58 protein-coding genes, 1 tRNA gene and 2 pseudogenes (1 of these 61 running past the window's edge) are annotated in these 54,164 nt (G+C 68.2%); 34 read left to right on the top strand and 27 right to left on the bottom strand.

The window, feature by feature from the left end:
• The 3 genes in view from ABFX50_RS34895 to ABFX50_RS34885 are tightly spaced (at most 43 nt apart) and all read right to left on the bottom strand, a layout consistent with a single transcriptional unit that may run on beyond the window.
• A protein-coding gene (locus ABFX50_RS34895) for an Fpg/Nei family DNA glycosylase (RefSeq protein ID WP_183652910.1) crosses the window boundary here: on the bottom strand, window positions 1-192 show its 5' end (the start). Its footprint begins 687 nt before the window's first position; only the first 192 of its 879 coding nucleotides appear in the window; its start codon is at window positions 190-192; its stop codon lies off the left edge, out of view.
• A gap of 43 nt (window positions 193-235) precedes the next feature.
• Window positions 236-841 carry a TenA family protein gene (locus tag ABFX50_RS34890; RefSeq protein WP_346152523.1) on the bottom strand — a complete coding sequence of 202 codons (606 nt, stop codon included), beginning with the start codon at window positions 839-841 and terminating at the stop codon, window positions 236-238.
• A 10-nt stretch (window positions 842-851) separates the two neighbouring features.
• Window positions 852-1,391, bottom strand: coding sequence for a DM13 domain-containing protein (locus ABFX50_RS34885; RefSeq protein WP_346152521.1), 540 nt, complete (start codon window positions 1,389-1,391; stop codon window positions 852-854).
• A gap of 55 nt (window positions 1,392-1,446) precedes the next feature.
• On the opposite strand from ABFX50_RS34885, the gene ABFX50_RS34880 reads away from it, so the two are divergent.
• On the top strand, window positions 1,447-2,115 hold the full coding sequence (locus ABFX50_RS34880) for a GOLPH3/VPS74 family protein (protein ID WP_346152519.1): 669 nt from the start codon (window positions 1,447-1,449) through the stop codon (window positions 2,113-2,115).
• A gap of 51 nt (window positions 2,116-2,166) precedes the next feature.
• Here the strand turns inward: ABFX50_RS34880 and ABFX50_RS34875 are convergent, their stop codons facing one another.
• On the bottom strand, window positions 2,167-3,390 hold the full coding sequence (locus tag ABFX50_RS34875) for an LCP family protein (RefSeq protein ID WP_346152517.1): 1,224 nt from the start codon (window positions 3,388-3,390) through the stop codon (window positions 2,167-2,169).
• Between the two features lie 241 nt (window positions 3,391-3,631).
• On the opposite strand from ABFX50_RS34875, the gene ABFX50_RS34870 reads away from it, so the two are divergent.
• Both ABFX50_RS34870 and ABFX50_RS34865 read left to right on the top strand, forming a co-directional pair.
• Complete coding sequence (locus tag ABFX50_RS34870) at window positions 3,632-4,963, top strand: hemolysin family protein (RefSeq protein ID WP_379506621.1); 1,332 nt, start codon at window positions 3,632-3,634, stop codon at window positions 4,961-4,963.
• Window positions 4,960-5,979: a hemolysin family protein gene (locus ABFX50_RS34865; protein ID WP_346152514.1), complete on the top strand. Its 1,020-nt coding sequence runs from the start codon at window positions 4,960-4,962 to the stop codon at window positions 5,977-5,979. Before ABFX50_RS34870 ends, ABFX50_RS34865 begins: the two co-directional genes overlap by 4 nt.
• A gap of 472 nt (window positions 5,980-6,451) precedes the next feature.
• Here ABFX50_RS34865 and ABFX50_RS34860 read toward each other — a convergent pair.
• Window positions 6,452-6,534, bottom strand: a tRNA-Leu gene (locus ABFX50_RS34860).
• Window positions 6,535-6,696: 162 nt separating this feature from the next.
• Here ABFX50_RS34860 and ABFX50_RS34855 point away from each other — a divergent pair.
• The 7 genes from ABFX50_RS34855 to pknB all read left to right on the top strand — a co-directional run bounded on the left by ABFX50_RS34855 (window position 6,697) and on the right by pknB (window position 15,438).
• Window positions 6,697-7,437: an FHA domain-containing protein gene (locus tag ABFX50_RS34855; RefSeq protein ID WP_183652927.1), complete on the top strand. Its 741-nt coding sequence runs from the start codon at window positions 6,697-6,699 to the stop codon at window positions 7,435-7,437.
• A 17-nt stretch (window positions 7,438-7,454) separates the two neighbouring features.
• Window positions 7,455-7,925, top strand: a complete 471-nt coding sequence (locus tag ABFX50_RS34850) for an FHA domain-containing protein FhaB/FipA (protein ID WP_183652930.1) — start codon at window positions 7,455-7,457, stop codon at window positions 7,923-7,925.
• Complete coding sequence (locus ABFX50_RS34845; protein ID WP_346152511.1) at window positions 7,922-9,199, top strand: Stp1/IreP family PP2C-type Ser/Thr phosphatase; 1,278 nt, start codon at window positions 7,922-7,924, stop codon at window positions 9,197-9,199. Before ABFX50_RS34850 ends, ABFX50_RS34845 begins: the two co-directional genes overlap by 4 nt.
• 30 nt (window positions 9,200-9,229) lie before the next feature.
• Window positions 9,230-10,579, top strand: a complete 1,350-nt coding sequence (locus ABFX50_RS34840) for an FtsW/RodA/SpoVE family cell cycle protein (protein ID WP_183660306.1) — start codon at window positions 9,230-9,232, stop codon at window positions 10,577-10,579.
• Window positions 10,576-12,033 carry a peptidoglycan D,D-transpeptidase FtsI family protein gene (locus ABFX50_RS34835; RefSeq protein WP_346152509.1) on the top strand — a complete coding sequence of 486 codons (1,458 nt, stop codon included), beginning with the start codon at window positions 10,576-10,578 and terminating at the stop codon, window positions 12,031-12,033. The genes ABFX50_RS34840 and ABFX50_RS34835 overlap by 4 nt, the downstream gene beginning before the upstream one ends.
• Entirely contained in the window at window positions 12,030-13,505 is a 1,476-nt protein-coding gene (locus ABFX50_RS34830) for a serine/threonine-protein kinase (protein ID WP_346152508.1), read from the top strand. Before ABFX50_RS34835 ends, ABFX50_RS34830 begins: the two co-directional genes overlap by 4 nt.
• A gap of 82 nt (window positions 13,506-13,587) precedes the next feature.
• A complete protein-coding gene (gene pknB, locus ABFX50_RS34825) occupies window positions 13,588-15,438 on the top strand; it encodes a Stk1 family PASTA domain-containing Ser/Thr kinase (RefSeq protein ID WP_346152506.1) in 1,851 nt (616 codons plus the stop codon).
• Between the two features lie 305 nt (window positions 15,439-15,743).
• Here pknB and ABFX50_RS34820 read toward each other — a convergent pair whose 3' ends face one another.
• Genes ABFX50_RS34820 through ABFX50_RS34810 form a run of 3 tightly spaced genes read right to left on the bottom strand, consistent with a single transcriptional unit; the run spans window position 15,744 to window position 17,087 of the window.
• Entirely contained in the window at window positions 15,744-16,310 is a 567-nt protein-coding gene (locus tag ABFX50_RS34820) for an anthranilate synthase component II (RefSeq protein ID WP_183652940.1), read from the bottom strand.
• Window positions 16,307-16,465 carry a hypothetical protein gene (locus ABFX50_RS34815; RefSeq protein ID WP_346152503.1) on the bottom strand — a complete coding sequence of 53 codons (159 nt, stop codon included), beginning with the start codon at window positions 16,463-16,465 and terminating at the stop codon, window positions 16,307-16,309. The genes ABFX50_RS34820 and ABFX50_RS34815 overlap by 4 nt, the downstream gene beginning before the upstream one ends.
• A gap of 1 nt (window position 16,466) precedes the next feature.
• A complete protein-coding gene (locus ABFX50_RS34810; protein WP_346152501.1) occupies window positions 16,467-17,087 on the bottom strand; it encodes a class E sortase in 621 nt (206 codons plus the stop codon).
• Between the two features lie 130 nt (window positions 17,088-17,217).
• On the opposite strand from ABFX50_RS34810, the gene ABFX50_RS34805 reads away from it, so the two are divergent.
• Window positions 17,218-17,463 (top strand): cell division protein CrgA, encoded by a 246-nt coding sequence (locus ABFX50_RS34805; protein ID WP_183652946.1) that lies wholly within the window; start codon window positions 17,218-17,220, stop codon window positions 17,461-17,463.
• 34 nt (window positions 17,464-17,497) lie between these two features.
• On the opposite strand, the gene ABFX50_RS34800 is transcribed toward ABFX50_RS34805, so the two are convergent.
• Both ABFX50_RS34800 and ABFX50_RS34795 read right to left on the bottom strand, forming a co-directional pair.
• Window positions 17,498-18,223 carry a rhomboid family intramembrane serine protease gene (locus ABFX50_RS34800; RefSeq protein ID WP_346127371.1) on the bottom strand — a complete coding sequence of 242 codons (726 nt, stop codon included), beginning with the start codon at window positions 18,221-18,223 and terminating at the stop codon, window positions 17,498-17,500.
• 247 nt (window positions 18,224-18,470) lie between these two features.
• Window positions 18,471-19,007 (bottom strand): peptidylprolyl isomerase, encoded by a 537-nt coding sequence (locus tag ABFX50_RS34795; protein WP_425567468.1) that lies wholly within the window; start codon window positions 19,005-19,007, stop codon window positions 18,471-18,473.
• Window positions 19,008-19,166: 159 nt separating this feature from the next.
• On the opposite strand from ABFX50_RS34795, the gene ABFX50_RS34790 reads away from it, so the two are divergent.
• Both ABFX50_RS34790 and ABFX50_RS34785 read left to right on the top strand, forming a co-directional pair.
• Entirely contained in the window at window positions 19,167-19,667 is a 501-nt protein-coding gene (locus tag ABFX50_RS34790) for a YtxH domain-containing protein (protein ID WP_183652952.1), read from the top strand.
• 70 nt (window positions 19,668-19,737) lie between these two features.
• Window positions 19,738-20,790, top strand: coding sequence for an Rv3169 family protein (locus ABFX50_RS34785; RefSeq protein WP_346152499.1), 1,053 nt, complete (start codon window positions 19,738-19,740; stop codon window positions 20,788-20,790).
• Window positions 20,791-20,824: 34 nt separating this feature from the next.
• Here the strand turns inward: ABFX50_RS34785 and ABFX50_RS34780 are convergent, their stop codons facing one another.
• Window positions 20,825-21,265, bottom strand: coding sequence for a hypothetical protein (locus tag ABFX50_RS34780; RefSeq protein ID WP_346152497.1), 441 nt, complete (start codon window positions 21,263-21,265; stop codon window positions 20,825-20,827).
• 122 nt (window positions 21,266-21,387) lie between these two features.
• Between ABFX50_RS34780 and ABFX50_RS34775 the strand changes: the two genes are divergently transcribed.
• From ABFX50_RS34775 to ABFX50_RS34765, 3 genes are read left to right on the top strand one after another with little or no spacing between them, the layout of a single operon-like run.
• Complete coding sequence (locus ABFX50_RS34775; RefSeq protein WP_183652961.1) at window positions 21,388-22,059, top strand: response regulator transcription factor; 672 nt, start codon at window positions 21,388-21,390, stop codon at window positions 22,057-22,059.
• Window positions 22,056-23,294 (top strand): sensor histidine kinase, encoded by a 1,239-nt coding sequence (locus ABFX50_RS34770; RefSeq protein WP_346152494.1) that lies wholly within the window; start codon window positions 22,056-22,058, stop codon window positions 23,292-23,294. Before ABFX50_RS34775 ends, ABFX50_RS34770 begins: the two co-directional genes overlap by 4 nt.
• A gap of 10 nt (window positions 23,295-23,304) precedes the next feature.
• Complete coding sequence (locus ABFX50_RS34765) at window positions 23,305-23,679, top strand: QcrA and Rieske domain-containing protein (RefSeq protein ID WP_183652967.1); 375 nt, start codon at window positions 23,305-23,307, stop codon at window positions 23,677-23,679.
• 158 nt (window positions 23,680-23,837) lie between these two features.
• Here the strand turns inward: ABFX50_RS34765 and ABFX50_RS34760 are convergent, their stop codons facing one another.
• Window positions 23,838-24,614, bottom strand: coding sequence for an MBL fold metallo-hydrolase (locus ABFX50_RS34760; protein WP_346152491.1), 777 nt, complete (start codon window positions 24,612-24,614; stop codon window positions 23,838-23,840).
• 104 nt (window positions 24,615-24,718) lie between these two features.
• Between ABFX50_RS34760 and ABFX50_RS34755 the strand changes: the two genes are divergently transcribed.
• Window positions 24,719-25,690 carry a DUF3800 domain-containing protein gene (locus tag ABFX50_RS34755; protein ID WP_346152490.1) on the top strand — a complete coding sequence of 324 codons (972 nt, stop codon included), beginning with the start codon at window positions 24,719-24,721 and terminating at the stop codon, window positions 25,688-25,690.
• A 94-nt stretch (window positions 25,691-25,784) separates the two neighbouring features.
• A complete protein-coding gene (locus tag ABFX50_RS34750; protein ID WP_346152488.1) occupies window positions 25,785-26,012 on the top strand; it encodes a hypothetical protein in 228 nt (75 codons plus the stop codon).
• A gap of 266 nt (window positions 26,013-26,278) precedes the next feature.
• On the opposite strand, the gene fusA is transcribed toward ABFX50_RS34750, so the two are convergent.
• Window positions 26,279-28,342: an elongation factor G gene (gene fusA, locus ABFX50_RS34745; RefSeq protein ID WP_346152486.1), complete on the bottom strand. Its 2,064-nt coding sequence runs from the start codon at window positions 28,340-28,342 to the stop codon at window positions 26,279-26,281.
• Window positions 28,343-28,543: 201 nt separating this feature from the next.
• Window positions 28,544-29,056: a hypothetical protein gene (locus ABFX50_RS34740; RefSeq protein WP_346152484.1), complete on the bottom strand. Its 513-nt coding sequence runs from the start codon at window positions 29,054-29,056 to the stop codon at window positions 28,544-28,546.
• A gap of 180 nt (window positions 29,057-29,236) precedes the next feature.
• Here ABFX50_RS34740 and sigJ point away from each other — a divergent pair, with 180 nt between their 5' ends.
• Both sigJ and ABFX50_RS34730 read left to right on the top strand, forming a co-directional pair.
• A complete protein-coding gene (gene sigJ / locus ABFX50_RS34735; RefSeq protein WP_346152482.1) occupies window positions 29,237-30,133 on the top strand; it encodes an RNA polymerase sigma factor SigJ in 897 nt (298 codons plus the stop codon).
• 118 nt (window positions 30,134-30,251) lie between these two features.
• Complete coding sequence (locus tag ABFX50_RS34730) at window positions 30,252-31,088, top strand: hypothetical protein (protein ID WP_346152480.1); 837 nt, start codon at window positions 30,252-30,254, stop codon at window positions 31,086-31,088.
• Window position 31,089: 1 nt separating this feature from the next.
• Here the strand turns inward: ABFX50_RS34730 and ABFX50_RS34725 are convergent, their stop codons facing one another.
• On the bottom strand, window positions 31,090-31,422 hold the full coding sequence (locus ABFX50_RS34725; protein ID WP_346152478.1) for an SDR family NAD(P)-dependent oxidoreductase: 333 nt from the start codon (window positions 31,420-31,422) through the stop codon (window positions 31,090-31,092).
• 8 nt (window positions 31,423-31,430) lie between these two features.
• Here ABFX50_RS34725 and ABFX50_RS34720 point away from each other — a divergent pair, with 8 nt between their 5' ends.
• From ABFX50_RS34720 to ABFX50_RS34710, 3 genes are all read left to right on the top strand, one after another.
• Window positions 31,431-31,943 (top strand): TetR family transcriptional regulator, encoded by a 513-nt coding sequence (locus ABFX50_RS34720; protein ID WP_346152671.1) that lies wholly within the window; start codon window positions 31,431-31,433, stop codon window positions 31,941-31,943.
• A 126-nt stretch (window positions 31,944-32,069) separates the two neighbouring features.
• Window positions 32,070-32,282, top strand: a complete 213-nt coding sequence (locus tag ABFX50_RS34715) for a hypothetical protein (RefSeq protein WP_183652999.1) — start codon at window positions 32,070-32,072, stop codon at window positions 32,280-32,282.
• A gap of 2 nt (window positions 32,283-32,284) precedes the next feature.
• A complete protein-coding gene (locus ABFX50_RS34710) occupies window positions 32,285-33,313 on the top strand; it encodes a radical SAM protein (RefSeq protein ID WP_346152476.1) in 1,029 nt (342 codons plus the stop codon).
• A 342-nt stretch (window positions 33,314-33,655) separates the two neighbouring features.
• Here ABFX50_RS34710 and ABFX50_RS34705 read toward each other — a convergent pair whose 3' ends face one another.
• From ABFX50_RS34705 to ABFX50_RS34690, 4 genes are read right to left on the bottom strand one after another with little or no spacing between them, the layout of a single operon-like run.
• On the bottom strand, window positions 33,656-34,255 hold the full coding sequence (locus tag ABFX50_RS34705) for a GTP-binding protein (RefSeq protein ID WP_346152474.1): 600 nt from the start codon (window positions 34,253-34,255) through the stop codon (window positions 33,656-33,658).
• On the bottom strand, window positions 34,236-34,634 hold the full coding sequence (locus ABFX50_RS34700; protein WP_346152473.1) for a DUF742 domain-containing protein: 399 nt from the start codon (window positions 34,632-34,634) through the stop codon (window positions 34,236-34,238). Before ABFX50_RS34700 ends, ABFX50_RS34705 begins: the two co-directional genes overlap by 20 nt.
• A complete protein-coding gene (locus ABFX50_RS34695) occupies window positions 34,631-35,062 on the bottom strand; it encodes a roadblock/LC7 domain-containing protein (RefSeq protein WP_346152471.1) in 432 nt (143 codons plus the stop codon). Before ABFX50_RS34695 ends, ABFX50_RS34700 begins: the two co-directional genes overlap by 4 nt.
• Before the next feature lie 2 nt (window positions 35,063-35,064).
• A complete protein-coding gene (locus tag ABFX50_RS34690; protein ID WP_346152469.1) occupies window positions 35,065-37,398 on the bottom strand; it encodes a sensor histidine kinase in 2,334 nt (777 codons plus the stop codon).
• A gap of 661 nt (window positions 37,399-38,059) precedes the next feature.
• Between ABFX50_RS34690 and ABFX50_RS34685 the strand changes: the two genes are divergently transcribed.
• The gene (locus ABFX50_RS34685; RefSeq protein ID WP_346152467.1) at window positions 38,060-39,163 is read left to right on the top strand and encodes a methyltransferase domain-containing protein; all 1,104 of its coding nucleotides are present in this window, start codon (window positions 38,060-38,062) and stop codon (window positions 39,161-39,163) included.
• A 262-nt stretch (window positions 39,164-39,425) separates the two neighbouring features.
• Here ABFX50_RS34685 and ABFX50_RS34680 read toward each other — a convergent pair whose 3' ends face one another.
• From ABFX50_RS34680 to ABFX50_RS34670, 3 genes are all read right to left on the bottom strand, one after another.
• Window positions 39,426-40,643 (bottom strand): cytochrome P450, encoded by a 1,218-nt coding sequence (locus tag ABFX50_RS34680; protein WP_346152465.1) that lies wholly within the window; start codon window positions 40,641-40,643, stop codon window positions 39,426-39,428.
• Between the two features lie 173 nt (window positions 40,644-40,816).
• Window positions 40,817-41,929 carry an ABC transporter substrate-binding protein gene (locus ABFX50_RS34675; RefSeq protein ID WP_346152464.1) on the bottom strand — a complete coding sequence of 371 codons (1,113 nt, stop codon included), beginning with the start codon at window positions 41,927-41,929 and terminating at the stop codon, window positions 40,817-40,819.
• Window positions 41,930-42,325: 396 nt separating this feature from the next.
• Window positions 42,326-42,502, bottom strand: a complete 177-nt coding sequence (locus ABFX50_RS34670) for a hypothetical protein (protein WP_346152462.1) — start codon at window positions 42,500-42,502, stop codon at window positions 42,326-42,328.
• Between the two features lie 193 nt (window positions 42,503-42,695).
• Between ABFX50_RS34670 and ABFX50_RS34665 the strand changes: the two genes are divergently transcribed.
• Both ABFX50_RS34665 and ABFX50_RS34660 read left to right on the top strand, forming a co-directional pair.
• A complete protein-coding gene (locus tag ABFX50_RS34665; RefSeq protein ID WP_346152461.1) occupies window positions 42,696-43,205 on the top strand; it encodes a hypothetical protein in 510 nt (169 codons plus the stop codon).
• A gap of 162 nt (window positions 43,206-43,367) precedes the next feature.
• Window positions 43,368-43,533: pseudogene (locus tag ABFX50_RS34660) on the top strand (transposase); the annotation flags it as partial.
• 76 nt (window positions 43,534-43,609) lie between these two features.
• Here ABFX50_RS34660 and ABFX50_RS34655 read toward each other — a convergent pair.
• Both ABFX50_RS34655 and ABFX50_RS34650 read right to left on the bottom strand, forming a co-directional pair.
• Window positions 43,610-43,813 (bottom strand): hypothetical protein, encoded by a 204-nt coding sequence (locus tag ABFX50_RS34655; protein WP_346152459.1) that lies wholly within the window; start codon window positions 43,811-43,813, stop codon window positions 43,610-43,612.
• Between the two features lie 241 nt (window positions 43,814-44,054).
• Window positions 44,055-44,801 carry a phosphotransferase family protein gene (locus ABFX50_RS34650; RefSeq protein WP_346152457.1) on the bottom strand — a complete coding sequence of 249 codons (747 nt, stop codon included), beginning with the start codon at window positions 44,799-44,801 and terminating at the stop codon, window positions 44,055-44,057.
• A gap of 101 nt (window positions 44,802-44,902) precedes the next feature.
• Between ABFX50_RS34650 and ABFX50_RS34645 the strand changes: the two are divergent.
• From ABFX50_RS34645 to ABFX50_RS34635, 3 genes and pseudogenes are all read left to right on the top strand, one after another.
• Window positions 44,903-45,030 (top strand): annotated as a pseudogene (locus ABFX50_RS34645) (IS5/IS1182 family transposase); the annotation flags it as partial.
• A 255-nt stretch (window positions 45,031-45,285) separates the two neighbouring features.
• Entirely contained in the window at window positions 45,286-45,690 is a 405-nt protein-coding gene (locus tag ABFX50_RS34640; protein ID WP_346152455.1) for a hypothetical protein, read from the top strand.
• Window positions 45,691-45,752: 62 nt separating this feature from the next.
• Window positions 45,753-46,877, top strand: a complete 1,125-nt coding sequence (locus tag ABFX50_RS34635) for a serine hydrolase domain-containing protein (protein WP_346152453.1) — start codon at window positions 45,753-45,755, stop codon at window positions 46,875-46,877.
• A gap of 146 nt (window positions 46,878-47,023) precedes the next feature.
• Here the strand turns inward: ABFX50_RS34635 and ABFX50_RS34630 are convergent, their stop codons facing one another.
• The 3 genes from ABFX50_RS34630 to ABFX50_RS34620 form a co-directional block, all read right to left on the bottom strand.
• A complete protein-coding gene (locus ABFX50_RS34630) occupies window positions 47,024-48,028 on the bottom strand; it encodes a MerR family transcriptional regulator (protein WP_346152451.1) in 1,005 nt (334 codons plus the stop codon).
• A 6-nt stretch (window positions 48,029-48,034) separates the two neighbouring features.
• Entirely contained in the window at window positions 48,035-48,700 is a 666-nt protein-coding gene (locus tag ABFX50_RS34625) for a HEAT repeat domain-containing protein (protein WP_346152449.1), read from the bottom strand.
• 336 nt (window positions 48,701-49,036) lie between these two features.
• Window positions 49,037-49,609 (bottom strand): hypothetical protein, encoded by a 573-nt coding sequence (locus ABFX50_RS34620; RefSeq protein ID WP_346152447.1) that lies wholly within the window; start codon window positions 49,607-49,609, stop codon window positions 49,037-49,039.
• A gap of 452 nt (window positions 49,610-50,061) precedes the next feature.
• On the opposite strand from ABFX50_RS34620, the gene ABFX50_RS34615 reads away from it, so the two are divergent.
• From ABFX50_RS34615 to ABFX50_RS34595, 5 genes are all read left to right on the top strand, one after another.
• Entirely contained in the window at window positions 50,062-50,535 is a 474-nt protein-coding gene (locus tag ABFX50_RS34615; protein ID WP_346152445.1) for a hypothetical protein, read from the top strand.
• On the top strand, window positions 50,535-50,870 hold the full coding sequence (locus ABFX50_RS34610) for a winged helix-turn-helix domain-containing protein (RefSeq protein ID WP_346152443.1): 336 nt from the start codon (window positions 50,535-50,537) through the stop codon (window positions 50,868-50,870). Before ABFX50_RS34615 ends, ABFX50_RS34610 begins: the two co-directional genes overlap by 1 nt.
• A 656-nt stretch (window positions 50,871-51,526) precedes the next feature.
• Window positions 51,527-52,357, top strand: coding sequence for a hypothetical protein (locus ABFX50_RS34605; RefSeq protein ID WP_346152441.1), 831 nt, complete (start codon window positions 51,527-51,529; stop codon window positions 52,355-52,357).
• A gap of 419 nt (window positions 52,358-52,776) precedes the next feature.
• Window positions 52,777-53,067, top strand: coding sequence for a hypothetical protein (locus ABFX50_RS34600; protein WP_346152439.1), 291 nt, complete (start codon window positions 52,777-52,779; stop codon window positions 53,065-53,067).
• A 69-nt stretch (window positions 53,068-53,136) separates the two neighbouring features.
• Window positions 53,137-53,307 carry a hypothetical protein gene (locus ABFX50_RS34595; protein WP_346152437.1) on the top strand — a complete coding sequence of 57 codons (171 nt, stop codon included), beginning with the start codon at window positions 53,137-53,139 and terminating at the stop codon, window positions 53,305-53,307.
• Window positions 53,308-54,164 lie beyond the last annotated feature (857 nt).

The following is a 54,164-nucleotide window of genomic DNA, read 5'->3' as shown; positions in this document are numbered from 1 at the left end:
GTCGCAGTCGAGGTCGAGGAACTTGCCGTGCCTCGCCACGCCCGTGACCGTCAGCCCGCCGAGCGCGGTGACGGGCGGGTCGAAGGTCTTGAGCGCCTGGAAGGCGACGACGTCGACGGCCAGCATGGTGCGCCCCACCGCCCGCTCGCGCAGGAACTCGGCGAGCGACTCCACTTCGGGAAGTTCCGGCATGCGTCCAGAATATGGTCCACAGCCTGTGGAAAGCAGCTCCGCCCTACGGGACGTCCCAGAAGGCCAGCTCGTGTCGCATTCCCTCGGCGAACAGCTCCTTCGCCCTCGAGAGATCGGGCGCCGCCTCGTCGATCATCTCGGCGATGCGCCCAGCCAGGGCGGCGAAACCGGGATCGGCGTAGGTGTCGACCCATGCGCGGTAGCGAGGCTCGGCGGGCCTGTTCTCCGCGAGGATCCGGCCGAGCGTGGAGTATCCCCACATGCACGGATAGAGGGCGGCCAGGCCCTCGGCGTAGGTGGCCGCCGACTCCAGCAGGAAGGTGGTGTACGCCTGGCACGCCGGGCCCTTCACCGCGCCGTCGAGGTCGGCGCCGAACTCGGCCGACAGGGACCTGTGCAGCGACAGTTCGTCGTGGAAGGTCGTGTGCGCCAGGTCGACGAGGTCTCCGAGGTGCGCGGCCGGAGCCTGCCAGGCCAGCCTGGCGAACACCCTCACGTAGTCGTGCAGGAACAGCCAGTCCTGCTCCAGCCACGATCTGAAGACCTTCTCCTCGAGGTCGCCCCTGCCGATGCCCGCCACGGTCGGGTGCGCGAGCTGTGCCTCGAGCAGCGGGCGGCCGATGGCGTGCAGTTCCGATGAAATCGACATACGGAGCAAGTTAACGCGTTCCGGCAGTGAGAGCGGCGGCGCCGAAGGAGACGCTGAACCGCTTGCACCAGATGGACACGCTGGTGAGGCTGTCGAGGTCCGCGTCGGCAGGGATCGGGTAGTTGGCGTCGCCCTTGTTGCCCTTGAGGTCGCCGAGCTCCAGGTACCTGCCGTCGTCGAAGGTGCGCCAGGAGTCGGTGACGGGCTGGTCGCTCAGCCACACGCGCAGATCGGGGCCGTCGGAGGTGGCCAGGTCCTCGATGCGCAGGACGCGCCTGCCGTCGGCGAGCCTGAGCACCTTGGCGACGCCCGAGGTCCTGTGCTCGTGGGTCACGAACCTGCCTGACCGCAGCACCTCCGGTGCGGGAGCAGGGCTGACCGCCCGCGGAACGGCCGCGGGCGTGGCGCCCGTCGAGGAGGCGACCGCCTCGGGCAGGGGCTCGTTCACCTCCACGGTGGTGAACAGCCGCCAAGGCTGGAACAGGTACATCGCGACCCCGAAGACCACCGCCACAGCGATCCAGGTCGCGGGATGACGCAGTACTCTCATGCCTCCACACCACCACGCGAACCGCTCCCCAACGCTTACGACGTACTGTCTGGACATGAGCGTCACCATCGCCGAAGAAGTCCTCCTCCTCGCGCACAGCGAGCAGGACGGCAAGCAGCTGATCGGCTCCACCGAACTGAACGCGGCGCTCGGCGGCGCCGTACTCGCCGAGCTGGCGGTCGACGGCAGGATCGCGCTGTCGGAGAAGAGGGTGGTCGTCCAGGACGCCGCCGGAGGCGGCGCGGAGCTCGACGCGGAGCTCGCGGCGACCATGACCCGCATCGTCGAGGACGGCAAGGAGCGCAAGCCCGCCTGGTGGGTCGCCAAGATCGGCAGCAGCAAGCTCAGGACCCGGCTGCTGACCAGGCTCGCCGACACGGGCGTGCTCACCCAGGAGCGCGGCAAGATCCTCGGCATCTTCCCCACCACGCGCTGGCCCGAGGCCGACGGCAGCGTGGAGGCGGAGATCCGCGCCAGGGTGGCGAGCGTGCTCGGCGGCTCCGAACCCGACGAGCGCACGGCCGTGCTGATCGCCGTCCTGCACGCCGCCAAACTCGACCGCAAGGCCTTCCCCGGGGCGAGCAAGGAGCGGATCAAGGAGATCACCGAGGGCGCGTGGGCCGGTGAGGCCGTGGCCAAGACGATCGCCGAGATCAACGCCGTCATCATGATCGCCGCGACCAGCGCCGCCATCGGCGCCGCGACGAGCACTTCCACGGGCTGACCATCGCCGCGGGCCGTCCTCTCGACAGGGAGACGGCCCGCGCCACGCGCCTCAGCCCTTGTCCAGCACGTCCTTGGGCACCGGCTTGTCCTCCTTGAGCGCGTCGAAGAGCTGGATCGCGCGCGTGGTTTCCCACTTGACCGCCTGCCCGCCGGCGACGCTCTCGTTGCCGCCGAACGGCACCACCGTCGTCACAGGGCTGCCGCCCATCGCCAGCCCCAGCGAGAGCAGGTCGAAGGCGCCGGTCCCTGTGTCGACCCGCACCGCGTCCGTGGCGCCCATCGCCAGCGGGATCGAGGTGAACGGGTTGATCAGCACCAGAGGGCTCGCCGCCTTCTTCACGACCGCGCTGAGGAACTGCCGCTGCCGCTTGGTGCGCTCGAAGTCGGGCAGCGCGCCGCCCTTACGGGTGCGGACATAGCCGAGGGCGGTGCCGCCGTCCATCTCCTGGCAGCCCTTCTTGAGCTTGAGCCCCGCCTTCGGGTCGTTGATCGGGCTCTTCACGCAGATCTCGACGCCGCCCACCGCGTCGACGATGTCGACGAACCCGGCGAAGCCGACCTCCATGTAGTTGTCGATCCTGATGCCCGTGACGTTCTCGATCGTGCGGGTCAGCAGCTGAGGGCCGCCGATGGCGAAGGCGGCGTTGAGCTTGTTGCGACCCTGTCCGGGGATGCTGACCGCGGAGTCGCGGGGCAGGCTGACCAGTGTGGGCCTGTCGCCGCCCTCGGGGATGTGCAGCAGCATCATCGAGTCGGTGCGCCGGCCGACGGCCCTGCCGGTGGCCAGCTTCCTGCGCTCGGCGGCCGTCAGGCCCTCGCGGCTGTCGGAGCCGACGAGCAGCCAGTTGGTTCCTGGGGTGTCGGCGGGGCGGCCCTCGTACTCGTCGAGCACGCCGTCGATGGTCTGGATCCGCGAGTTGATCCAGAAGAAGCCGACCACGGCCAGCACCAGCAGGACGGCGAGCGCCCCTGCGATGATCTTCAGGATCGTCGCGCCCTTGATCCGGCCCCGCAGCCGTGGCTCACGCGGCTCCTGAGGCGGCTTCTTGAGGGGGCGTACGGGGCTGTCGCCCGAGCGGGCCTTGCCGTACACCCGAGCGCTGGAGCGGGGCTCCTCAGGAGCCCTCGGCTGCTCGTGCGCCCTGGTGGGCGCGCTGCCGGGAATCGGATGAGCGGGCGCACCGCCTGAGCGCGGCGGTCCCTCGTCCCTGCGCGGCAGCGGGCGTCCGTCGCCCGGTGAGCGCATGGCTCGCGTGCGGTCGTCCTCGGACACGTCGTTTACTCCCCCTCGGTTGCTTTCGACCGTACTTCGTGGCCTTCACCAGTGCAGACGTCTCGTCAAGGAATTCCCATGAAAAAGTACGCAGACCAGAGCGTGAGTCACTCGGGAAACATTTGACGTCCGCACGGTCGTTACGGTTGTGGACGACCTCTATCGAAGGGAAGATCGTGTCCGCTCCGGACCCATGGAGTACTAGCCCGTGCATCTGCACGGGACCCCCTGCGAGCTCGAAATGAGCGCCTATCTCGGCATTCTTGCCCTCTTCCTCCTCACCGCGGCGACCGGTTACTTCGTCGCCCAGGAGTTCGCCTTCGTCGCCGTCGACAGGGGCAACCTGCGGGAGCAGGCCAACGCGGGCGACGCCGCGGCGGAACGAGCGCTGCGAGTCACCTCACGCCTGTCGTTCATGCTCTCCGGCGCGCAGCTCGGCATCACCGTCACCGCCCTGCTCGTCGGCTTCCTCGCCGAACCCGCCATCGCGACGCTGGTCAGGCCCCTGCTGGGAGATCTTCCTGCGGCCTTCTCCGTGGCGATCGGCGTCTTCGTGGCCACCGTCATCCAGATGGTGCTCGGTGAGCTCGCCCCCAAGAACCTCGGCATCGCCAAGCCCGAGCCCGTGGCCAAGTTCCTGGCCCGCTCGACGCTGGTGTACCTGACGATCGCAGGACCCCTCATCAAGCTGTTCGACTCGGCCGCCACCGGCCTGCTCCGCCGTGTCGGCGTCGAGCCCGTGGAGGAGGTGGAGCACGGCGCTACCCCCGAGGAGCTTTCGAGGATCATCGCCGAGTCCACCAGGGCGGGCGAGCTGCCGCCGCGGCTGTCGGAGCTGCTGGAGCGGGCGCTGGAGTTCGGCGACCGCATCGCCGAGGAGGCCATGGTCCCGAGGCCACGCGTGGTCGTGCTGCGCGTCGACAGGCCGATCTCCGACCTCATCGCGACGATGCGCGAGTGCGGCCACTCCCGCTACCCGGTCCTCGGCCCCGAGGGCGACGTCATCGGCGTGACAGGCGTGCGCGAGCTGCTGGCCGCGGGCGTGGAGGAGGGCGTGATCGGCGACGTCACCCAACCTGCCGTGCTGGTCCCCGACTCGCTGCCCCTGCCGCTCGTGCTGGCGCAGATGCGCGCCGCCAGGGCCGACCTCGTCTGCGTCATCGACGAGTACGGCGGCCTGGCCGGCGTGGTGACCGTCGAGGACCTGGCGGAGGAGCTGGTCGGCGAGCTCGTCGACGAGAACGACCCCGAGCCCGTCGGCGCCGTCGAGCGCCCTGGCGGCGTCTGGGACGTGCCGGGCACCCTCAGGCTCGACGAGGTCGAGCGGGCCACCGGCATCTCACTCCCCGAGAGCGACGACTACGACACCGTGGCGGGCCTGGTCCTGGCCAGGCTCGGCAGGATGGCCGAGCCCGGCGACATCATCACGGTGGAGCTCATCCCCGAGTCCGACCCGTTCGCTGAGGACTCCCAGGAGTCGCAGGCGGTCCTCACGGTGCTGTCCCTGCAGCGTCGCGTCCCCGAGTGGGTACGGCTCGCGCCCGTCCAGCACCCCGCCGAGGTGGCCAAGTGAACCCGCTCGCCCTGATCGCGCTCAGCCTCGGGCTGCTGGCCTTCAACGCGCTGTTCGTGGCCGCCGAGTTCGCCTTCGTCTCCTCACGCAGGCACCGCCTGGAGGAGATGGCCTCGGGCGGCACCAAGCTGACCAGATTCGTCGCCAAGTCCGCGGTGGAGGGCGGCAAGCAGCTGTCCCTCATGCTGGCAGGCGCCCAGCTGGGCATCACGCTGTGCACGCTCGGCCTCGGCATGGTGACCGAGCCCGCGATCGAGCGCTACCTGGAGCCGGTCTTCGCCCTCGTCGGCCTGCCCGAGGGCCTGCGGGTGCCGATCGCGCTGACGATCGCGCTCGCCCTGGTGACCTTCCTCCACATGGTCATCGGCGAGATGGCGCCCAAGTCGTGGGCGCTGACCCACCCCGAGTCGGCCGCGATGCTGCTGACCGTGCCCTTCAGGGCCTTCACGTGGGTGGTGCGTCCGCTGCTGTCGACGCTGAACGGTTTCACCAACCTGATCCTGCGCCTGTTCGGTGTGCACGCCCGCGACGAGCTGGCCACCACCAGGACACCGCGCCAGCTCGCCATGCTGGTCGGCGAGTCGGGCCGGATGGGCCTGCTCGACCGCGAGGAGCACGACCTGCTCACCCGCGCCCTTCGCCTCGAGGCGCAGGGCATCGAACGGCTCATGGTCCCCATCGACCAGGTCGTGATGGTGCCCGCCGACGCGAACGCCGACCGGATCAAGCGGGCGGCAGGCGGCAGCGGCCACCTCAGGCTGCTGGTCGGCACGCCCGGCGACATCAGGGGCGTGCTGCACGCGCGCGACGCCCTGCTGATGCCCGAGGCCTCGGCGGGTGAGCTGGCCAGGCCGCTGCCCAGGCTCGCCTGCGTCACCCAGGTCCCCGAGGCCGTGGCCGCGCTCCAGGACGCTCGCGCGCACCTGGGCCTGGTCACCGCGGCCGACCTGTCGGTCATCGGCATGGTGAGCCTGAGCGACCTGCTGGGCGAGCTCCTCGACACCAGGGCCGCCTGACCTGTCCCCCGGCCCCCACGGGCTGGGGGACTCACTGGTGCACCGGCCCACACGAAGTGGATCCTGTGCCGGTCCAGCGTCGTGGTGTCCTCGAGGAGGGTGGTCATCGTCACATGCGCGCCGTCGGCGGAGTGGAGCCTGGCGCTCAGCCTTCCACGGCCGAGGGCGTCGATCGGCCGTGACGCTATACGCACAGGTATGACCCGTCAACGGAGAGTGTCGACTATGTGACGTTGGCCAGAAAAGTGCTGATTGGGGCCCGGCCGGGCGCCCCGGGCACCAATCGCTCAGCTCTGAGCGAAATCCCGCAATCCGCTGAAACGTTGTCAGCGACTGGAAAGCGGTCTGCAAGTGATCTCAGGTAACGTTCCCCACGCAGGTGCAGCCCGTATCAAATAAAGAAGCCCCGGCTCTTGCGAACCGGGGCTCTGTTTCGTCACTGTGGGTCTGCCGATTTCATCGGCGACCGGAGTGGGCGAGGAGGGATTTGAACCCTCACGTCCTTTCGGACACACGGACCTGAACCGTGCGCGTCTGCCGTTCCGCCACCCGCCCTTTTGGGTGCGGAGAAACAGTAGCACGGATCAGACGCTGGTACCGAACCCGGATACGATCGCATCAAGACGCGGAGAGAAGAGCTGGGTGCAAGAGAGCGACTCAGGAGCCACGGGCACCCCAGCGGCCGCGACGATATGCACGGAGGAAGGGAGGTACCCGGTGGGAGTCCTTCAGCGCTTCGAGCGAAGGCTCGAAGGCTTGGTTGAGGGGGCCTTTGCGCGGGCGTTCAAATCTGACCTTCAGCCGGTCGAGGTCGCCAGCGCGGTGCAGCGAGAGATGGACGAGCGGGCCGCCATCGTGGCTCAGGGCCGGACGCTCGTACCCAACGACTTCGTGGTGGAGCTGTCGACGACCGACGCCGAGCGGCTCGAGGTCTACGCCGACAGCATCAGCCACGAGCTGGCCAACCTCGCCAGGGAGTACGCCAAGGAGCAGGGCTACTCCTTCGTGGGACCGGTCCGGGTCCGCTTCGAGACGGCCACCGACCTGGCGGTGGGCCTGTTCCGCATCCGTTCGGGCGTCATCAGGGGTGCGACGGTCGAGCAGGACGAGATCCGCCAGCCCAAGAGCGACCTGCCTGCCTCCAGGCCTGGCGCGTTCGGCGGCAGGCCCAGGCTGCTCGTCTCCACACAGGACGACCCGCAGGGCGACCGCTCCTACGAGCTCACCACTCCGGTGACCTTGCTCGGGAGGGGCACCGACTGCGATCTTCGTCTTGTCGATCCAGGCGTTTCCCGACACCATGCGGAGCTGCGGGTCGAGGGCCCTCAGGTCGTGCTCGTCGACCTGGGCTCCACGAACGGCACCTTCGTCAACGGCCAGCCGGTACGCAGGATCGAGCTCCAGAACGGCACTCGTGTCACCCTGGGGCGCACGACTCTGGTGTTCCGGCGCGATTAGGGGTAGACAAACGGTCCATGTCCGAGCTCACGCTGCTGCTGATCCGGCTCGCCTTCCTGGCGGTGCTGTGGTTCTTTGTCATTGCCGCAGTCGGGGTGATCCGGACCGACCTGTTCGGTTCGCGCACTTCTCCGGCGACCAGAGGCAAGCCGGCAAAGCCCGCGAAACCAGCGGCAAAACCCAAGAGTAAGAAGGGGGAGCCGCGCCAGCTGGTCGTCACGGGCGGCCCCCTGCAGGGCACCATCATCAATCTCTCGGAGACGCCCATCACCATCGGCAGGGCGAACGACGCCACGCTGGTCGTGACCGACGACTACGCTTCCAGCCGGCATGCCCGACTCTTCCCCCAGGACGGTCAGTGGATCGTGGAAGATCTTGGCTCCACCAACGGCACGTACCTCGACCGCTCAAAAGTCACCCGCCCGACCCCGGTGCCGCTCGGTGTTCCGATCCGCGTCGGCAAGACAGTCATTGAATTGCGCAAATGACCATCGCACTCCGCTACGCCGCCCGCTCGGACGTCGGCCTCCTCCGCGAAGGAAACGAGGACTCGGCGTACGCTAGCGGGCGCCTGCTCGCCGTCGCCGACGGCATGGGCGGGCACGCACACGGCGAGGTGGCGAGCTCCGTCGCCATCGCCGCAATGGCCTCTCTCGAAGAGAGCCACCAGGGGGGTGACCTGCTCAACGCCATCGAGGCGGCAGTGCGCGACGCCAACCGCAAACTGCACGAGATGGTCGGGCGGGATCCCAGCCTCAAGGGCATGGGCACCACTCTCACCGCCATGCTCTGGAACGGCACCCAGGTCGCACTGGTGCACGTCGGCGACTCGCGCGCCTACCTGCTCAGACGCGGGGAGCTCTACCAGATCACCCACGACCACACGCTCGTCCAGCAGCTCGTGGACGACGGGCGGATCACCCCGGAGGAAGCGGCGACGCACCCCCAGCGGTCGATCCTCCTGCGAGCGCTCGACGGCAGCGGCGAGGTCGACCCCGACCTCACGCTGCGCGAGGCCCAGCTCGGCGACCGCTACCTCCTCTGCTCCGACGGGTTGTCGGGGGTGGTGAGCGCCGAGACACTGCACGCGACGCTCACCAACGTCGACGACCCCGAAGAGGTCGTCCGCCAGCTCATCGACCTGGCCAACAGGGGCGGTGGCCCCGACAACATCACGTGCGTGCTCGCCGACGTGGTCGACGTCACCGACGGTCTCCCGGTCCCCACCGAGGCCGCCGTGGTCGGCGCGGCGGGAATGAGCCGCTCGCGTTCCAGCTCCCCGGGTGAGCCGGCGGGGCGAGTAAGCGCGGTGACCGCTCCCCAGCCGGTGTTCGCCGACGACGATGACGACTACCAGGACGCCGAGGCGTCGGGCCGTCGCAGCAAGCGTCGTCGCGTGTGGCCCGTGCTGGTCTCCGTGCTGGCAGTGGCCGGGGTGGCTGCCGGAATCGGCGGCTACTTCGGCTGGCAGTGGGTTCAGGACCAGTACTTCGTCGGAGCTAGGGACGGCGAAGTGGTCGTTTTCAGGGGCTTGCAGCAGGAGGTGGGGCCGCTCCAGTTCTTCGAGGTCGCCAAGGAGACCGGTCGCAAGGTCGCCGACCTGTCGGCGCCCGACCAGGCCATGGTCAAGGACGGCATCAAGGTGGCCGACGAGACCGAGGGCATCACGAAGATCAACAGCTTGAAGTTCGACGCCACCGAGACGGACGCCTCGGCCACCCCCTCCCCTTCCCCGTCCCCGAGCAAGACGAGGTCTCAGTAGGTGAGCGAAGTGGTCGCGACCCCCGTCCCCATGCCGGCCAAGCGTCGCGCGGCGCAGCTGTTCATGCTGGCCGGCGCCGTGGCGATCGTCATGGCGGCCTACGCCAACGTCGGTCTGGCCGTCGACGGCGCCATCCCTTCGGGCATGCTGACGTACGGCCTGAGCCTGGGCGGCCTCATGCTGATCGCCTACCTGGTGCTGGCCAAGTTCGCCCCATGGGCGGACCCGCTCATCCTGCCGCTGGTGACGCTGGTCAACGGGCTCGGCCTGGTGATGATCTACCGCCTGGAGGTAGGGGGCCAGGAGGAGGCGTCGGCCACCAACCAGATCGTCATGACCGGTGTCGGCGTGGTGCTCTTCACGGTGACGCTGATCGTGCTGCGCGACCACCGCGCCCTGCAACGCCTCACCTACACCGCGGGCTTCATCGGCCTGATCCTGCTGCTGTCCCCGCTCATCCCCGGCCTCGGCCGCGAGTTCTTCGGCGCGCGGATCTGGATCAGCATCTTCGGCTTCTCGATCCAGCCGTCAGAGTTCGCCAAGATCGCTCTCGTCGTCTTCTTCGCCGGTTACCTGGTGGCCAAGCGCGACGTCCTGGCGCTGGCCGGGCGGCGGCTGCTCTTCATCGACCTGCCACGCGCCAGGGACCTCGGTCCGGTGATCATCACCTGGGTGGTCGCCATCGGCGTTCTGGTGCTCCAGCGCGACCTGGGCTCCTCGCTGCTGCTGTTCGGCGGCTTCATCGTGATGCTCTACATCGCCACCCAGCGGACCTCATGGGTGCTGATCGGGATCCTGCTGTTCGTCGGTGGCGCATTCATCGCGGGGCAGCTCTTCGACCACGTCGGTGACCGCTTCGAGGTGTGGCTCAATCCGAGCGCCCCCGAGTTCTACGACCGCGAGGTGGGCGGCAGCTACCAGCTCATGCAGGGGATGTTCGGCATGGGCGCGGGTGGCATCCTGGGCACCGGGCTCGGTCAGGGTTACCCCCAGAAGATCCCGCTGGCCTACTCCGACTTCATCTTCGCCGCGGTCGGCGAGGAACTGGGCCTCACCGGCCTGATGGCGCTGCTGCTGATCTACGCGCTGATCGTGGAGCGCGGGCTGCGCACCTCGATCGCGGCCCGCGACCCGTTCTCCAAGCTCCTGGCGGGCGGCCTGTCGTTCGTGCTCGCCTGGCAGCTCTTCATCATCGTCGGCGGCGTGACGAATCTGATCCCGTTGACCGGCCTGGTCACGCCGTTCATGTCACAGGGTGGTTCGGCGCTGCTCGCTAACTGGATCCTTATCGCCCTGCTGGTACGCATGTCTGATGCCGCCCGACGCCCCCCGCCCCAGGCGATCCAGGACGAAGGACTGACGCAGGTGTTCCAGCGATGAACGGCACTCTCAAGCGCGCGGCGGTGGCCTGTCTCGTCATGTTCGGCCTTCTCATGCTGAATGTGAACTACCTGCAGGCCCTGAAGGCCGAGGAGTTGCGCTCCGACGCCAGAAACATCCGCAACTACTACGATCGCTACGACGTGCAGCGCGGACGTATCACGGCCGGTGGCACGATCCTGGCCCAGTCGGTGGAGAAGAAGAAGGGCGACTTCCGTTTCGTACGGAACTATCCCGACGGCAAGGTCTTCGCGCATGTCACAGGGTTCTTCTCGCCGGAGAGCCAGTCGGCGATCGAGAACAGCGAGAACCGCTACCTCGACTCGACCCACCCCGACCTGCTGCTGCGCAGGGGCATCGACCTGTTCACCGGCGAGCCGACCCGCGGCGCCAACGTCGAGGTGACGATCAATGCCAGGGCGCAGAAGGCCGCCCACGAGGCGCTGTCGGCCAGCGGCAAGAGGGGCGCGGTCGTCGCCCTCAACCCGAAGACCGGGGCGATCCTGACCATGGTCTCGCTGCCCACCTACGACCCGAACGTGCTGTCCGGCACCGACAAGCCGACGGTGTTCGGCGCCTACAACAAGCTCGACAAGGACAAGACCAACGGTCCGCTGGTCAACAGGGCGATCAACCGCACCTATCCGCCCGGCTCCACCTACAAGGTGCTGACCGCGGCGGCCTTCCTCGAGGATGACACCAGCCGCGACGGGCAGACGATCGTCCCCGCCCCCCAGGTGCTCGACCTGCCCAACACCACCGCCGACCTGCCCAACTCGGGCGGCGCGGCCTGCGGTGGCGGCCAGGTGCCGCTGGTCTACGCGCTCGAGCGCTCGTGCAACACGCCGTTCGGCAAGATCGGCATGGACCTCGGCTACGACCGGATGGCCGAGCAGGCGGCGAAGTTCGGCGTCGGCAAGCCCCTGGCCATCCCCATGAGCGTGTCCGGGAGCGACGTCGGCCCCAAGGAGGACCAGGCGGCGCTCGCGCAGGCCTCCATCGGCCAGCGCAGCAACCAGATGACGCCGCTCCAGATGGCCATGATCGCCGCCGGCATCGCCAACGACGGCAAGGTCATGAAGCCCTATCTGGTGCAGAAGATCACCGACGCGAAGAACGACACCATCGAGGAAGCCGAGCCCGAGGAGCTCTCCGAGGCCGTCAGCTCCGAGACCGCTGCCAAGCTCAGGCAGATGATGGTCAGCGTCGTCAACAACGGCACCGCTAGCCGCGCCCAGATCTCCGGCGTCGAGGTCGGCGGCAAGACGGGCACCGCGCAGACCGTCCAGGGCAAGGCGCCGCACGCCTGGTTCATCTCCTTCGCCCCCGCCCAGGACCCGCAGGTCGCTGTCGCGGTCATCGTCGAGTCCGGCAGCGCCGGCACCGACGCCTCCGGTGGCCAGACCGCGGCCCCGATCGCGAAGGCCGTGATGGAGGCGGTGCTCAACAAGTGACCTCTCCCAGCCGCAGGCTCGGCGAGCGCTACCTCCTGGTGTCGCGCATCGCCGCCGGTGGCATGGGCGAGGTCTGGCGGGCGAGGGACGAACTGCTCGGCCGCGAGGTCGCCGTCAAGATCATGCGGGGCGGCGTGGCCGCCGATCCGAGCTTCCTCGCCCGCTTCCGCAACGAGGCGCGCATCACCGCGGGGCTGTCCGACCCCGGCATCGCCCAGGTCTTCGACTACGGCGAGCAGAGCGACCTCGCCTATCTGGTGATGGAGCTGGTACCCGGCGAGCCGCTGTCGGCGATTCTCGCCCGCAACGGAGCGCTGGGCCCCGAGGTGGCGCTCGACGTGATCCACCAGACCGCCAAGGCGCTGCAGGCCGCGCACTCGGCGGGCATCATCCACCGCGACATCAAGCCGGGCAACCTGCTCGTCACCCGCGAGGGCACGATCAAGGTGACGGACTTCGGCATCGCCCGCTCCATGGAGGCCGCGCCCGTCACACAGACGGGCACCGTGCTCGGCACCGCCCAGTACGTCAGCCCCGAGCAGGCGCAGGGCCTGGCGCTGACGCCCTCCACCGACCTCTACTCCCTGGGCGTGGTGGCCTACGAGTGCCTGACGGGCACCACGCCGTTCCACGCCGACAGCCAGGTGGCGATCGCGCTCCAGCACCTCAGCGCGCCGCCGCCGCCGCTGCCCGAGTCGATCCCCGCCCCGGTGCGCGGGCTGGTCATGGCGCTGCTCGCCAAGGAGCCCTCCATGCGGCCCGCGAGCGCGCGCGAGCTGGCCGACAGGGCGTTCGTGCTGCGCCAGTCGGTGCTGGGCGCCGACGACCTCGGCACCGAACTGTCGATGCTCACCGACCCCGCGGGATTCCGGGTCAACCCTCCGTACGGCGGCGCGGGCACCAACCCCCCGTACGCCCCCGGCACCCACCCCCCCGGCAGGGCAGGCGTCAACCCGCCGTACGACCCGCCCACCGAGCCGCCGTACGGCGGAGCCGCCACCGACCCCAGGCCGGTGCCGACCGATCCCGAGCCGTGGGCGGCCGAGACCGCCGCCGAGACGCCGCGCCCCCGGCGACGGCGCACCATCGTGCTGGTCGCGACGGCGGGAGCCGCGGCGGCCGTGGGGCTTGGGACGTTCACTATCGCCAATTTCAGCACCAACGAAACGCCCAACGTGATACAGCCCACAAAAACGGCGGAAACGCGTCCTACCGTGAAGCCGAGCAGGACCAAGACGCCACCCCGACGGCCCGCGACGGTTCCACCTAAGACGTCACGGCCGGTACCCTCACGGTCAGCTACGGTAAGCACGTCGGCCACTCCCACGCAGCGGCCGACCAAGACGCCGAAGCCGACCCCGACCCCGACCCCGACGCCCACACCAACGCCAACCCCCACCCCGACGCCAACAGTGACATCAAGTGGCTCCCCAGACCCGGGTGAAACCATCCCGCCGAACGAGGAGACGTGATGCGTCGCGGGGTCGATGATGGACACTGGCGGCCTGCGAGCCGGCCGGTACCCAAGATGAACGGTAAGGGACAGTGCAGGAAATGACTCAGCCTCGGCGACTCGGAGGTCGCTACGAGCTCGACGGCGTCGTCGGGCGTGGCGGCATGGCCGAGGTGTATCGCGCCCGAGACATCCGGCTGGACCGCATCGTGGCGATCAAGACGCTCCGGGCCGATCTCGCGCGCGACCACACCTTCCAGGCCCGTTTCCGCCGCGAGGCCCAGTCCGCGGCGTCGCTGAACCACCCTGCGGTCGTCGCGGTCTACGACACCGGCGAGGACACCTCCGAAGGCGCGCCCGTGCCGTACATCGTGATGGAGTACGTCGACGGACGCACGCTGCGCGACCTGCTCAGGGCCGACAGACGGCTGCTGCCCGAGCGCGCGGTCGAGCTGGTCGACGGCATCCTGAGGGCGCTCGACTACAGCCACCGCGGCGGCATCGTGCACCGCGACATCAAGCCGGCCAACGTGATGATCACCCGTAACGGCGACGTCAAGGTCATGGACTTCGGCATCGCCCGCGCGATGGCCGACTCCGCCGCCACGATGACGCAGACCGCGCAGGTGATAGGGACAGCGCAGTACCTCTCCCCCGAGCAGGCTCGGGGCGAGCGGGTCGACGCCCGCAGCGACATCTACTCCACCGGCTGCGTGCTGTACGAGCTGCTGACGGGGCAGCCGCCGTTCACCGGTGACTCTCCCGTCGCGATCGCCTACCAGCACGTGCGCGAGGAGCCCATCCCGCCGTCGCAGATCGACCCCGAGATCCCCAAGTGGGCCGACGCCATCGTGCTGAAGGCGATGGCCAAGGACCCCGCGCACCGCTACCAGGGCGCGGGCGAGATGCGCGCCGACATACAGCGTGCGATGTCCGGCATGCCGGTCGAAGCGCAGACGATGACGCTGTCCAACAACTACGGCTCGGGCACCCGCACCATGGCCGCCACCCAGGGCGCGGGCCACGCCACGCAGCGCACCAGCGCGATCCCCCCCTACGAGTACGGCGAGGGCGAGCCGCCCACCCGTGCGGGCAGGCGGCGCGCGGCAGCCGGTGGCGGCGGCGGGAACACCGCGGTGAAGACCGCGGCGTGGGTCCTGATCCCGCTGCTGATCATCGGCGCGTTCATCTTCGTGGGCTACCAGTTCCTCGCCTCCGAGGGCACGCCCACCGCGACGCAGATCACGGTGCCGCCGCTGGCGACGCAGACCCAGAAGGACGCCGAGGCCAAGCTCGTCAGCCTCAAGCTGAAGCCGGCGATCACCGAGGAGCACAGCGCCGAGGTCGAGAAGGGCGTGGTCATCAGCTCCGACCCGCAGGCCGGCACCAAGGTGGACGAGGGCGCCACGGTCACGCTCAAGATCTCTCTGGGCGTCGAGAAGGTCAAGGTGCCCGACGGCCTGATCGGCATGTCTCCTGAGGACGCGCGCGCGGCGCTGGAGGCGGTCGGGCTCGAGGGTGTGGTCACCCCTGCGGTCTCCTCCAGGGAGCAGGACAAGGTCTTCGACACCAAGCCCAAGTCGGGCGATTCGGTGCCGGAGGGCACCTCGGTCAAGCTCTACGTGCCCAAGGCGCAGGTGCCGGTGCCCAGCGTGGTCGGCCAGACGCAGGAGGACGCCGAGCGGACCCTCAAGGCCGAGAACTTCAAGGTGAAGGTCGTCCCGCAGGCCAACGATCAGCCGCCTGGCACGGTCATCGCCCAGAGCCCCGAGGCGGGGACGAACCTGAACCAGAGGACGACGGTCACGATCGTGGTCTCCACGGGTCCTGAGGTCCAGCCGACCGAGGAGCCGACGTTCACGCCGACCGAGGAGCCGACGGACATCCCGACCGATGACGCGACGGAGGATCCTGGGGACGACACGGGCGAGCCCCCAGACCTCGGCCCGTGACCCTGACCTGACAGCGGGCCTCTCCCACCTCGGGAGAGGGCCGCTGCCTTGTCACCGAAGACTCGCGCCAAGCGCCCCGCCACTCGGGGGCGGATCGGACGCCGGAACGTCCGGACGTCGCATGGAAACGTCCCCGCCACTCGGGGGCGGATCGGACGCCGGGGACGTTCACCCGGGAAACCGAACCGGCTACCCCCACCACTCGAGGGCAGATCTCGCTCCGGAACGTCGCATGGAAACGTCCCCGCCACTCGGGGGCAATGGCGGGGACGTTCATTGAGTAGTCGTTCCGGAGGCCCGCGGTGTTACAGGATCGACTTGAGCCAGTTGCCGAGCAGCCAGTGCCCGTGCTCCGACAGCACCGACTCCGGGTGGAACTGGACCCCCTCGATCGGCGCCGAGCGGTGTCTGAGGCCCATGATGACCCCCTCCGCCGTCCGAGCGCTCACCTCGAGCTCCTCAGGCACCGTCTCAGGCCGTACGGCGAGCGAGTGGTAGCGCGTCATCGTCACAGGCGACGGCAGCCCCTCGAAGACCCCTCTGCCGTCGTGCGTGACCGCACTCGTCCTTCCGTGCATGAGCTCGGGCGCCCTGGAGACCGCCGCGCCGTACGCCACGGCGATCGCCTGGTGTCCGAGGCAGACGCCGAGCAGCGGTGTGCCGCGCTCGGCCGCGTACCGCACCAGGGGGACGCTGACGCCCGCGGCCTCGGGTGTGCCGGGGCCGGGGCTGACCAGCACGCCGTCGTAGCGGTCGACGTCCTCGACCGCCACCACGTCTCGCGGCAGGACGTCGCACAGCGCGCCCAGCTCGCGCAGGTACTGCACGATGTTGTGGACGAAGCTGTCGTGGTTGTCCACCACAAGGATCATTTGCGGACAGTCACCTCATCCAGCGTCACAGCGGGCTCTAGTAGTGGAAACACCGCATACCAGAGTACGGTTCCCGCTCCGGCCACCAGGACGAGGGCGGTGAGCAGCCGCACCGCGAAAGAGCCGGGCAGATGACGCCAGATCCAGCCGTACACGTCAGACCTTTCTCGCCTCTGTGCCCTTGAGCACGCCGTACACGATGAGCCGCTGGGCGGCCGAGTACTCGGGATGGCAGCTGATGAGCGTGATCATCGCCCTGACGGGGGTGATGTCGGGCTTGCCCGGCACCGCGGCGAGGACCTCGACGTCCTCGGGCTGCACGATGTCCTGCGAGGTGACGCGGTAGGTGTAGCGGGCCTCACGGGCGTCCACGACGATCTCGTCGCCGCGCCTCAGCTCGTCGATGCGGTTGAAAGGCGCCGCGTAGGTGGTGCGGTGACCCGACAGGACGAAGTTGCCGACCCTTCCCGCCGCGGCCGAGCCCGGATAGTGGCCAGGCCCCTTCTTCAGGTGCTCGGCGTCGACGCCCTCGACCACGGCGTACTGCCAGTCCTTGCCCAGCCTGGGGATCCGCAGCAGCGCGACGGCCTTGCCGAGCGCGATCCTGCCCAACTTCGCCTGCGTGTCGCCCCGCTCCTCGGCGAGTTGGCTCTGCAGCAGGAGCTGCTGGCGCTGAGTGTAGGCGCCGGTGCCCCAGAGCAGGTAGCCGCAGAACAGGAGCATGACCAGACCCGCGGTGATGGTCAGTTCACCGGCCGTCCTCAGCAGCGCCCTCACGCTGGTCAGCGTATTCAGCGGGCTCGCGGATGTCGGGGATCGCCATGTTCCGCGCGTGGCGACTATCCTGGGCACACGATAGAGCCTGGGGAATGTCCGGATGGCCCAGGCCGCCAGCAGGAGTTATCCAGTGCCCAAGCCGAAGACACGCAAGAAGGCGGTTTACACGCCGCCGCAGAAGTCGCAAGAGGTCAAGCTCAGCCCGAGGTGGCTGGCACCGACCATGGTCGTGTCGTGGATCATCGGGATCCTGTGGATCGCGATCTACTATGTGGCCCCACAAGCGCCCCTGTTCGGGACGCTCGCCAACTGGAACCTGCTCATCGGGTTCGTTTTCATCATCTTCGGTGTGGTGCTTTCCACCCGCTGGCGTTAGTTCTTTCCACAGGTTTTCCACAGCCTGGGGAAAGTCAGGAGAGCAGCACTCCTGTCCTGATCACGACCAGGGCGACGAGCGCCAGAAAGACCCCCAGGAGCGCCAGTGTCTGGAACAGGACGCGGTGGCTTCTGGGGGCGTAAGCCATCGCCGCGGCGAGCACCGCGCCGGTGATCAGGCCGCCGATGTGACCGGTCCAGCTGATCCCGGGGAAGACGAACGTGATCACCAGGTTGATGACGATGAGGACGGCCACGCCGCGCACGTCGAACCTGAGCCGCCTGCCCACGACGAAGATCGCGGCGAACAGGCCGAAGATGGCGCCGGACGCTCCCACCGTCAGCGTGCGCGGGTCGTCGAACCAGTAGCCGAGCACCGAGCCGCCCAGCGCGCTGAGCAGGTAGAGGGCGGTGAACTTCACGTGCCCGAAGGCGCGTTCGAGCTGCGGCCCCACCAGGTAGAGCGCGTAGCTGTTGAACAGGATGTGGAAGACGCTGCCGTGCAGGAACGCCGCGGTGATCATCCGGTAGTACTGGTCGTTGATCGCCACGCCGGCGACCCACATGCCGAAGTCGGTGGTGATCTGCTGTCCTGTGAGCCACTGCAGGGCGAAGGCGAGCAGGTTGATGCCGAGAACCGCCCACGTCACGTACGGCGTGCTGACCACGGCACCGCCGAAGACCGACTGGGCGTGCCGTACCGTCTTGTTGCCCTCGGCCACGCACTCGGGGCACTGGAAGCCCACCGCGGCGTCGCGCATGCAGTCGGGGCAGATGGGCCGGTCGCAGCGTTGGCAGCGGACCCACGTCTCACGGCCCGGATGGCGGTAGCACGTCGGGACCTGCTCCGCGGGCTGCGAAGGAGGGCTGGGCGGCTGGCTGGTCATGAGGAGCCTTTCTCGTCCACTGACCGCCAGCCTACTCATGAGAAACGTGCCCGCTGGACCCAAATCGTGCTGGTGGTCCGTCGGGCACGTTTCTCCTGCGGCGAGCGGGCCCGCCCGCGCGTCAGGCCTCGACGCGGTCGATCGTCAGCGACTCGATGACGACGTCCTTGGCGGGGCGGTCGTTGCGACCGGTCTCCACCCTGGCGATAGTGTCGACGACGTCCTGGCCCTCGATGACCTCACCGAAGATCGAGTGCTTGCGGTTCAGGTGCGGCTGCGGCCCCACGGTGATGAAGAACTGCGACCCGTTGGTGCCCTTGCCGAAGCGGATGCCCGCGTTGGCCATGGCGAGCAGGTAGGGCTTGTTGAAGACCAGCTCGGGGTGGATCTCGTCGTCGAACTCGTAACCGGGGCCGCCGATGCCCTGGCCGAGCGGGTCGCCACCCTGGATCATGAATCCGGAGATGACGCGGTGGAAGATGGTGCCGTCGTAGTAGCGATCGGTGCTCTTCTCACCGGTGCCCGGGTGCGTCCACTCCTTGGTGCCCTCGGCGAGCTCCACGAAGTTACGGACCGTCTTCGGCGCCTTGTTCGGGAAGAGTTCGATCTTGATCAGACCATAGTTGGTCTGCATGTTCGCGATCAGCTTCTCAGCCACGAGACAGCTGCCCCCCTCTGTGCACAGGGTTGTTCTGTGATGGTTTGGATGTCACGGCCGATGGGGCCGTTCAAGCATCCTCCCACGGCTCGTCATGATTGAGCCGCCTTGTACCGGGAAGGTCACGCTGCGGGGCCCCAAACGACTGGGGAGGTTGACGTGTCCCTGACACTCAGAAAGCGCCGCATCGTGGTCGAAATGCCCGCGACGGTGATGGGCCGAATGAAGGCCCAGGCTATGCGAGCCGGAGATCGGCTCGTGCCGGTGGCGGACCAGGCCAAGGTGGCGGCCGCGCACCGGATCGAGGACGCCCGTTACTGGGCGGCTCCCAAACTGGAGGGCGCCGCACACAGGGTCGAGGATCAGATCGCCCCTGCGGTCAGCGCGTTGCTGACCCAGGCGGCGAGCAGGATCGACCCGACACCGGCGAAGTCCCGCCGGTGGCCGACGCTCGTCCTTGTCACCGGCCTCGCGCTGGGCGCGGCCGGATACATGTTCTATCGGCGCAATGCCCAGCAGTGGACCGACCACATGAAGGACTCCGCCTCTGACGCCTCTCGCTGGGTCAGTGAACGAGCCGACCAGACAACGGACAAGGTCTCGTCGAACGCGGAGCAGGCGGCCGAAAAGGTCGACCAGGCCGCCAAGAAGATGTCCTGACGGTTCAACGCGGCCGTGCCCGAGGCACGGCCGCGTTGACCTTTAACCAAGCGCTTGCTACAACCAGCGCATGACCCTGTCACCGCTGGACGACCTACCGATCCACCAGGCCCCCGAGGTCATGCGGCATGTCGCTACGTCAGATCGCAACTTCTACGATCGCTACTACTTCAACTGCCACCCTGGCTCCGACGAGCTCATGCTCATCGTCGGCATGGGGCAGTACCCCAATCTGGGCGTCACCGACGCCTTCGCCGTCGTACGGCACGCACATGTGCACCGGGTCGTCCGAGCTTCGCGCGAGCTCGGACTCGACCGCATGGACACCGGGGTCGGCCCGTTCAGGATCGAGGTCCTCGAAGGGCTCAAACGGCTCAGGGTCGTGCTCGAACCGAACGAGCATGGCCTCTCCTTCGACCTGACCTGGACGGGCGCGATCCCGGCGACGCTCGAGCCTCGGCACTTCGTCCGCTGGCAGGAGCGCGTGATCTTCGACTCCGTGCGGATGGCCCAGACGGGCAACTGGTCGGGCAGCATCGTCCTCGACTCCCGGACCATCCCCGTCGACACCTGGATGGGAACCAGGGACCGCTCATGGGGCATCCGGCCGGTCGGCGAGCCCGAACCCCCCGGCATCCAGGTGAAGAACCCCGGCACCTTCTACTGGCTCTACGCCCCCATGCAGTTCGAGGACCACGCCATCCTCTGCATCGTCCAGGAGGACGAGAAGGGGCGCAGGGTGCTGGAGGAAGCCGTCAGGGTGTGGTCGGACGGCAGGGAGGAGGAGTATCTCGGCCGTCCTGAGTACCACCCCGTCTACGCCCCCGGCACCCGCGACGTCGTCGAGGCCACCATCACCATCGGGAAGATCGAGGTGCGCTGCACGCCGATCCTGCCCGTCCACCTCATGGTCGGCACCGGGTACGGCCTGGAGCCCGGCTGGAAGCACGGGATGTACCAGGGGAGCGAGCCCGTGGTCGAGGGGGTGACCTACACCTTGCCCGAGGACGCCGACCGGATGTGGGGCATGGTGGACGCGGTCGGACGCTTCGAGTATGACGGGCAGGTCGGCCACGGGCTCTTCGAGTACTGGGCGCTCGGCCCGCACCCGTCCTTCACCTGAAGCCTGCCGTACTGGACCCCCGTGCCCTGTGCGGCTACTTGGCGGCGGTGCAGGTGATGGTGACGGCCGTGGCGAGCTCCTTGTCGCCGGGGGCGTGGGCGGAGGGCTCGCCTGGGGCCGGAGCCACGCTGACGACGGTCGGGATGTTCTCGCCGCCGCCCTCGGCGTTCGGCTTGGCGGGCTGCGCCGGCACGGCGGCGACGGCGTCGGTGGTCTCGCTCCAGCGCTCCACGCTCTCGACGCCCTCGGGCCTGGTCGTCTCGACCCCGGCGTCGTCCACCTTGATCGCGACCGCGCTGCCCTCGATCTTGTGCGCGGGCACCGCCTGGGTGAAGTCGAAGGTCTTGCCGTCGCTGGTCACGCAGGTGCCCGCCTTGACGGGCGGCTCGTCGGAGGCGTTGGCCGAGCCCACCAGGCCACCGGCGAGCAGAAGGGCGGTCACGGCGCCCAGAGCGGCGATACGTCGCTTGAACAATGTCATCTCCTTTGTTCGGGAAGGAACGCTCGCAGCCTGGCGCTCCGAACCTGAAGGCACCCTGAAGGCGCCCGAAACGATCTTCAGGTTGGCTTTAGGTGGCGTGAGGCACCCTGATGGACGTGCGAGTGCTACTGGTCGAAGACGAGAAGAGGCTGGCCGACCTGGTCAAGGGCGGCCTGACCGGCGAGGGCTTCGCCGTCGACGTCGCCTACGACGGCCGTGACGGGCTGTGGATGGCCAAGGAGAACGACTACGACGTGATCGTCCTCGACGTCATGCTGCCCAGGCTGAACGGCTACGCGATCTGCTCGAAGCTCCGCGAGGCGGGCAACTGGACGCCCATCATGATGCTGACCGCCAAGGACGGCGTCTACGACGAGGCGGAGGCTCTCGACAACGGCGCCGACGACTACCTGGCCAAGCCGTTCTCCTACGTCGTGCTGCTGGCCAGGCTGCGCGCGCTGGTCAGGCGAGGAGGCAAGGAGCGCCCCGTGTCGCTCACGGTCGGCGACCTCACCATCGACCCGGCCGGACTGCGCTGCCGCAGGGGCGAGACGGAGATCGCGCTGACCCCCAAGGAGTTCGCGGTCCTGCACGGCCTGGCCCGCAGGCCCGGCGAGGTGGTCTCCAAGAGCGAGCTGCTCGCGCAGGCATGGGACTTCAGCTACGAGGGCGACCCCAACATCGTCGAGGTGTACATCAGCGCGCTGCGTCGCAAGATCGACCTGCCGTTCGGCAGGACGACGCTGGTGACCGTACGCGGCGCGGGCTACCGGCTGGAGGCGGCATGAACGTACGGCTTCGCGCCACGATCGCGGCCACGATCGTCGTGGCCGTCGCGCTCGGCATCGCGGCGGCGGTCCTGGTCTCGTCGCTCAAGGGCAGCCTGGAACGCAGCGCGAACGCCGAGGCGGCCAGGAAGGTGGTCTCGGCGGTGCCGATGGCCGTCGAGGCGGTGCCCGCGCAGCAGGCCATGCTCACCACGGTCGCCACGGACCCCGATGTTCAGCTTGTCAACGCGGCCACCACGCGCACCGCGATCCCCTGGCAGACGACCGACGACTTCGCGGTGGCCACCATGGACGTCGCCACGAAGTCGGGCACGATCACCGTGTGGGGCCGCGCCTCGCTGGCGGGGGCCGAGGAGGCGCTCGCCACGTTGAACGGCCTCCTGCTGCCGGGCGTGCCCCTCCTGCTCGCGGTGGTGGCAGGGATGACGTGGTTCTCCGTCGGCAGGGCACTGGCCCCCGTGGCGGCCATCAGGACCAAGGTGGCCGACATCACCGCCCGCGACCTGCACCAGCGCGTGCCCGTCCCCGACTCGGGCGACGAGATCGCCAAGCTGGCCACCACCGTGAACGGCACGCTCGACCGGCTGGAGACGGCGGTCGAGCGGCACAAGAGGTTCGTCGCCGACGCCGCGCACGAGCTGCGCAGCCCGATCGCGACGCTCAGGGCGAGGCTGGAGCTGGCCCCTCCCACGGAGGACACCACCGAGGCGCTCGCCGACCTCGCGCGCCTCCAGGCGCTCGCGGGCGACCTGCTCCTGCTGGCCAGACTCGACGCGGGCGAGCCGCTCAGGACAGAGGAGCTCGACCTCGGCCAGGTCGCGGCCGAGGAGTCGGCGCGGCCGGGCAAGTCCGTGGTGATGGACATCAGCCCCGACGTGGTGATCAACGGCTCGCGCGGTCACCTCTCCCGCCTGGTCGTCAACCTCGTGGACAACGCCGTACGGCACGCCGCCACCACCGTCGAGGTCCGCGTGTACGAGAAGGACGGCGAGGCCGTCCTCGAGGTGCTCGACGACGGGCCGGGGATCCCTCACGAGCACAGGGAGGCGGTCTTCGACCGCTTCACCAGGCTGGACGAGGCGAGGGCGAGGGACGGCGGCGGCGTCGGCCTCGGCCTGCCGATCGCCAGGGACATCGCGACCCTGCACGGCGGGACGCTGGCCGTACAGGACGGGGGGCTCGTCGCGAGGTTCCCGATGAACCGGACGGCTCCCGCATACGTGAAGCCACTGTGAGGAGGCCAGCATGATCACACGTCGGGCACTGATCATCAGAGGTGGCGTCACGGGAGCGGGAGCGTTGTTCCTGTGGGCCAGTCCCGCGGAGGCGGCGGCGGGACCGGTCCTGAGCAAGACCAGGACGATCCCCGTCGGAGGCGGGAAGATCCTGAGGGGCAAATACGTGGTGACCCAGCCGACCAAGGGCACGTTCAGGGCGTTCAGCGCCGTCTGCACGCATCAGGGGTGCACGGTGGCGAGCGTCAGCGGCGGCACGATCAACTGTCCCTGCCACGGCAGCAAGTTCAGCATCACGACGGGCGCGGTGGTCAACGGACCCGCCAAGCGGGCGCTGGCCCGCAGGAGGATCAGGGTCTCGAAGGGCGTGATCAGGCTGGCGTAGAGGGCGGCAGGCGAAGGGAGGCCAGCCCCCTGCGGAAGGCCTCCCTCGTCGCCTATCTGTTGGCCAGCGGTACGGCCCAGCGCCACGACCGTCCTGCACGAGGGCCGGTAGGAACCGCACATCTGGGGTGAAGCTCGCCGACCCTCATGGCAACCGCGTCAGCCGACCTCGTCGAGCTGGAGGAAGGCTCGTTCGAGCGCCTGTGGGTAGGGGATCTGCGAGATCAGGTCGCGCAGGCCCTCGACGTGCGCGCGTCGCGCCAGGTCGGCGGTCATGGCCAGCTCGCCCAGCTGCGTGGTCACGAAGGCGCGGTCCACCACCGCGCCGTGCCCCGGGACGATCACCGGCTCGGGCAGGTCGGCCAGCATGGCCGTCAGCGTGCCTGGCCAGTCAAGGGGGTAGCCGTCGTCGAAGGCGGGCGGCGCGCCCTCCTCCACCAGGTCGCCCGCGAAGATCACTCCAGCGTCGGGGACGTGCACGACGATGTCGTTGTCGGTGTGCCCCCTGCCGAAGTAGCGCAGGTGCACGGGCCTGCCGCCGATGTCGAGGGTCGCCCTGTCGGTGAAGGTGTGGTCGGGCGCCACGATCTCCACGTCGGCGGCCTCAGGCTCCCTGCCCGCCGCCACCCTGTCGCGCACCGCCTCGCCGTCCTTCTCGATCTCCTCGGCGGCCCTCGCGTGGGCCCAGATCTCGGCGGGGACGAACATCGCGTTGCCGAAGTAGTGGTCGAAGTGGGCGTGGCTGTTGACGACCGTCCAGGGGTCGGGTGTGATCCTCCTGATCGCCGCGACCAGGTCGCTCGCCCTTCGCGCCGTCTCCCTGGTGTCGAGCACCAGGCAGTGACCGTCGCCCACGACCAGGCCGACGTTCAGGTCATAGGACTCGTGCCGCCTGACGAAGACCCGATCCCCCACCTCGTGCCACTGTTCGCTCATGCCCCCATTTTGACGGACCCCGGTGCCAGGTAATCCGCTTGAGGGCCTTGCTGCGCTTTGCGACACTTGTCAGCCAGCTGCTCCCCTCCCGAGGGAATGGGATCGTGACTCGAGCACCGACCGAGATCGCCTGCGACGAGTCCGGCTCCGAGGGCGAGAAGCTCATCGGCGGCAACACGACCGTCTTCGCGCACGCCAGCCTCAGACTGACGGAGAAGTCGGCGGCGGAGTGCATCCAGGAGATCAGGAACAGGGCGCCTTCTCCGACTCTGGAGTACAAGTCCAGCATCATCCGCCGCAGCAAGCATCGGCACGCACTCAAGTGGCTGCTCGGTTCGTCGAGCCCGCTTCACGGCGAGGCGCACGTTTTCCTCATCGACAAGACCTTCCACGTCGTGAGGAGGATCGTCGACCTGCTCGAGGACGGCACGTCCATGGCTGCCGCTCTCTATCGCGACGGCGAGCAGGCGTTCGGACCCGAGCGGTGGACGGCCTTTCTCGAGACGTTCAACGAGCTGCTGCGCGCCAGGAACGGCCGCGGTTCGAGCGTGTCAGTCGACATGGCCTTCGAGCTGGTCGACGCCCTGCGCCTGCACGGCGCGGGCGGGCGAGCTGGACACATCATGGAGCTGCTCTCGCGGGCCAGGCCGAGGATGGAGTCCTACAGGACGCGCCTTGTGGACGACCCGGCGATGATTCCCGCGCTCGACCTGCTGGTCCCCGCCATCGTCCAGGCCGTCGTCCACTGGGGTGAGGGCGTGCGGCCCGTCTCCGTCGTCCACGACCGGCAGACCCTGCTGACCGACGCCCGCATCGCCCAACTGAAGGAGATCCTCTCCGCCACGCCCGAGGCCCGGCTGAGCGGGATGAGGCTCGTCGACTCCCGTCTGGACGCCCGGGTCCAGGTCGCCGACCTGCTCGCGGGGGCGGCGCGGCAGATAGCGGAGGACGAGCTCAACGGACGGGGCGACGAGGAGCTCATCGTGCTGCTGCGTCCCTATGTGGACGCGTCCTCCATCTGGGGAGACGAGCGGAGCTGGTCTTCGCTGGGCCCTGTGCCGTCCGCCCGCCCGTGAGGCGGGCCACCCCCCGGCGCGATGCGGGCTCCATGCCCACCTCCACCCGTGTACGGCGCGATGATGGACACCCCCATCAGACGAAGGCGGCACAGTGGACTTCACGGTCACATACGAACCCACTCCCGACGAGGTGGCGCGTGCACTCGCCCAGGTCCTCAAGCGGCAGCTCAGACTCACCTCCCTGGTACTGCCGTCGGTGCTGGCCGTGTCGGGCCTCGTCTGCCTCGCGGTCGGCAGCACCGGCCCCGGTGTGGGCATGCTCGCAGGGGCAGTCGTATTCCCCCTGTTGCTGACCTGGACAATCCGCAGGAGCGCCTGAGTCACGGACTCCGCCGACGCCTCACTCGAAGACCACGCCCGCAGCCTCCGGATCGTGATCCCCGGTGAAGTACCGATCGGAGATCACCGAGAATCGCTCGGGGGCGTCGAGGCACCTCTCGGTGATCGGACGCGTCGGTCGTCCCTCGGGCGTACGTAGGGGAGGGATGTGGGTCAGGGCATGTACCCGGCGGTTCCGCGCCTTCTTCACGGGAATCCGAGGGGGAAGGACGGCCCCGCCCGGTGGGGCGGGGCCGTCCTCGGGTTCTATCGGGACGGCTGCTCGTCCGGCGCAGGGGCGTAGCCGGCGGGGCGGGTGGTGAAGGTTCCGCGGCCCTGCGTCCTGCTGCGCAGCCTCGTCGCGTAGCCGAACACCTCGGCCAGCGGCACGGTCGCGGTGATCACCACCGTGCCGGCCCTCGCCGTCGTGTCCGAGATCCGGCCGCGCCGTGCGGCCAGGTCGCCGAGCACTCCGCCCGCGGCGTCCTCCGGCACGGTGACCGCGACCTCGACCACCGGCTCCAGCAGCGCCATCCGGCAGGCGCGCAGGGCCTCACGCAGCGCGAGGCGGCCCGCCGTAGGGAACGCCAGCTCCGAGGAGTCCTTGGAGTGGGTGGCTCCGTCGGTCAGCGTGACGCGCAGGCCGGTCACAGGGTGACCACCGAGGGGGCCCTCGGCCAGGGCGTCCCTGCAGCCGGCCTCCACCGCCCTGACGTACTCGCGCGGGACCCTTCCGCCGACGACGGCCGAGCGGAACGCGAAGCCGGTGGCGACGTCCAACGGCTCCACGTCGAGGACGACATGGGCGAACTGGCCCGCGCCGCCGTCCTGCTTGACGTGCCGGTACAGCAGGCCCGACACGCCGCGGGCGACCGTCTCCCGCAGGGCGACCTGCGGTCGCCCCACGGCCACGTCGAGGCCGTGGTCGCGACGGATCTTCTCCACCACCACCTCCAGATGCAGCTCGCCCATCCCCGACAGCAGCGTCTGCCCGGTCTCGGCATCGGTCCGTACGGCCAGCGAAGGATCCTCCTCCACCAGCCGCGCCAGCGCCGTCGCCAACCGGTCCGAACCGGCGCTCCTGCGAGCCTCGACCGCCACGGAGACCACAGGGTCGGCCGTGGCCGGCGGCTCGAGGAGCAGCGGAGCCTCAGGCGCGGACAGGGTGGCCCCGGTACGGGCCGACTTCAGCCCGATCACCGCGACGATGTCCCCTGCCACCGCCCTGTCCACCTCGGCGTGCCGGTCGGCCTGTACGCGCAGGATCCGGCCGACGCGCTCGGTGCGCCCCGCGCCGACGTCCAGCACCGTGTCCCCCTTCCGCATCGTTCCCGAGTAGATCCGCAGGTAGGCCAGCCGCCCGGTGGCGGTGGAGCTCACCTTGAACACCAGCGCGGCCAGTGGCGTCGCCGGATCGGCGGTCCGCTCCCGTACCGCGCCGTCCTGGGCGCCGGTGATCGTCGGCACGTCCAGCGGCGACGGCAGGTAGGACACGACGGCGTCCAGCAGCGGCTCGATCCCGCGGTTGCGGTAGGCCGATCCGCACAGGACCACCACCGCCTCGCCGGTACGGGTCAGGTCGCGCAGCGCGGTCGTGAGAGTCGTCGCGGAGATCGCCGACTGCGCGAAGAACTCCTCGAACGCGACCGGATGCAGCTCGGCGACGGCCTCCTCCAGCACGCGGCGGCGCCGCCGCGCCTCTTCGCGCAGGTCGTCGGGTACCGGAACCTCCGCGGCCCGGTCCTGGCCCTCGGCCCAGACCAGCGCCCGCATGCGCAGGAGATCCACCACTCCGACGAACCCGTCCTCCCGCCCGATCGGCAGCTGGACCACCAGCGGGGATCCGTGCAACCGCTCGCGGATCGACTCGACCGCCGCGTCGAGGTCGGCGCCCGCGCGGTCGAGCTTGTTGACGAAGGCAATGCGCGGCACGCCGTGCCGATCGGCCCGCCTCCATACCGACTCGCTCTGCGGTTCGACCCCGGCGACACCGTCGAAGACCGCGACCGCGCCGTCGAGCACCCGCAGCGAGCGCTCCACCTCGTCGGAGAAGTCGACGTGGCCGGGGGTGTCGATGAGGTTGATCCGGTGACCGTCCCAGGCGCAGCTCACGGCCGCGGCGAAGATGGTGATCCCACGGTCGCGCTCCTGGGAGTCGAAGTCGGTGACGGTCGTCCCCTCGTGCACCTCGCCCCTCTTGTAGGTGGCGCCGGTGACGTAGAGGATCCGTTCGGTGATGGTGGTCTTGCCGGCGTCGACATGGGCCAGGATGCCCAGGTTGCGGACGTCGTTCAGCTGGTCGGTGTGGTGGGGGTGCGGGTTGGCGCGCACAGCCTTGGGCCCTTCGTGAGGATCCGAAAAGGACAGCGCGATTCCCGACGGCCTTGACAGGAATCAGGTGGTCGTCAGGGGAACATCCGGTAACGGCCGCGCAGCCGAGACCGGGCCGACGAAGACACCATGATCACCTCGTGACGAGAAGCGGGAATGACCGAAACGGTGCTGTAGCGCACGGCCGGCTCCCCTCCATCGTCAGATCGCGCGCCGCGGTGTGGTGGCGGCGCGCCGTTCGTGGCGAGTGTACGAGAGCGGATGCGAACGGAGAATCGATTTTTCGCCGCTCTCTTCCTGGGCACCGGCCCCACGCGCTCGAACCAGGACGATGACCGCACCGACAACCACTGTGAACACCCCGGAGAAGAGAGCCAGCACCGCCATGACGAACTCCCCGTCCGGATCCCCGAGCCCTCCAGGTCGCCCCTCGACCCAGCTCACCGTGGCCCAGCCCTGCGTCGCGACCAGCGCGCCGAACGCGATCGTGACCACGCCGAGGACGTAGCCAGGAGGACGTGTCCGCAACCGCCGGCCGGCAAGCACGACGCTGATCAGGAGTCCGACCGGCACGGTGACGAACTGACCCGCGTCAAGCCCGATGAGAGCCGAAAGACGGGCGTGCTCGAAGCTGCTGCCTCGTGGGCCCCACAACAGGGGGATCGCCATCACGCCACCGAGAAGACCGAGCGCCAGGAACCGGAGGACTGTCACACCCTGCATGATCGCGGAACCGGCCGAGGATGCGCAGGGGTCACTGTTGGCGTAGGCGAAGGGGAGGAAGGCGTCGTGGACGGCCTCTGACCGCGACGTGCCGGCTCGAGTCCCCCGGTCGGATCCACGGCTTCTCGCGGGGCTACTGTTACGACACCGGCGAGGAAGGAATGTGACACGGTGGACGACGGCGAGTTGCTGGCCAGGCGTTTCGAGGAGCATCGGGGCCGTCTGCGGGCGGTGGCCTACCGGATGCTCGGCTCGGTGAGCGAGGCCGATGACGCCGTCCAGGAGGCCTGGCTACGCCTCAGCCGCGCCGACACCAGCGACGTGGAGAACCTCGGCGCCTGGCTGACCACCGTGGTGGGACGGCTGTGCCTGAACGCGTTGCGCTCGCGCGACAATCGGCGCGAGGACCCCCTCGAGGTCCACATGCCCGATCCGATCATCAGCTTGGACGGCAAGGCTGCCGACCCCGAGCACGAAGCGCTGCTGGCCGACTCGGTCGGGCTGGCGCTGCTCGTGGTGCTCGAGACCCTGACGCCGGCCGAACGGCTCGCGTTCGTGCTGCACGACATGTTCGCCGTGCCGTTCGACGAGATCGCCCCGCTGATCGAGCGGACCCCGGCCGCCACCAGGCAGCTCGCGAGCCGCGCCCGCCGCAGGGTCCAGGGCCAGGCCCCGGTTCCCGACTCCGACCTCACCCGCCAGCGTGACGTCGTCAACGCCTTCTTCGCCGCCGCCCGCGACGGCGACTTCGACGCGCTCGTCGCCGTACTCGACCCCGATGTCGTCCTCCGGTCCGACGGAGGTACGGCGCGCGCCCGCCACACCGTCACCTTCCACGGCGCGCGGACGGTGGCCGCGCAGGCGGTCACATTCGGAAGGCTCTCGCCGTTCGCGCGTCCTGCGCTGATCAACGGAGCCGCCGGAGTGGTCGTCGCCGCGGGCGGACGACCGCTGTCCGTCATGGGCTTCGTCGTCACGGACGGCAAGGTCACCGCCATCGACGTGATCGCCGACCCGGACCGCCTCAACCAGTTCGACCTCGGCCCTCTCGACGACCTCGACGCCTGACCCGACGCGCCGCCCCCGGGAAGCCGGGGGCGGCGCGCACGCCGAAATCCCGTTGAGAAAACCTGGGCAGGCAGGCTTCCATGAGATCGACGAGAGGAAGGGAAGACCATGGCCAGTCATGCCGGAGCGTAAACGCCCCAGGCCGTCGAACACCTGCCAGGCGGGAGACCGCCTCAAGCTTCATCGCCACCGCCTGCGAGCCGACGGACGCGACTACAACGTCATCACGCTGCGTCCCGGCACCCGGGCGCGCTTCTCCACGAACTTCTTCCACCAGACCTGGCACATCCTCTCTGATCCGCATGGCGCGCGCGTACTCAGCCGACTGCTGTGGGGCCTGTCCTTCCAACGGCAGCCCGACACCGTGGTCATCATCGACCGGCGATTCATCGACCCCAACCCGTTCGACGCCGAGCAGGGCGACCCCATCGCCCTCGTTCCCGCCCATCTGACGCATCTGCCGGCGCGCACCACCGGGCAGCTCAGCCGCCGCGTTCCGGCTCCCGAAGCCGCCTGTTCGGGAACCGTCCGATGGCATACCTGGGGGCTCGACGCGGCGATGGACGCATGGCGTGCCGACCGAGCCGAAAGCGATCAGTTTCTGTGGCGTTCGGCGAACTTCGGCAGGGCCGCCGAGGTGGCGCGGCTGAACGGGGTGCTCCGTGTGCGAGCCGAGCCCTCCCTGCTCCGTTCGTGGGCCGTCCACGTGGCCACCATGAACGACCACGCGTACGAGGGCATGGCGTACACCGAGCTGGAAGGCCCGCGGTGGGAGCTGTGCCGCAGCGACGGTGAGGTACAGATCTTCCATGACTATCGCCGGCGCGTGTCCGTCGCCACGGTCTCCCGCAGAGAGGTGCTGTCGAGCGAGAACGTGCCGGGGGAGGCGGCCGAGCTCCAGCCGCTGATCTGGAACCACAGTGCCACCGTCCGAGACCGCCGGTTCTCGGTGTGATCTAGACAGGGGTCGGGAACGTGAACCGCAGGTCGGTCAGGCGTTCCGACACCTCCCACAACCGGCGTCCCGTCTCGGTGTCGGCCGCCGCGGGTGACAGCGGTACCCGCGTCGGCCCGCCGCGCAGCTCGGCCATCCCGTCAGGGCCGATGAACTGGCCGCCTTCCACGTGCGGATCGGTCGCCGCGTACAGCTGCGGCAGCGCTCCACGCTCCGGCGTCTGCGCCAGCAGCGGATTGCCGATGCGACCGAACACCACCCGCAACCACCCGATCGGCGCACTCAACTGCAGGTTGGTGGCCGTGTAACCGGGATGGGCGAGCAGGCTGCGCACCGGGCTTCCTGCACCTGCTGGCGCTGAAGGGGTTCGACGCGGTCACCGTCGACGAGATCGTGGCGGCGGCCGGCGTGTCCCGGCGTACGTTCTTCCGGTACTTCGCGTCCAAGGAGGACGTGGTCGTCCAGTTCCTGGCCGACATGGGTAGCGGCATTCGCGCGGAGTTGGCGGCCCGTCCCATCGAGGAGCAGCCCTCCGTGGCGCTGCGGCACGCCGTCTGGGTCTCCGTCGCTTCCTGCACCGACCACGCCGACAAGGCGCTGCGGGTGGTTCAGCTGATTCTGCGTATCCCCGCCCTGCGCGCACGCTTCGTGGAGCGCCAGGCGCAGTGGCGCGACGACCTGGCGGCGGAGTTGGCTCGCCGCCTGGAGCTCGATCCCGACACCGATCTGTACCCGCAGTTGGCCGCCGGGATCGCGCTGACCGCCTTCGACGCCGTGCTGCTTGATGCCGTCGGCAGTCGATCTCAGGCGCCGAACCGGAAAGCGGGGGTCGTCCACGCCACTTCGCCCCGATAGGCCGCGCTTTAGATGTGTCTTTGCTATTGCCTGCGACCGCCCCGGGTACGTGCCTCGAGTAGCCGTGCATGCTCTCGGACATTCGCATGCCCAGCGACCTCGGCGGAAAACAGGAGAGGAGTGACTATGGCCGGTCAGGAACCATCCATGGTCGTCCGGATGGACGATGTGAGCGTCGACGAAGAGGGTAAGGTCACGATTCAGAATCCAGCCGTCGCCCAGGCCATGGCGGCCATCGTGAGTGGGATGCGGCTGACACCTCACCCTGGCCACAGCCCCGGCCACAGCGCCAACAACTGTTTCGGCGGCAACTGCACCTCAGGTTGTGCCAAAAAGTGAGCGTGAATCAACAAACGGCCCTGTCCACGTTCGACAGGGAAATGGTCACCTCGTTCCGCAACGACAGGCTGCATCTGATTCTGTTGCCGACCGAGCAGTGCAATTTCCGGTGTACCTACTGTTACGAGGATTTCGCCATCGGGCGGATGCGACCCGAGGTCGTTCAGGGCGTCAAGAACCTCATCGACCGCCGCGCCGGTGAGCTGACACATCTGCAGATCTCATGGTTCGGCGGGGAGCCGATGCTGGCCCGCTCGGTCGTCGAGGAGGTGGCGTCCCACGCGAGTGCGGTGCAGCGCGCGTCGACAGATCTGCGGTACGACAGCGACATGACCACCAACGGATATCTGCTCGACGGTTCGGCCGCCGAACACCTGGCCGAACTGGGCATCCGCCGGTATCAGGTGTCGCTGGACGGACCCAGCCACCACCACGATCGCACTCGTGTACGCGCGGACGGCAGAGGTTCGTTCGAACAGATCTGGCGCAATCTGCTGTCCATCCGCGACAGCTCGGTGAACGCGCGCATCCTGCTGCGCGTTCACCTGACCCCCGCCAACCTGTCGGCGATGCCGTCGTTCCTCACCCGGCTCAGGGACGTGTTCCTCGCCGACCCGAGGTTCCTGGTGTACCTGAAGCGGGTGGTACGCCTGGGCGGCCCCAACGATTCGTCCATGGACGTGTGCGACCCCGACGACGAGCGGCTCGCCGCCCTGGAGGAGATCGTGCTCGGCGGCGACAGAAGCGATGGTCTGTTCGAGCCGGAGGAGGTGTGTTACGCCTCCCGCGCCAACTCGCTGCTGGTGCGCGCGGACGGCCGGCTGGGCAAATGCACGGTCGGCCTTTCGCACCCGGCCAACACGGTCGGGCGGCTGCGTCCCGACGGCTCGCTCCAGATAGACAACCCGCAGTTCCGCAAGTGGCTGCAGGGCTGGGAGTCGCGTGATCAGGAGTTGATCACCTGCCCCTACGAGGCGTTCACCGGTCAGGACCGACCGCTGCTGCAGGTGACCACGCGTCCCGGCTCGTAAGCGCACGTTCAGAGGGAAGCGGCGCCGAGAGGTTCCGTGGAAATGCGCACGGCCATTCTCCCCCCGACATGTTCTTCTCCATACTGGAGCTCCGAGGATCGAGGGCTTGGTGTTCGCCCGCGACGTGACCGCCTCGCTGCCGATGTCCATCTCGTGCACCACCACCACGCCCGGCCAGCCGGCCACGGGTGCGGTTCCCTCCGGCAGCGTCACCGTCGCCGCCAGCGCGCCGCCGTCCGGCAGTGGAATGCGTACCTGTTGTCTCATCAGCACTCCTCAGCCGGCCGATATGGCGGTGTGGGCACGTCTGGGCGGGTCGGCGACGTGCGCGAGCCGGCCGGGTCAGGCCACGGGGTGCGGAGCGGTGCGGGACCGGGCGGCCATCAGGTGGTCGATGAGCGCCAGCAGCACGTCGCGGCCCGCCGTCCGGTCGCGGGCGTCACAGAGCACCAGCGGCACCTGGGGATCGAGATCGAGTGCCCTGCGGATCTCCTCCTGTGTCCTGTCCCTGACGCCGTGGAAGCAGTTGACGCCGACGACGAAGGGGATGCCGCGGCTCTCGAAGAAGTCGATCGACGCGAAGCTCACATCCAGCCGGCGGGTGTCGACCAGGACAACCGCGCCCATGGCTCCGTTGACGAGGTCGTTCCACATGAACCAGAAGCGTTCCTGCCCCGGGGTGCCGAACAGGTAGAGCACGAGCTCGCTGCTGATGGTGATGCGCCCGAAGTCCAGTGCCACGGTAGTGGTGGACTTGCCGCTCACCCCTTCCAGATCGTCCACGCCTACGCTGGCATGGGTCAGGTACTCCTCGGTGCGCAGGGGCGCGACCTCACTCACCGCGCCGACCAGGGTCGTCTTCCCGACGCCGAATCCACCGGCGATAAGGATCTTCACTGCCAGGGGAGCAGCGTCCCCTTGGTCAGAGATTGCGTAGCCCATCCCTCACCGCCTCAAGGATCGTCATGCTGGGGAAGCCGCCTGCCTGCGCGAAGGCGAGCGGTGGCCGGGACCGCATCTGACCGGCCTCGATCAGATCGCCTATGAGGATCTTGGTCACCGACACCGGGAGGTTCAGCGCGGAGGCGACCTCGGCCACGGCCAGGGGCCGCGCGCACAGAGTCAGAATGGTGCGGTGCTCCGGCTGCATCCTCCTCAGGCCGTGTCCGGTGTCCGACGAGACCTCGGACATCGTCGTCACCAGGGTGATCAGTGTCAGGTCGTCCCGCTCGGGCGTGGTCCGTCCGCCGGTGATCGTGTAGGGACGGACAAGCGACTCGTCGGCGTCATCGTCGTCGAACCCCTCCGTCCAGTGCTTCATCCGTGTCTCCCCGCGTCATCGGGCTGCGGCGTGCGCGCGTCCGTTCCCAGCCGCTGGCCGACCTGCTGGACCAGGGTGTGCATCGCGACGGTCATCAGTTCGGCGTCGACCTCCTGGGACGCGACCACGGCCAGATGAGTGCCGCGGCCCGCAGCCGTGACGAACAACCACAGGTCGGCCATCTCGATGATGACCTGCTGGACCGGTCCGCCCTTGAAGAGCTGCCCCACACCGCGAGCCAGGCTCTGCTGGCCGGTGGCGATCGCGGCGAGGCGTTCGGCGTCCGAGCGTTCGATGGTCTGGGACCGGCTGATCACCAGGCCGTCGTCGGACAGCACGACGGCGTGCCGGGTGCCCGCGACCTGATTGACCAGGCCGTCCAGGAGCCAGTCCAGGCCTGCGTCGGTGGCGGTGGTTCGCTGCGTCATCTTCAATCTTCCGTCGTAGGGGAACCGGGCTCGGGGGATCCGTCCGGCCGGGACTCGAAGGCGTCGTCGCCGGTCCGGCGCCTGCGTGACTGCCTCTGGAACGCGCCGATCGTGGCACTGGATCGGGCGGGCCGGTCCCGTACCGCCCAGATGTCCTGGTCCGTCTGTTCGTCCCTGTCCGCCGGAACTCTGAGCTCGGTGACCAGGTTGGCCTGGCGGACCCGCTGGGGCAGCGGCTGGAGGTCGGGCGACGGGGGTGCCTCGTCCCGATCCGGCGATCCGGCGGCGGGTGCTGTCACGTAGGCCATCGCGCGTCCTCTGGAGCGAGTCGGCAACTGCGCGTCCTCGTACGGCGGGCGAGGACCGGCCGTACCTTCCTGCGGGCGGGGCTGCGGACCACTGGGGCCACCCTGGGGGACCTCCTCGGAGAGCTCGGCCGGTGGCGCGGGTACCGCGCGAGGGCGCTCCACCACCAGCGGTTCAGGGAGCAGCACGATGACACGGGTGCCGCCGAAGGCGGACGGCCGCAGCTCCACCTGGAGGCCCAGGCCCGCGGAGAGCCGGGCGACCACGTAGAGACCGAACCGCACGTCGTCGGCGTGGGTCATCACGTCGAGCTGCGGCGGCGAGTGCATCAGGGCGTTGGCGGCGGCGTACTGCTCGGGCTCCATGCCCAGGCCGCGGTCCTCGATCTCCACGGCGATGCCCCTGCTGACCGGTGCGGCCCGCACCTCGACGGGGGTGAGCGGCTTGGAGAAGGCGGTGGCGTTCTCCATCAGCTCCGCCAGGACGTGGACCAGCGGACCCACCGCGCGCTCGGCCACCCAGGGCTCGCCCTCGACCTCGATCGCGATCCTTCGGTAGTCCTGGACCTCGCCCTGCGCGGCGCGCAGCACGTCGAGCAGGCGCACCGGCTTGCGCCAGCGGCGCTGCGGCTGCCCGCCGCCGAGGATCACCAGGTTCTCCTCGTAGCGGCGCAGTCGAGCGGTGAGGTGGTCCAGGTCGAACAGGCCCTCCAGCACCTCGGGGTCCTCGTGCCTGCGTTCCAGTTCGTCCAGCTTCTTCAGCTGCAGGCCGATGAGGATCTGGGTACGGCGGGCGATGCGCTGAAGCATGCGCTGGAAGCCACGGTGCTGTTCGGCCTGCCGTACGGCGGTGAGCACCGCGCTGCGGCTGGCCAGGTTGAGGGCCTGCCCGAGCTCGCCGAGCTCGTCAGGTGTGGGCTCGATGACGCGCACTTCCGCGTCCACGTCGACGTCCTCGCCGCGCTCCAGCCTGGAGACCACGTCGGGCAGCCGCTCCTGCAGCTCGTGGGCGTTCTGACGCAGGTGAAGGATGCGCCGGCGAAGAATGGAGGTGAGGCGCCAGCTCGTGAAGATCACCAGGCCCAGGGCGAGCAGGCCGATGGAGGTGATGCTGATGAAGATCACGAAGATCTGGTAGGCGTGGGTGTAACCGACCCTGGCGACGTTCTCGAGCCGGAGGCTGAGGAGTTCCACCAGTTGCTTGGTGACGGTGTCCACCGAGGTGCGCCATGCGGGGCCGACCTCGCGGAGTGCCACCTGGTCGCTCTCGACGCCGGTCCCGGAGGTGACCAGCCGCCCCTCCAGGGCGGTCATGGTCTCCCACGCCTTGCTGGTCGTCAGCGTGGCGTACTTGGTCTCGTTGCCGGTGAGACTGGGGATCACCCTGGACCGCAGGAGGTGCTTCCTGGTGCCGATGGCGTCGGCGACGAGGCCGTACTCCTCCCTCGTCAGGTGCCCCTTCTCCCAGCCGCGGGCCAGAACGGCGTCCTGGCGGCCGATCATGTCGACGACCCAGAAGAGGTCGACCAGTGTCTGCGCCTTGCTGGTCACCTCGGCGTGATCGGTCTGGCTGAGGGCGCTCAACACGCTGAGATCCGACTCGAGGACGCCACTGTAGTAGTCGAACGCCTTCTGCTCACTGGACCAACCGGCGTCCACCGCCTGGCGCTGCTGGTCGAGGAGGCCGAGGCCGCGTTCGGTCCTGGCGATGGCGTCGGTGAGCCCCTCCTGCGCGTAGTCAGGCTTCAGGGCGGCCAGCGGCCGGAAGGCGTTCACGGCCTGGTCGGTCTCCGCGCGCTGCTTGGCGAGCTTGTCGCGGGTGGTGCTGTGCGGGGTGGCCTGCACCTCCGCGGTGAGCCGTCGCTCCCGGTCAAGGCTGAAGAACAGATTGGCGGCGGGTCCGCCGACGGTGGTGGTGGCCAGGTCCAGCTGGGCCTCCTCCGCCCGCCACTGGGAGGACAGCTGGTACATGCCCGAGGCCAACAGTGGGGCGAAGGTGATGCTCGGCACGAACACGATGATGATCAGCACGGTACGCAAGGGCAGGCGGCGGGAGCCACCCAGCCGGCGCGACCGGCCGCTGGTGGCCCCTGTTGACCCGTTCTCCTCGCCCACGGCTCCCTTTCGTCGTCGCCCGACCCTGCCCAATCCAGCCACGTGCAGGACACTCTCCTCATTGGTCGGTGCGTCCATGACGAAAAATCGCCAAAGTAGGCGATTGGTGCCTGATAGTAGCGATACGGCAGTCAAGGCGGAAAGCCCTCGTTTCATTGGGCTGCGGGGCGCTTCCGCATGTCACGGTCCATCACGCGGGCCCCCTGCCGAGGGCTTCGCCCAGTCAGTGCGCTGGAGGGCGGACTGTACGGTTCTCGGCTCTTGGTGGTGGCAGACCAGGCAAGTCGTGGCGTCGACCACCAGGCACTCAGGCGAACGCGTCAGCCTCATCGAGCAACGCCGAAGCGGCGCATGTCCTCGACGTCGCCGAAGAGGGCCGTCCGGGCATTTGCCCATGTAGAAGGGTGTCGATCCGCCGCTTACCCCGTTACCGTGGTTGTAATGGCCTTACGCGCCGGCCCGCCCGAAGAGGCCCCGGCCAGGCTCGGCCCTGGGATACGCGTTCCTTTTCATACCGCCACGGCACCCGCGGGGAGACCCTGGCGACCGCCCGGTTCTTCATCCGGAAAGAGTCATCATGAACGCCTTGGAGACTGCCACCAACGCCGATGCCGAGCGCACCGACCGGCTCGTCGAGCGCCTCTTCGAGAGCACCTTGGGCGCCCTCGAACTGTTCTCCGTCTACCTGGGCGGCGAACTCGGCCTCTACCGTGCCCTCCAGGAGCACGGCCCGTTGACGGCGGCGCAGTTGAGCGAAAAGGCCGGTATAGCGCCCCGGTACGCCACCGAGTGGCTGGAGCAGCAGGCCGTCTCGGGACTGGTGGAGACCGATCCGGACGTCCCGGGCGAGGAGCGCCGCTACCGGCTCGACCCCGCACACGCCCGTGTGCTGACCGACGCCGACGATCCCGCGCACGCCGCGCCGTTCGCGCACATGCTCGCCGGGATCGGCGGCGTCATCTCCCAGGTCGCGCAGGCCTACCGCACCGGCGCAGGCGTGCCGTACGAGGAGTACGGGAGGGCCTTCCGCCACGGCCAGGGCCACATCAACCGGCCCGCCTTCACCCACGAGCTGGCGGGCACCTGGATCGCCGCCATGCCCGACGTCCTGACCCGGCTGGAGGCGGCGCCTCACCCGCGCGTCGCCGACGTCGGCTGCGGGCAGGGCTGGTCGGCCATCGCGGTCGCTCGCGCCTTCCCCAACGCGGTGGTGGACGGCCTGGACGCGGACGCCTCCTCGATCGCCGACGCGCGCGCCCACGCCGAGCAGGCCGGTCTCGGTGACCGCGTCCGTCTGATGCACGCCGATGCGACGTCCCTGCGCGACACAGGACCGTACGACCTCGTGCTCCTCATGGAGGTCCTGCACGATCTGTCCAGGCCGGTGGAGACGCTAGGGGCGATACGCGACGCCCTGGCCGAGGACGGCGTGGTCCTCGTCGCCGACGAGCGGGTGGCCGACCGCTTCACCGCGCCGGGGGACGAGGTGGAGCGGATGATGTACGGCTGGAGCGTCACGCACTGCCTGCCCACCCAACTCGTCGAGAAGCCCTCGGCAGCCGTCGGCACCGTGCTGCGGTCCGACGCCGTCAGCGGGTACGCCGCGGAGGCGGGCTTCGGACGGTGCACCGTGCTGCCGGTCGAGAACGACTTCTTCCGCCTCTACCGGCTCGACCGCTGAGGCCGGCGCCCTGCTTGACGCTCGTCGCTCCCGATCCACCAGCACGCGATCCGCGACGTCGACCGCTCAGCATGCGCCGGCGGCGACCTGGAACTTGTTCACCGCGGCGTGCCGGCAAGCGTGCTGTGATCGCGAGCCGTCCCGGCCGAGACCCTCGAACCACGGCTCCTATGCCAGCCTGAACCCTCGTACTCGATCAGGTGCGGAAAGCCCCCGTGACGGTGCCGCCGACGCCGTCTGCGGTCAGGTGGTCGCCCGGACCTCAGCCACCCTTGACCGGGAGCCGGTGCGGGCGATGGATCAGTCCGTCGTTGGTCCAGCGCAGCGTCGACAAGTCCTCCTGGGCGCGGAGGGAGGGCAGCCGCGTCACCAAGGCGCGGAAGGCTTCCTGCAGTTCCATCCTGGCCAGATTCGCCCCCAGGCAGTAGTGGGGGCCGTGGCCGAACGCCAGGTGCGGGTTGGGCGGCGCCGTCCCCGCGAACCTCCGGATGTCGAACCGCAGCGGGTCGTCGAACGCCGACGGGTCGTGGTTGGCGCCCGTGGGGTTGGGCAGCACGACGGTGCCCTTGGGAATCACGCCGCCGGACAGCTCGATGTCCTCGGTGACCAGCCTGAGCAGGCCGTTCCCTCCGGGACCTTCGCAGCGCAGGATCTCCTCCACCGCCGGTCCCAGGAGTTCGCGACGGGCCCCTAGCTGCGCGTACTGGTCAGGGTGGCACAGAAGGCGGAACACGCCTCGGATGATGATCGACGCGGTGGTCTCGTGCCCCGCCATGATCAGCGTGAACACCATGTGGGTCAGCTCCGACTCGCTGAGCCTGTCCCCCTCGTCGCGCGCCCCGATGAGCAGGTCGATCAGGTCGTCGCCCGGCGTGACCCGGTGCTCGGCGATCAGCTCGCCGGCGTACGCCATGAACGCGGCGAATCCCTCTCCCCTGGCCTCGGCGCTCGCCTCGGACGTGGACAGGAACATCTCCGTCCAGCCGCGGAACTGATCGAACCGGTCCATCGGGACGCCGAGCATCTCGCAGATCACTCGGGCGGGCAGCGGCAGGGCGAAATCGGTGACCAGGTCGAACTCCTGGCCGGCCGCGTCGATCAGCTCGTTGGCGATCGCCGCCGCGCGCGGCCGCCAGCGTTCGATATGTCGGGGAGTGAACGTGCCCTGCATGATGCGGCGGTAACGCGTGTGTTCCGGCGGGTCCTGGTTGATCAGTGCCGAGGGGTCGTCCTCGAGGGAGGTGCCGCTGACCATGCGGGGAAGCCCGGGTGCCCGCAGGTTGCGGCTGCTGGCCGGCGAGGTGAGCACGGCACGAACGTCCTCATAACGGACGATCATGGGCACCTGGTCTCCACTCGGCATCGTGACGGGCTCCGTCGAAGCCTCGGCGAGCCTGCGGGCCAGGTCAGGGGAGGCAGTGCCGAGCGGACCGGGGGGAAGGTCGGGCCAGGGCCATGTGGTGCTGGACAGTTCCGTCATGAGCGCCTCCTGGCGATGCCGTCCGACGAGCCCCATGAACGTACGAAACAGCCCGTGTCCGGTCAATGACTCAGCGGCCACATCCCCCTTGACACATCCCGCCGTGCACATCGGTCCGATCGTGGGTGACGACTGATTGCGTCGGGGTCGCGTGGATGGCCGTCCGTGCTCTCTCAGCCGGCGTGGAGGATCCGAAAGCGGTCGGGTTCCGCCGGATCCCTATCAACGACTTGGATCGGCGTCCAAGCCCATTGCCAAACGCTGATGCCTGGCGTGCGGGAGAACTGGATCTCCCCGCGGGTGCCTTCGACTGCGACGCGCGGCCAGGCTTCGGCGATGCGCGCCCGGTCCGCGCCGTGAGAACGCAGCACCTCGGCGAGGACGGCGACCGTGTCATAACCCTCGAAGGCGACGAAGGACGGCGCTTCGGTCAGCCGCTCACAGAGGGCCGTCCCGACCCGTGCACCGAGTGGGCTGAGGCGCTCGGGCAGGTAGCGCAGGAACGGGATCGCGGCGCCGTCGTCGCCCAGCAACGTCGCCCATTCGGCGAACTCCGGCTGCCCGGCCGGAGCACCGATCAAGATCTCGGCGAGGCGCTCGTCGTGGCGGACGGACTTGACGATCGACACTGCCGGCTCCGGGTGGCCGACCAGAAGAAGGAGGGCGGTCGCGCGATTGTCGACGAGTTCGTCGCACACGGCCGTGGGGGCGAGCGCGCCCATGTCGAGTTCGATGACGGTGCCGCCGCGTGGAGCGAGGTAGTCCCGCAGAATGCGGGCCCCAGAGGCCCAGTAGACACTCGACTGGGCTGCTACGGCGATCCGGGTGTGGCCCGCGCTGAGGAGGAAGTCCGCGTAGATCCGCCAACCGTGGGACTGCGCAGGGGGGAGGCGCGCGACCCATTCCGTCGGCTGTTCGGTGAGCGCGTCGAGAACCGCTGACGAGCAGAGGAACGGTAGGCCGAGGGCGTCGGCCCTGGCGGCAGCGGCGCGAGCGACGACGCTGTGATACTCCCCCGCCAAGGCAGCCACACCCAGGCGAGCCAATTCGTCCACAGCCGCCGCGGCCCTCTCAGGATCAGCTGCAGTGTCTCGGACCACCAGCTCGAGTGGCCTTCCGACGATCCCGCCGGCGTCATTGACCTCGCGAACGGCCAGCTCGAGTCCGGCGAGCAAGTGCTGGCCGGCCTGGATCCAGCCTGGCCGAGAGAGCGGAACCAGAGCGCCGATCTGGACGGCTGATTCGTCAGTCCGCTCCGCTCCGGGTGGCGATGGTGGCGTGTGCATGCGTCGGCGTCTCCCGAGTGGCGATTCGGCTGCCCGGATCGCAGAGTGATCGTCAGTGGCGCCGAGGGTAGCCGAGCCGAGAATGGCCGGCTTCGGCACCCCATCCCCGTGGCCGTCAGCCGGCCTTCGCGCCGCCGATCGAGCCTGAGGGGCTTCGGGCGGCTCTGCCGTACCAGGTCCTCCAGGAGTCGCCAAGGCTCAGCACGCGGCCCATGCCGCGTGCATGGCGGGGCGGGCGTACGGCGGCGCGCCGCCGTACGCCGCTCGGCAGTGATCGGCGCGCGGACGGTGAAAGCCGCCGACAATCCTTCGACCATGGGTGTGGCGACCGCGCCAAAGCCAGGAGGCGGAGCGCCCCGTTGGTCGGACCCGTTAGCAAAACACGGCGAGGGTCACTTATGCCGTCAGTTGTTTCAGAGCGGTGCTCGGGTCGTCGGTGAAGAAGTGGATCGTTGTGACCTGCGCGCGGCGGCCGAGAGGTCTCGTCACGCTGATCGGCCGTGTCAGTTCGACCACCATGTTGGCCCGGGACGAAACTGCCACGGTCAGGCGACCGTCCACCACCGTGACCACACCGGTCGGGTAATCGCGTCGCACTCGCACCGAGGCGATGAGCTCTCGTGGGATATGTACATCGCAGAATCAAACCTGCGCAGATCATCGCCTGTCAGGGCGATGCCATCGGCACCGCCCCCGCTATACCCAGAACATACCCACGATCTCTAAAGTCTGCCCTGTCTGCACCTCGCGTAGAAGGGAAGCGCTAATGAAGACAGCCGCTTCACACGGCATACGGGGACAACATGGGTGGGCAAGGAGGCTGGGCATCGGTCTGGCAGCTTCCATGCTGGCCACCGGCGTCGTAGCGGTCACGCCATCGCCGGCTGCGGCCTCTCCTCCGTACTTCCTCTTTACAAAATGGAAGAACGAGACCTGCACTAAGGGCTCCAAGATGAGGAAGTATAACCTTCACCTCAACCCTCGGCGCCACTACGACAAGGCATTCGTCAAGAATGTAAAGCCGACGCCCGACAGGATGGACAGCTATTGGCGAGAGCGGGCCTTCCAGGTCGCGTCTGTCGAGGAACCGTGCAGCAGGCGATACCAGACGGGTAAAAACCAGTACTACTGGAATACTATCGCTTACGGCGCCGAGTCTGGAAAGGTGAGTCGCCTAACCAAGAGCACCGCGCTGTGCTACGCCGGCGGCTGCTATCCGCCAGGCCCCAAGACTTACGGAACGTGGCGGGCAGGCTGGACCCACTTCAAAATGTGACGGAGCCTGCATATCCTGCAGCACAGGCCGTACACAGACGTGCCACGAGCGAGTTCGACACCGAGTACTCACGGCCTTGACCCAGCCAGCAATTCCTGCGGCGCGTCCCGCGCCCAATGTCTTAGACCGTGACTCATTTGGAGATCCGTCGTCAGGTCGTGTGTGGGTGCGTTCCTTCGACGGCTGGTGCCCGATGAGTTGTGGGAGTTGTTTCAACGCGTGGTTCCACCCGCGCCGACCCGGCCGCAAGGGGGGCGGTCGGCGGCGGGTCGACGATCGGCCGATCCTGTATGTGGCCACTACCGGCTGCGCCTGGCGGCAACTGCCACTTGCAGGTCACCACTTGCGGATGGGCCGATGGCGCCGCCCTCGGCGTGGCCTCTAGGCACCCTGCCCACCAGCAGCTATGCCTCGGCAATGCCGGTCACCGCGTCCGAGGAGGCGCGCCGCTCGGTGGCAGCCGCCGCGGTCGACCCGTCCTGACCGCGGAGGCCCGCCAGGCCTACGACGCGGCCATGTCGTCGGCCTTCCTGGGCGCCGCCGTCGGAGTGCTCGGCGCCGCCGTAACGGCTCTGCTCCTGCTGGGTGGCCGAAAGGTCGGCGTCCATCCCTCCTCGACCCAGAGCAGACCCGGGTCAGCGCCACTTTCATCCTGGGTCTATTCGAGGTGGCTGGCCGTCAGGTGAGGCGCATCTTCGACTCGAGTCGTGCGTCGGATTCCGAGGTCGCCGACCGGCTGCCCGGGCTCTTCGAGGATCATGACCGCGTCGGTCGGAGGACGAGGCGGTCCAGGAGATGGCCCGCTCGATGCGACAGAGCGGCACTCGTGGCCGTCGGGCTCGTGCAGCCTCACATCCGGGATCTCAGCACATCGACCTCGCAGCCTGGCGAGGACGGGTCGAAGCCGTGCTCGACCAGCCGGCGGACCGCCAACAGGCTTCGCAGCGACCACCACGCGCTGATCACGTCGAGGTCGACGTCGGTGCCGTAGCCGGCGACGACGTCGCCAAGGTGTTCCTCGTGTCCGAGCGTCAAGGTGGCGAGGTCGTACAGGGCATCGCCCTGGCTCGCCTCGGACCAGTCGATCACGCCGGTGATCTCGTCACCGTCGATGAACACGTGGGTGATCTGCAGGTCGCCATGCGTGAACACCGGTGTCCACGGCCGGAGCGCAGCCTCGGCGACCCGGCGGTTGCGCGTGACCAGGTCGGCGGGAAGGACGCCGCTCGTGACCAGCCACTCGCATTCGCCGTCGAGGAGCGATGCGATCTCGTCGAGGCTCCGACCGGGCCATGGCGGCAGTGGCGCGTCGTGCAGCATCCGTGCGGCGGCACCCGCCGCGGCCCACGCCGCCGGCGACGCGGTCGACGGCTCGCCGAGGCGGCCGAGTGTCGTTCCTGGGAGGGCGGCGAGCGCGAGCACAGGCGGCTTCCGCCACAAGACCTCCGGAGTCGGGATCGGCGCCCTGGCCATCGCCTCGACCTCGACGTCGGTGCGCGTCTGATCAGCGTCGATCTTCAGGAACACGTCGCCGACGCGCAAGGTCGCGCGCTCGTGATGGGCGACGACGACCTCGACCTCTTCCACGTCGGCCATTATCACGGGGATGCCCACCGACGTCACCGGGTTTATCGCGTGCGCCTGCGCGGCTGACCGCGTCCCGCTGCCTGGTGGCCTCGTGCCCGCCTGGCCGCGGACCGTACTACTCGGGAAAGCAGCACCGGCACAGAGTGAACGTGCAGCTCCTGGCTGATCCGGCCGGGCGCCTGGTTGTGGGCCGCCCGCACTGCCGGGCAACACCCACGACCTGACCGCCGCCCGCGCCGCTTCGCCGCCCCGTTCACTGACGCCGATCGCCGGAGTAGACCTGGCGCGCCAGTCACGGAATCTCATGGACGTCCTCGCCCCGGCGGTGGTGTGTCAGCAGCCGTGTCAGGACGGCAACGGCCCGGTATCAGCGCGACCGGCGATGGTTGATCCATGAACGGTTCAGCGATTGCGACCTGAGCTCCAGCAGGCCCGCACCCCGCCACCCGTCCTTTCCAGTGATCTCGTAACAGATTTGAAGGAGCACGCCATCATGTCCGTCACCCTGACCGACCAGGACAAGACCACCCTCCGCCTCGCCGCTTGGGGCGCCGTCTCGCTGATGTCCGCCGCCGGCATCGCCGAGTCGGCCCACAAGGTCGCCACCCACGGCTCCATCGCCCTGACCTCCGCAACCGGCGTGGTCGGGCACGTGCTCACCAAGGCGCCCAAGGGCGTGAAGTACGGCAAGACCGTGGCCGAACTCGCCGACCAGGTGCTGCCGGCGCTGACGGAATCCATGAGCCTGCTCAGGCAGCAGGATCCGGCGGAGGCCGCCAACTTCCGCGGCACCGTCATCGTCGCCATCGAGACAGCCGCCCGCACCCACCTGGGCCAGCCCAGCCCCACCATGGCCGAGATGGCCCGCAAGATCACCGAAGCCCTCGACGCCGCCTGACGGCCTGCCGCACTCCGTCATCCGCCCGTTCGACTGAAGCAACAGATTCAAAGGAGCACACCATGTCCACCACTGACCAGGGCCGCCCGGAGCTGCAGAAGGTCATCCAGGAGTTCGTCGATTCCGGTTTCGCCGGGGTGCAGTTGCGTGTGCACGATGAGCGGGGCGAGTGGGTCGGGAGCGCCGGGGTGCGCGAGCTGGGCCAGAGCGCCAAGCCGCCGACGAACGGCCACTTCCGGATCGGCAGCACCACCAAGACCTTCACCGCGACCCTGGTCCTGCAGCTGGTGGCCGACGGCGAGATCGACCTGGACACTCCGGTCGACGACTACCTGCCCGAGTACGGCTTGGACCGGCGGATCACCGTGCGAATGCTGTTGCAGCACACCAGCGGGGTGTTCAACTTCACCGGCGAGTACTACGAGGACGGGACGTTCGCGCCGGGGATCCCCGGACTGGGCAAGGAGTGGGTGGTGGACAACCAGTTCCACACCTACCAGCCGGAGGAGCTGGTACGGCTGGCGCTGTCCAAGCCGGCCCGGTTCGAGCCGGGGACCGGCTGGAGCTACTCCAACACCAACTACGTGCTGGCCAGGCTGCTGGTCGAGAAGGTCACCGGCCGCGCGTACGCCGAAGAGATGAAGGCGCGGATCCTGCGTCCGCTCGGCCTGTCGGGCACGGTGGTGCCGGACGCCTCACCGGACATCCCCGAGCCGCACGCCCACGGCTACTACCGCTACCAGGACGCCGACCAGTGGAGGACGGCCGACACCACGCGCTTCAACCCCTCCTGGATCTCCGCCGCCGGTGACATGATCTCGACCACCCAGGACCTCCACACGTTCTTCTCCGCGCTGAACTCCGGCAGGCTCCTGCCGGCCCCGCTGCTGGCCGAGATGCGTAAGCCCGACCCCACGATGGGCTACGGCCTGGGGGTGTTCGTGGAGGACACCGACTGCGGCGGAACCGTCCTTCACCACAACGGCGGCTTCTGGGGCTGGGCGGCGCTGATGTACAGCACGCCCGACGGCAGGAAGACCCTGACCGCCTCCATCACCACCGGAGAAGCCGAGCTCGACATGATCGCCATGTCCGCGACATTCGAGAAGGTGAAGCAGGAACTCGTCAAGGCCGTGTTCTGCGACGAGCAGCCTGGATCGGCTGACGAGACCCAGCCGGCTCAGTAGACAGGGCTGAGCACCGTGGCCGACGCCGCCGGTATGGACGACCAGGCCAGGCTCAGTCGGCAAGCGCGTCACGGTTCGGGGAGCGCGAGGGGCAGCGCCCCTCGCCGGGGGGGTCAGGTGCCTGCCACGCACGGCATGACTGTCTGTCACCGTGCGTTGCGCAGCTTGAGAATGTATGTCGCGGTAAGCGCAACGGCACGGTCTTCGTCATGTGACAGATCTGCGAGGGCTCGTGACGCTGTGGTTCCCGGGATGTCCGCGAGCGCCTGTGTCAGCCGTCGACGTGCGGACGATTCAATGGTGCCGGAGGCGAGGCAGCCAACGAGCGTGGTAGCGATCTGATCCGCCAGCGCGGGATCACTCGCCAGCGCGCTCAGGGCGTCGGCTGCATCAGCGTCGTTCACCCCCTCGACGATCATGTCGATGAGCGTCGGGATCGCGTCGGCTATTCCACGTGTCCCGAGCGCCAGAGCCGCATACCTGCGGACCACGATGTCGGCGTTCGTGAGGGCGTCCTGCAGCAGTGTGGTCGCCTCACCGTTCGGAATCTCGGCGATGGACTGGACGGCACGTTTGCGCACCTCGGCTGCTGGTGAGCCGAGGCCCTCCGCCAGCAGTGCCAATCCGCCATCGCCCGATTGCGCCAGAGCCCATCGAAGGGCTCCGGCGACGTTCGGGTCCGTCTCGCTCAGCGCTGCCTCGACCAGTGCTTCCACTGGCATCGGAGCCTCTTCGACCGAGGACAAGGCCGCCCGCTGGCGCTTCCCGGCGCTCTCCGCCCCCAAGGCCTGGAGAAGCGCGACGATCTGGAGGACGTCCTCCCAGTTGGCGGGTTCCGCGGCACCAATCCGACGAAGTCGCGTGAGCAGCTCCGTCTCAGCCGCAATGCGTTCTCGCGTCTGGCGGATGAGGTCGTCGACGAGCTCCGAAGGCGTGAAGCCGGGATCATCCAGTGCGCGCCCGACTTCACGCAGCGACAGCCCCAATGACCGCAGGATCTCGATATGAAAGATTCGCCGGATGTCCTCGCTGGAGTACTCGCGATAGCCGGCCTCGGTACGGCCCGTTGGCCGCACGAGGCCGAGTGAGTCGTAATGCCTGAGCATGCGGGCGCTGACCCCGGACCGTCGTGCCACATCACCGATCAACACTGCCTATCACCCCTCCTGGCTGTTAGTGCCCAGGGCTACGATGCGCTTCGCCTCCTCGATCGCGAACTCGAATCCGGCATCCGGGTTGCGCAACAGCCGTTCCGTGGCGATCGCGTGCTGACGCACGCGAGGGTCGAGATCCGTCATCGCGACGCGCAGGGTCGGCATGATCACTTCGCCGAGCGCGATCAGCGCCCGGCTGAGGCTCAACTGCGTATCCCGCTCGCCGCGCCCGAGCTGTGTCACCAACACTCCGGCCAACTCTGATTCTTCCCCTTCGGGCACGAGTACGACCGCTGCTCGCCAGGCGCTCCGCGCCACCTCGTCGTCGGCATCGGTCAGAAGCGCCCGGGTGATCGCCGGCCACGCCTGCCGATCCCCGATCTTGGACAGCGTGTGCAACGCCTGGCTTCGTGCCTGCGCACGCTCCGAGCGAAGTTCATCGATGAGCTTGGGGACCGTCATTGATGATGAGTGGCGGGTGAGTGCCCACGTCAGCATGTCGCGCACGTAGAAATCGGGTTCGATGGCGCATTGTTCGATGAGCTCGTCGATGAACCGCGGGTCTGGGGTCGTGCCGGCCACCAGCGCTGCCTGCAGCCGCACCGACGAGCTGCTCTCCAGTCCCTGGAGAGCTCGCATCGTGTCCGTGTCCTCTTCCGGCCTGGTCATCGGGACCACCTCCTTGGCTGCAGTGAAGACCTTGTCACTGTGTCAAGGTCAAGCGGGACCACGCCGTGAGACGGCCAGGCACCCTCTTCCCATCGAGTCCGCGACGGTGACGACCGGGACCGGCCGGAAGAGCTGCAGCCCTTCGGAGATGGCGTCAGCGGCGGTTAGGTGCCGTCCTTGATGCGCTCGGCTACGACGTTGGCCATTTGCTCCCACTTGTAGAGCCTGGGATCCCGCCCAACCCGGTCGCCGCCGCACGTTGGGATCTGTGCGGTGTGTGGCTGCACGAGGGACGCGGCCCTGTCCACGCTCGTGGGCGCGGACCCGACAACACGATCAAGGCGATGGGGGGAGCGCTGCACCTGGGGGACTACACGGTGGGTACGCGGAATCGGTCGTACCTCGGCGGGCCAGCAGGACGAGGCCGATCGCCTGCAGCGTCGCGGCAACGAACAGGAGGAGCGCCCCGAGAGGTAGCCAGCCGGCGAACCGATGGGGGACGCCGGTGGCACCACCGTCACCGACCATGTACGACCCCCACGCGCCTAGCGTTTCCAGCACGGTGAGCGGATACATCACCCACAAGACGCCCGACAGAACCAGCACGCCGAACCTGATTCGTCCTCGTAACCAGGGCAGCAGAAGGGCGACAAAACTGAGGCAGAGTGTGACAGCACCTACCGGAAACGTCAGTCGGCGCACTGTACTTCGGATCCCGGCCAGATCCTCTGCCAGGCCCCCGGGATGCATGGTCAGGTCCGCGCCGAAACTGACGTTCATCTCCATCTGGTGCTGGATGGTCGCATCGACGGCGTACGGAATCGCCGCATGGAGGCCGACCGTGTAAACCGCTGAAAGCACAAGCCCCGACACCATCAGCACCGGTCCACGCCGGACAGTCGCGATCACGTGATGTCGCCGCAAGCTGTCACCACATGCCTCGCAAACTGACACTCGACCGCGAAGCCGCAAAACTCGCTGGACACACCCACGGAACACAGCTTCCCATTCGGCGATCGGTGTGGCGATGTCGTGGCTGGCCTGGCTCGGGTCCGCCTCGTCGAAGGTGGCGTCCGCGCTGTCAGGCCGGGCGTAGATGGCCTCAAGTGACTGTCCGGCAATGCGTCGGCGGAACCAGGTGCGTTCGACGTCGGCGATGTGAACCGCCCCGACTGTGATGGAGACCTTGGTGTGTCCCGTATCCGCAGAGCCGTTGCGAAGGACCCTTTGAACCCCGCATGAGGATCATGTGGTCTGGCGCTGTGGAACACGACTGGCTCCACAGCTGGTCTACCACTTTCCTATGAGGAAAATAGATGCTACTTTCCTCATAGGAAAGTAGTCGACATCAGGGATGGCCCATGAACCCTCAGGACGCCCAGTCCTCCCTCGACAGCATCCGCCGCCTCCAGGACAAGACCCGTGAGGAGATCGTCCGCCAGATGTTCCCGCTGCCCTATGTGGCCATCTCGGCGCTCGGGATCCTCGCCGGGTTCGCATCGATCGATCTCCCACGCCCCTGGTCCATCATCGGTGCTCTGCTCGGGTTCGGCCTGTACGCGGGCATCGGAATCGTGTACTCACACTGGGCCTCCGTCCGCAGAAAGCCCACCGGCCAGGAGATGGGGATCTATCTGGCGCTGTCGGCCGTTCTCCTGCTGGTCTTCGGCATCTCCCGGATCGCTGCCTTCTTCTTGTTCGACGTGCCGCCGCACGGACTGTTGTCCCAGGCCGCCATCGCCGGCACCGTGACCGCCGTGACATATGTTGCGATCACACCCCTGGCCCGCCGGGCTATGAAGACGATCATCCAGCAGGACGACAAGGGCCGCTGATGGATCCACTTTTCGATGAATTCCTGCACGTTCCCGCACGCTTGTCGATCGTCGCGCTGTTGGCACCGGCCGACTGGGTTGACTTCGGCTTCCTCAGAGACACGATCGGAACCAGCGACTCGGCACTGTCCAAGCAGATCACCGCGCTGGCCTCCGCCGGGTACGTCGCGGTGCGCAAGGGACAGGACAAGCGGGCACGGCGCACCTACGTGCAGCTCACCCCTACAGGGAGGCATGCCTTCCAGCGGCACGCGGCGGCGCTGGAGCGAATCGTCGCGGTCGCCAGGATGCCGACAGAACAGCCCACGCATGACCAGGGGATGCAGTCTTCATAGCGGGAGGCATCTCGCCACTGGAGACGGCCAAGTCGCTGCAAGCCGAACTTGCGCGGCAAGAGATCTTCGTCGACGTCCACGCTGGGTACGGTCTGGCGCTGGTGTCGGTCTGGGTGGGACTGGTCGTCTGGTGCAAGGGCAATCGGTTCCGGTGGCGGACCGGATGGGACGATCGGCGTAAGCGCTTCACCTACGCCTGACATCCGGCTGATGACCTATCAGCACTCGACCGATGAGCGGCAGCGGGAGGCGGCTCGGAAACTCGACGACCTCGCCCGTGGGGCACTCAATCAAAGGAATCGGGAACGCAACGGGCACGGGAGCGGAAGAAGGTCAAATGAAGATCAACGCCCAGGTCACAGCAACATTCCTGACCTGGGCTTGTGTGTGTCCGAAAGGAGAGTGGAGCCTAGGAGATTCGAACTCCTGACATCGTGCTTGCAAATCGTCACGATCATGCTGGATATGGGATTCGACCTGGGGAGGGTCGAACCCGGGAGTACCTCCGATTGACCGTGGTTGACCTCCCTTAATGGCCCGCTAATGGCCCGGCAAGAGCCTCGCCGGCCCACTGTGATTCGCGCGAGATTTCGATGTGCCAAGATCACGGCAGCTCGTGGCTGATAGCCAGGGTATGAACAGGAGGACACCCACTGATGAGGCGATGGATCGCTACGACGGCCATCACGCTGGCCCTGTCGCCCGTGGTCGCCGGTTCCGGCCCCACGGCGCATGCCCGGATCGCGCCGCTGGACCCTGTCGGCGCGCTCCAGCGTCAGCTCGTCGAGAACCGAGGTGTGAAGATCTCGAAGGTTTACACCACAACAGTCGAGGGCGAGAGGGTGAAGTACTGGGACAAGGGTGTCGCCGAATTCGGCAAGGGAAAGATCATCGCCACCGACATCACGTTTGACTCCGAAGTCAGGTGGAACCCTGAACGGATCATCACCTTCGCGGGCCGCAGTTACCGCAAGGACAAGACGTTGGTGAAGGTCAAGGGCTGGCTCCTCGATGAGAACAAGGCAATTCGCCCCGCATTGAAGGCCGGTTGGATCGAGATCGCCAACCCGGTGGTGCTGAAGGCAGTGCTGGCTACTACCAAGGTCAAGCGCCCCGCAGGCGTCTACGACGGCACTCGGACCACTCTCTACCAAGGCACCATCACCTTCGGTGAGCTCCACAAGGCTTCTCTCGCACTCCCCTTTGGACTCGATGACAATCCTCACGGAAGAGACACGAAAATCAAGGTCGCCTGGCGGCTCTGGCTCGGCGAGGACCAGTTGGTGCGCAGGGCCGTAGGTACATGGAGCACGACATCCCGAGGCAGAGACGAACCCACGCGCTCGTTTGTCTTCGACACTCACGTGACCGGCTGGGGCGCCAAGACTCACATCACTCCTCCACCCGCCGACGAGGTGGTGACCTGGGAAGATTTGGCGAAACCGAGTCCAGAAGACACCTCGCCGCCTTCGCTTTCTGGCGAATAGCCTCTCCTGTGAGGCATTGAACTGCGCGCCGACCTCGTATGACTACCGCCGCGTAGCCGGCCGGACCCAACCGAATGGCACGCTAATGGCGCGCGATTCTCGAGCGCACACACTCCTCCCCGCCCGATCTTCCCGTCTGCCTCGTCCCACATGCAATGCAGCGGATCAAGGCCTGGGATGTGGCGGGCGGGAAGATCGGGCCTCACCTCAACTCACTGACTACCGGCCTGGTCGGCGCGACCATCCCGGAGTCGAGTTCCCCGCCGGAGGCATATGTTCTGACCTGCCGCCACTCAAGGCCGTGTTTTCAAAGGTCATAGCCAGAATAGGAGCGAGGCGGCAGTCTCCGATCGGACATGATGACCACAATGATCACTCGCTTCCCCAAAGTCACATATGCGGCCCTGATTCTGGTCTCCGTGACTGCGTCGATCCTCCTGGCCTCCCACAACGCGTACGTGGGGCGCAGTTTGTGGGCGGACCCCCAACCCCTTGACCAGATCCTGGGGTCATGGCGCACTGCCGCCGCTCTCGCCTACACCTCGGGCAGCACGGTCGGCTACATCTGCGCGATCATCGCAGGTCGCCTGGCCGCCCACTGGCGCACTCCGCGCCCTCTCACGGCGTACCTGGCTGGCGCCATCCTGGGGCTGGTCCAACTGGCCGCCTCCTGGGCGACAATCTCCTCCCTTCTGGTATCAGTTCTGTAGTCCTGGACGCCCGTGGTGGAAGTACCCCTCGACCCGGGACTTCAGCATCACCCTTCCGTCCTGGCCGCGATGATCCTCGTCTTCATCACCCTTCCGATCGCCGCCCGCCTGGGCTTCAGCACAGCCGGTGACCAACCAGAGAACGACGCCAAGGTGGTCATCGCCTCGATCTTGCTGATCGCGACCGTCCACCTCATCGTTCCCGTGATGCCGTTGCTCGCCGGAGTGGGCCCGTACTGAGACCTGTCTTCCAAATGATCCCAGTACCTCGGGTGGCTGCCTGTCTTTGTGATCAGCTTGGCCGATTGTGCCCCCTGCCAGCGCGGCTCCCGCGCGAGACCGGCCCCCAGGCCGCAGCTCGCGCGGGGAGGGCCGCGCGGGCGCGGCGGCGCAGCCGCCGCCTTGATCCTTAAAAGAACAATTCGGCAAGATCCGCCGAGTCAGGTCGGCAGGGTACGGCTATGCTCCAGGTACAGGCTTCGCTCGATGTTGTGGGCGGTGACGGCGGAAGAGACTCGGCTGGCCAGGCGCTCGATCATCAGGCCGTCCAGCTCCTCGACTGCGTGGAACTCGTAGCCGGCAAGCTCGCCGTCACCGAACGTGATCTTGCTGAGAGTCTCGGGGCTGAGTCGTCCGCCGTCGAAAATGAAGAGGATCTTGTCGCCCTCTTTGGGGTGGGGTGCCCAGTCGACGACGAGGAGAGCCCCGATGGGCGTTGGATGCCGAGTTCTGGTCTACCAGCACGCGACCAGGGACGCAGACCAGAGGATCGCCGAAGCGCTCAACGCTCGGGTGCGGGCTGAGCAGAAGAAAGCCGGGAAGTCCCGCAAGAGGAAGATCAATGACGGCTAATGGCCCGCTAATGGCCCGAACGCCCCACACCGTGATCGGTGATGGGGCGTTTGTCGAGGTGGAGCCTAGGAGATTCGAACTCCTGACATCCTGCTTGCAAAGACGCATTCCAATCTTGGTCGACCAGCAAAGAAGCAGTTCACAGCACTGACCTCTTTTCATCCTCGGGCGACTTCGTAGTTCTGCAGAACGGCGATGGCCTTGCACAGGTGCCCAGTCTTGAGGGGGCAGCAGCGGAGCTTCCG

The organism is Nonomuraea recticatena, assembly GCF_039533245.1.
Classification (GTDB): Bacteria; Actinomycetota; Actinomycetes; order Streptosporangiales; family Streptosporangiaceae; genus Nonomuraea; species Nonomuraea roseola.
Note: the sequence above shows the minus strand (reverse complement) of the source record. Positions and strands in the feature narration are given on the sequence as shown.

Bases quoted from the DNA above. Each gene is read 5' to 3' on its own strand.
- ABFX50_RS34880 (WP_346152519.1), top strand. From the start codon at position 1,447: ATGAGCGTCACCATCGCCGAAGAAGTCCTCCTCCTCGCGCACAGCGAG.
- ABFX50_RS34820 (WP_183652940.1), bottom strand. From the start codon at position 16,310: ATGATCCTTGTGGTGGACAACCACGACAGCTTCGTCCACAACATCGTG.
- ABFX50_RS34665 (WP_346152461.1), top strand. From the start codon at position 42,696: ATGAAGACAGCCGCTTCACACGGCATACGGGGACAACATGGGTGGGCA.
- ABFX50_RS34770 (WP_346152494.1), top strand. From the start codon at position 22,056: ATGAACGTACGGCTTCGCGCCACGATCGCGGCCACGATCGTCGTGGCC.
- ABFX50_RS34640 (WP_346152455.1), top strand. From the start codon at position 45,286: ATGTCCGTCACCCTGACCGACCAGGACAAGACCACCCTCCGCCTCGCC.
- ABFX50_RS34680 (WP_346152465.1), bottom strand. From the start codon at position 40,643: ATGACGGAACTGTCCAGCACCACATGGCCCTGGCCCGACCTTCCCCCC.
- ABFX50_RS34890 (WP_346152523.1), bottom strand. From the start codon at position 841: ATGTCGATTTCATCGGAACTGCACGCCATCGGCCGCCCGCTGCTCGAG.
- ABFX50_RS34885 (WP_346152521.1), bottom strand. From the start codon at position 1,391: ATGAGAGTACTGCGTCATCCCGCGACCTGGATCGCTGTGGCGGTGGTC.
- ABFX50_RS34700 (WP_346152473.1), bottom strand. From the start codon at position 34,634: ATGAAGCACTGGACGGAGGGGTTCGACGACGATGACGCCGACGAGTCG.
- ABFX50_RS34605 (WP_346152441.1), top strand. From the start codon at position 51,527: ATGAGGCGATGGATCGCTACGACGGCCATCACGCTGGCCCTGTCGCCC.
- ABFX50_RS34785 (WP_346152499.1), top strand. From the start codon at position 19,738: ATGACCCTGTCACCGCTGGACGACCTACCGATCCACCAGGCCCCCGAG.
- ABFX50_RS34650 (WP_346152457.1), bottom strand. From the start codon at position 44,801: ATGGCCGACGTGGAAGAGGTCGAGGTCGTCGTCGCCCATCACGAGCGC.
- ABFX50_RS34635 (WP_346152453.1), top strand. From the start codon at position 45,753: ATGTCCACCACTGACCAGGGCCGCCCGGAGCTGCAGAAGGTCATCCAG.
- ABFX50_RS34760 (WP_346152491.1), bottom strand. From the start codon at position 24,614: ATGAGCGAACAGTGGCACGAGGTGGGGGATCGGGTCTTCGTCAGGCGG.
- ABFX50_RS34845 (WP_346152511.1), top strand. From the start codon at position 7,922: ATGACCATCGCACTCCGCTACGCCGCCCGCTCGGACGTCGGCCTCCTC.
- ABFX50_RS34595 (WP_346152437.1), top strand. From the start codon at position 53,137: ATGATCCTCGTCTTCATCACCCTTCCGATCGCCGCCCGCCTGGGCTTC.
- ABFX50_RS34800 (WP_346127371.1), bottom strand. From the start codon at position 18,223: ATGCGCGACGCCGCGGTGGGCTTCCAGTGCCCCGAGTGCGTGGCCGAG.
- ABFX50_RS34610 (WP_346152443.1), top strand. From the start codon at position 50,535: ATGGATCCACTTTTCGATGAATTCCTGCACGTTCCCGCACGCTTGTCG.
- ABFX50_RS34765 (WP_183652967.1), top strand. From the start codon at position 23,305: ATGATCACACGTCGGGCACTGATCATCAGAGGTGGCGTCACGGGAGCG.
- ABFX50_RS34715 (WP_183652999.1), top strand. From the start codon at position 32,070: ATGGCCGGTCAGGAACCATCCATGGTCGTCCGGATGGACGATGTGAGC.
- ABFX50_RS34870 (WP_379506621.1), top strand. From the start codon at position 3,632: ATGAGCGCCTATCTCGGCATTCTTGCCCTCTTCCTCCTCACCGCGGCG.
- ABFX50_RS34730 (WP_346152480.1), top strand. From the start codon at position 30,252: ATGCCGGAGCGTAAACGCCCCAGGCCGTCGAACACCTGCCAGGCGGGA.
- ABFX50_RS34675 (WP_346152464.1), bottom strand. From the start codon at position 41,929: ATGCACACGCCACCATCGCCACCCGGAGCGGAGCGGACTGACGAATCA.
- ABFX50_RS34615 (WP_346152445.1), top strand. From the start codon at position 50,062: ATGAACCCTCAGGACGCCCAGTCCTCCCTCGACAGCATCCGCCGCCTC.
- ABFX50_RS34850 (WP_183652930.1), top strand. From the start codon at position 7,455: ATGTCCGAGCTCACGCTGCTGCTGATCCGGCTCGCCTTCCTGGCGGTG.
- ABFX50_RS34695 (WP_346152471.1), bottom strand. From the start codon at position 35,062: ATGACGCAGCGAACCACCGCCACCGACGCAGGCCTGGACTGGCTCCTG.
- ABFX50_RS34625 (WP_346152449.1), bottom strand. From the start codon at position 48,700: ATGACCAGGCCGGAAGAGGACACGGACACGATGCGAGCTCTCCAGGGA.
- pknB (WP_346152506.1), top strand. From the start codon at position 13,588: ATGACTCAGCCTCGGCGACTCGGAGGTCGCTACGAGCTCGACGGCGTC.
- ABFX50_RS34655 (WP_346152459.1), bottom strand. From the start codon at position 43,813: ATGGACGCCGACCTTTCGGCCACCCAGCAGGAGCAGAGCCGTTACGGC.
- ABFX50_RS34705 (WP_346152474.1), bottom strand. From the start codon at position 34,255: ATGGGCTACGCAATCTCTGACCAAGGGGACGCTGCTCCCCTGGCAGTG.
- ABFX50_RS34840 (WP_183660306.1), top strand. From the start codon at position 9,230: ATGCCGGCCAAGCGTCGCGCGGCGCAGCTGTTCATGCTGGCCGGCGCC.
- ABFX50_RS34835 (WP_346152509.1), top strand. From the start codon at position 10,576: ATGAACGGCACTCTCAAGCGCGCGGCGGTGGCCTGTCTCGTCATGTTC.
- ABFX50_RS34685 (WP_346152467.1), top strand. From the start codon at position 38,060: ATGAACGCCTTGGAGACTGCCACCAACGCCGATGCCGAGCGCACCGAC.